Origin of the sequence: Bradyrhizobium ottawaense (assembly GCF_002278135.3) — a bacterium.
GTDB classification, from domain to species: Bacteria; Pseudomonadota; Alphaproteobacteria; order Rhizobiales; family Xanthobacteraceae; genus Bradyrhizobium; species Bradyrhizobium ottawaense.
The window spans coordinates 4,830,035-4,886,010 of record NZ_CP029425.2; the positions used below are offsets into that span (position 1 = coordinate 4,830,035).

At 65.1% G+C, this 55,976-nt stretch carries 61 protein-coding genes (2 of these 61 running past the window's edge); 30 read left to right on the top strand and 31 right to left on the bottom strand.

The window, feature by feature from the left end; translation table 11 throughout:
* Positions 1-47, bottom strand: the 5' portion of a protein-coding gene (locus CIT37_RS23220) for a cysteine rich repeat-containing protein (protein ID WP_028145037.1). 175 nt of this gene lie to the left of the window's left edge; the window shows 47 of its 222 coding nt (coding positions 1-47); it begins with the start codon at positions 45-47; the stop codon falls past the left edge of the window.
* Positions 48-87: 40 nt separating this feature from the next.
* Here CIT37_RS23220 and CIT37_RS23225 point away from each other — a divergent pair, with 40 nt between their 5' ends.
* Positions 88-858, top strand: coding sequence for an exodeoxyribonuclease III (locus tag CIT37_RS23225; RefSeq protein WP_095424739.1), 771 nt, complete (start codon positions 88-90; stop codon positions 856-858).
* Between the two features lie 110 nt (positions 859-968).
* Here CIT37_RS23225 and CIT37_RS23230 read toward each other — a convergent pair whose 3' ends face one another.
* From CIT37_RS23230 to CIT37_RS23240, 3 genes are all read right to left on the bottom strand, one after another.
* Positions 969-1,784: an SGNH/GDSL hydrolase family protein gene (locus CIT37_RS23230; RefSeq protein ID WP_028145039.1), complete on the bottom strand. Its 816-nt coding sequence runs from the start codon at positions 1,782-1,784 to the stop codon at positions 969-971.
* A 95-nt stretch (positions 1,785-1,879) separates the two neighbouring features.
* A complete protein-coding gene (locus tag CIT37_RS23235) occupies positions 1,880-2,248 on the bottom strand; it encodes a GFA family protein (protein ID WP_028145040.1) in 369 nt (122 codons plus the stop codon).
* Between the two features lie 223 nt (positions 2,249-2,471).
* Positions 2,472-3,248 (bottom strand): potassium channel family protein, encoded by a 777-nt coding sequence (locus CIT37_RS23240; protein ID WP_028145041.1) that lies wholly within the window; start codon positions 3,246-3,248, stop codon positions 2,472-2,474.
* Positions 3,249-3,902: 654 nt separating this feature from the next.
* Here CIT37_RS23240 and CIT37_RS23245 point away from each other — a divergent pair.
* The 15 genes from CIT37_RS23245 to CIT37_RS23315 all read left to right on the top strand — a co-directional run bounded on the left by CIT37_RS23245 (position 3,903) and on the right by CIT37_RS23315 (position 18,117).
* A complete protein-coding gene (locus CIT37_RS23245) occupies positions 3,903-4,643 on the top strand; it encodes a FadR/GntR family transcriptional regulator (protein ID WP_018317590.1) in 741 nt (246 codons plus the stop codon).
* A gap of 54 nt (positions 4,644-4,697) precedes the next feature.
* Positions 4,698-5,597, top strand: a complete 900-nt coding sequence (locus CIT37_RS23250) for an NAD(P)-dependent oxidoreductase (protein ID WP_095424738.1) — start codon at positions 4,698-4,700, stop codon at positions 5,595-5,597.
* A gap of 10 nt (positions 5,598-5,607) precedes the next feature.
* Complete coding sequence (locus CIT37_RS23255) at positions 5,608-6,291, top strand: amino acid ABC transporter permease (RefSeq protein ID WP_095424737.1); 684 nt, start codon at positions 5,608-5,610, stop codon at positions 6,289-6,291.
* Between the two features lie 7 nt (positions 6,292-6,298).
* The gene (locus tag CIT37_RS23260; protein ID WP_026201880.1) at positions 6,299-6,967 is read left to right on the top strand and encodes an amino acid ABC transporter permease; all 669 of its coding nucleotides are present in this window, start codon (positions 6,299-6,301) and stop codon (positions 6,965-6,967) included.
* A 1-nt stretch (position 6,968) separates the two neighbouring features.
* Positions 6,969-7,724, top strand: a complete 756-nt coding sequence (locus tag CIT37_RS23265; RefSeq protein WP_028145044.1) for an amino acid ABC transporter ATP-binding protein — start codon at positions 6,969-6,971, stop codon at positions 7,722-7,724.
* Positions 7,725-7,744: 20 nt separating this feature from the next.
* Positions 7,745-8,539 (top strand): transporter substrate-binding domain-containing protein, encoded by a 795-nt coding sequence (locus CIT37_RS23270; RefSeq protein WP_028145045.1) that lies wholly within the window; start codon positions 7,745-7,747, stop codon positions 8,537-8,539.
* 68 nt (positions 8,540-8,607) lie between these two features.
* Positions 8,608-9,054 carry a ribose 5-phosphate isomerase B gene (rpiB, locus tag CIT37_RS23275; protein ID WP_018317596.1) on the top strand — a complete coding sequence of 149 codons (447 nt, stop codon included), beginning with the start codon at positions 8,608-8,610 and terminating at the stop codon, positions 9,052-9,054.
* Positions 9,055-9,067: 13 nt separating this feature from the next.
* Entirely contained in the window at positions 9,068-9,985 is a 918-nt protein-coding gene (locus CIT37_RS23280; protein ID WP_095424736.1) for a ribokinase, read from the top strand.
* A gap of 57 nt (positions 9,986-10,042) precedes the next feature.
* Positions 10,043-10,771, top strand: a complete 729-nt coding sequence (locus CIT37_RS23285; RefSeq protein WP_095424746.1) for a sulfite exporter TauE/SafE family protein — start codon at positions 10,043-10,045, stop codon at positions 10,769-10,771.
* Between the two features lie 16 nt (positions 10,772-10,787).
* Positions 10,788-12,236: a DNA repair protein RadA gene (radA, locus tag CIT37_RS23290; protein ID WP_038946489.1), complete on the top strand. Its 1,449-nt coding sequence runs from the start codon at positions 10,788-10,790 to the stop codon at positions 12,234-12,236.
* A gap of 167 nt (positions 12,237-12,403) precedes the next feature.
* Entirely contained in the window at positions 12,404-13,033 is a 630-nt protein-coding gene (locus tag CIT37_RS23295; RefSeq protein ID WP_028145049.1) for a CvpA family protein, read from the top strand.
* A 27-nt stretch (positions 13,034-13,060) separates the two neighbouring features.
* On the top strand, positions 13,061-14,584 hold the full coding sequence (purF, locus tag CIT37_RS23300) for an amidophosphoribosyltransferase (protein ID WP_028145050.1): 1,524 nt from the start codon (positions 13,061-13,063) through the stop codon (positions 14,582-14,584).
* A gap of 163 nt (positions 14,585-14,747) precedes the next feature.
* Entirely contained in the window at positions 14,748-15,488 is a 741-nt protein-coding gene (locus CIT37_RS23305) for an SDR family NAD(P)-dependent oxidoreductase (protein WP_095424735.1), read from the top strand.
* 91 nt (positions 15,489-15,579) lie between these two features.
* Positions 15,580-16,722: an NHL repeat-containing protein gene (locus CIT37_RS23310; RefSeq protein ID WP_095424734.1), complete on the top strand. Its 1,143-nt coding sequence runs from the start codon at positions 15,580-15,582 to the stop codon at positions 16,720-16,722.
* 168 nt (positions 16,723-16,890) lie between these two features.
* Positions 16,891-18,117, top strand: coding sequence for an ABC transporter substrate-binding protein (locus CIT37_RS23315; RefSeq protein ID WP_028145053.1), 1,227 nt, complete (start codon positions 16,891-16,893; stop codon positions 18,115-18,117).
* A gap of 188 nt (positions 18,118-18,305) precedes the next feature.
* On the opposite strand, the gene CIT37_RS23320 is transcribed toward CIT37_RS23315, so the two are convergent.
* From CIT37_RS23320 to CIT37_RS23355, 8 genes are all read right to left on the bottom strand, one after another.
* Positions 18,306-19,562 carry a TCR/Tet family MFS transporter gene (locus CIT37_RS23320; protein ID WP_028145054.1) on the bottom strand — a complete coding sequence of 419 codons (1,257 nt, stop codon included), beginning with the start codon at positions 19,560-19,562 and terminating at the stop codon, positions 18,306-18,308.
* Positions 19,559-20,941, bottom strand: a complete 1,383-nt coding sequence (der, locus tag CIT37_RS23325; RefSeq protein WP_018317605.1) for a ribosome biogenesis GTPase Der — start codon at positions 20,939-20,941, stop codon at positions 19,559-19,561. The genes CIT37_RS23320 and der overlap by 4 nt, the downstream gene beginning before the upstream one ends.
* A 50-nt stretch (positions 20,942-20,991) precedes the next feature.
* Positions 20,992-21,540 (bottom strand): hypothetical protein, encoded by a 549-nt coding sequence (locus tag CIT37_RS23330; protein ID WP_028145056.1) that lies wholly within the window; start codon positions 21,538-21,540, stop codon positions 20,992-20,994.
* A 48-nt stretch (positions 21,541-21,588) separates the two neighbouring features.
* Complete coding sequence (locus CIT37_RS23335; RefSeq protein WP_095424733.1) at positions 21,589-22,242, bottom strand: tetratricopeptide repeat protein; 654 nt, start codon at positions 22,240-22,242, stop codon at positions 21,589-21,591.
* Between the two features lie 167 nt (positions 22,243-22,409).
* A complete protein-coding gene (locus CIT37_RS23340; protein ID WP_095424732.1) occupies positions 22,410-24,002 on the bottom strand; it encodes a class I adenylate-forming enzyme family protein in 1,593 nt (530 codons plus the stop codon).
* A gap of 72 nt (positions 24,003-24,074) precedes the next feature.
* The gene (locus CIT37_RS23345; RefSeq protein WP_028145059.1) at positions 24,075-24,659 is read right to left on the bottom strand and encodes an NnrU family protein; all 585 of its coding nucleotides are present in this window, start codon (positions 24,657-24,659) and stop codon (positions 24,075-24,077) included.
* Between the two features lie 71 nt (positions 24,660-24,730).
* Positions 24,731-25,309, bottom strand: coding sequence for a UCP034077 family protein (locus tag CIT37_RS23350; protein WP_095424731.1), 579 nt, complete (start codon positions 25,307-25,309; stop codon positions 24,731-24,733).
* 100 nt (positions 25,310-25,409) lie between these two features.
* Entirely contained in the window at positions 25,410-27,032 is a 1,623-nt protein-coding gene (locus tag CIT37_RS23355) for a peptide chain release factor 3 (protein ID WP_038946486.1), read from the bottom strand.
* A 175-nt stretch (positions 27,033-27,207) separates the two neighbouring features.
* Between CIT37_RS23355 and sugE the strand changes: the two genes are divergently transcribed.
* Entirely contained in the window at positions 27,208-27,522 is a 315-nt protein-coding gene (sugE, locus tag CIT37_RS23360; protein ID WP_028145062.1) for a quaternary ammonium compound efflux SMR transporter SugE, read from the top strand.
* Here the strand turns inward: sugE and CIT37_RS23365 are convergent.
* The 7 genes from CIT37_RS23365 to CIT37_RS23395 form a co-directional block, all read right to left on the bottom strand.
* On the bottom strand, positions 27,515-28,522 hold the full coding sequence (locus CIT37_RS23365) for an inorganic phosphate transporter (protein ID WP_095424730.1): 1,008 nt from the start codon (positions 28,520-28,522) through the stop codon (positions 27,515-27,517). The genes sugE and CIT37_RS23365 overlap by 8 nt on opposite strands.
* A gap of 11 nt (positions 28,523-28,533) precedes the next feature.
* Positions 28,534-29,178: a DUF47 domain-containing protein gene (locus CIT37_RS23370; RefSeq protein ID WP_018317614.1), complete on the bottom strand. Its 645-nt coding sequence runs from the start codon at positions 29,176-29,178 to the stop codon at positions 28,534-28,536.
* Positions 29,179-29,334: 156 nt separating this feature from the next.
* Positions 29,335-30,303, bottom strand: a complete 969-nt coding sequence (locus CIT37_RS23375; RefSeq protein ID WP_028145064.1) for a branched-chain amino acid ABC transporter permease — start codon at positions 30,301-30,303, stop codon at positions 29,335-29,337.
* Position 30,304: 1 nt separating this feature from the next.
* Positions 30,305-31,168, bottom strand: coding sequence for a branched-chain amino acid ABC transporter permease (locus tag CIT37_RS23380; protein ID WP_018317616.1), 864 nt, complete (start codon positions 31,166-31,168; stop codon positions 30,305-30,307).
* 72 nt (positions 31,169-31,240) lie between these two features.
* Positions 31,241-32,464, bottom strand: coding sequence for an ABC transporter substrate-binding protein (locus tag CIT37_RS23385; protein WP_028145065.1), 1,224 nt, complete (start codon positions 32,462-32,464; stop codon positions 31,241-31,243).
* A gap of 35 nt (positions 32,465-32,499) precedes the next feature.
* Positions 32,500-33,246, bottom strand: a complete 747-nt coding sequence (locus tag CIT37_RS23390; protein WP_028145066.1) for an ABC transporter ATP-binding protein — start codon at positions 33,244-33,246, stop codon at positions 32,500-32,502.
* Complete coding sequence (locus tag CIT37_RS23395; protein ID WP_018317619.1) at positions 33,239-33,994, bottom strand: ABC transporter ATP-binding protein; 756 nt, start codon at positions 33,992-33,994, stop codon at positions 33,239-33,241. The genes CIT37_RS23390 and CIT37_RS23395 overlap by 8 nt, the downstream gene beginning before the upstream one ends.
* A 355-nt stretch (positions 33,995-34,349) precedes the next feature.
* Between CIT37_RS23395 and CIT37_RS23400 the strand changes: the two genes are divergently transcribed.
* Entirely contained in the window at positions 34,350-34,997 is a 648-nt protein-coding gene (locus CIT37_RS23400) for a hypothetical protein (protein ID WP_049801661.1), read from the top strand.
* 3 nt (positions 34,998-35,000) lie between these two features.
* Here CIT37_RS23400 and CIT37_RS23405 read toward each other — a convergent pair whose 3' ends face one another.
* Positions 35,001-35,360: an ArsC family reductase gene (locus tag CIT37_RS23405; protein ID WP_028145068.1), complete on the bottom strand. Its 360-nt coding sequence runs from the start codon at positions 35,358-35,360 to the stop codon at positions 35,001-35,003.
* Positions 35,361-35,463: 103 nt separating this feature from the next.
* Between CIT37_RS23405 and CIT37_RS23410 the strand changes: the two genes are divergently transcribed.
* The 3 genes from CIT37_RS23410 (at position 35,464) to CIT37_RS23420 (ending at position 37,461) form a co-directional block, all read left to right on the top strand.
* A complete protein-coding gene (locus tag CIT37_RS23410) occupies positions 35,464-35,835 on the top strand; it encodes a tRNA-binding protein (RefSeq protein WP_028145069.1) in 372 nt (123 codons plus the stop codon).
* A 207-nt stretch (positions 35,836-36,042) separates the two neighbouring features.
* On the top strand, positions 36,043-36,675 hold the full coding sequence (locus CIT37_RS23415) for a TetR/AcrR family transcriptional regulator (protein WP_038972501.1): 633 nt from the start codon (positions 36,043-36,045) through the stop codon (positions 36,673-36,675).
* Between the two features lie 3 nt (positions 36,676-36,678).
* Entirely contained in the window at positions 36,679-37,461 is a 783-nt protein-coding gene (locus CIT37_RS23420; protein WP_095424729.1) for a sulfite exporter TauE/SafE family protein, read from the top strand.
* Between the two features lie 2 nt (positions 37,462-37,463).
* On the opposite strand, the gene CIT37_RS23425 is transcribed toward CIT37_RS23420, so the two are convergent.
* The 9 genes from CIT37_RS23425 to CIT37_RS23465 all read right to left on the bottom strand — a co-directional run bounded on the left by CIT37_RS23425 (position 37,464) and on the right by CIT37_RS23465 (position 44,276).
* Positions 37,464-38,168 carry a glutathione S-transferase family protein gene (locus CIT37_RS23425; protein WP_161966465.1) on the bottom strand — a complete coding sequence of 235 codons (705 nt, stop codon included), beginning with the start codon at positions 38,166-38,168 and terminating at the stop codon, positions 37,464-37,466.
* Between the two features lie 99 nt (positions 38,169-38,267).
* Complete coding sequence (locus tag CIT37_RS23430) at positions 38,268-38,495, bottom strand: hypothetical protein (protein WP_049801662.1); 228 nt, start codon at positions 38,493-38,495, stop codon at positions 38,268-38,270.
* A 34-nt stretch (positions 38,496-38,529) separates the two neighbouring features.
* On the bottom strand, positions 38,530-39,195 hold the full coding sequence (locus CIT37_RS23435; protein WP_028145073.1) for a DUF429 domain-containing protein: 666 nt from the start codon (positions 39,193-39,195) through the stop codon (positions 38,530-38,532).
* A gap of 76 nt (positions 39,196-39,271) precedes the next feature.
* On the bottom strand, positions 39,272-39,793 hold the full coding sequence (locus CIT37_RS23440; RefSeq protein ID WP_028145074.1) for an RNA polymerase sigma factor: 522 nt from the start codon (positions 39,791-39,793) through the stop codon (positions 39,272-39,274).
* Positions 39,790-39,999, bottom strand: coding sequence for a YgaP family membrane protein (locus tag CIT37_RS23445; protein ID WP_095424727.1), 210 nt, complete (start codon positions 39,997-39,999; stop codon positions 39,790-39,792). Before CIT37_RS23445 ends, CIT37_RS23440 begins: the two co-directional genes overlap by 4 nt.
* A 94-nt stretch (positions 40,000-40,093) precedes the next feature.
* On the bottom strand, positions 40,094-41,278 hold the full coding sequence (locus CIT37_RS23450) for a serine hydrolase domain-containing protein (RefSeq protein ID WP_095424726.1): 1,185 nt from the start codon (positions 41,276-41,278) through the stop codon (positions 40,094-40,096).
* A 74-nt stretch (positions 41,279-41,352) separates the two neighbouring features.
* Complete coding sequence (locus CIT37_RS23455; protein ID WP_028145077.1) at positions 41,353-42,045, bottom strand: GNAT family N-acetyltransferase; 693 nt, start codon at positions 42,043-42,045, stop codon at positions 41,353-41,355.
* Positions 42,046-42,049: 4 nt separating this feature from the next.
* Positions 42,050-42,397, bottom strand: coding sequence for a Lin0512 family protein (locus CIT37_RS23460; protein ID WP_026201886.1), 348 nt, complete (start codon positions 42,395-42,397; stop codon positions 42,050-42,052).
* Between the two features lie 214 nt (positions 42,398-42,611).
* The gene (locus tag CIT37_RS23465) at positions 42,612-44,276 is read right to left on the bottom strand and encodes an acetolactate synthase large subunit (protein WP_095424745.1); all 1,665 of its coding nucleotides are present in this window, start codon (positions 44,274-44,276) and stop codon (positions 42,612-42,614) included.
* A 204-nt stretch (positions 44,277-44,480) separates the two neighbouring features.
* Here CIT37_RS23465 and CIT37_RS23470 point away from each other — a divergent pair, with 204 nt between their 5' ends.
* On the top strand, positions 44,481-44,849 hold the full coding sequence (locus CIT37_RS23470; RefSeq protein WP_028145079.1) for an MmcQ/YjbR family DNA-binding protein: 369 nt from the start codon (positions 44,481-44,483) through the stop codon (positions 44,847-44,849).
* 98 nt (positions 44,850-44,947) lie between these two features.
* Here CIT37_RS23470 and CIT37_RS23475 read toward each other — a convergent pair.
* Positions 44,948-45,708, bottom strand: a protein-coding gene (locus CIT37_RS23475) for an IS5 family transposase (RefSeq protein WP_244611264.1) whose coding sequence is annotated in 2 segments (ribosomal slippage) — positions 44,948-45,369 and positions 45,369-45,708 — 762 coding nt in all. Because the reading frame shifts where the segments join, the coding sequence is not laid out codon by codon here.
* Positions 45,709-45,951: 243 nt separating this feature from the next.
* On the opposite strand from CIT37_RS23475, the gene CIT37_RS23480 reads away from it, so the two are divergent.
* From CIT37_RS23480 to CIT37_RS23505, 6 genes are all read left to right on the top strand, one after another.
* Entirely contained in the window at positions 45,952-47,385 is a 1,434-nt protein-coding gene (locus tag CIT37_RS23480; RefSeq protein WP_244611265.1) for an SWIM zinc finger family protein, read from the top strand.
* 25 nt (positions 47,386-47,410) lie between these two features.
* Positions 47,411-48,592, top strand: coding sequence for a DUF5691 domain-containing protein (locus tag CIT37_RS23485; protein WP_244611402.1), 1,182 nt, complete (start codon positions 47,411-47,413; stop codon positions 48,590-48,592).
* Positions 48,589-49,665, top strand: coding sequence for an ATP-binding protein (locus CIT37_RS23490; protein WP_095425936.1), 1,077 nt, complete (start codon positions 48,589-48,591; stop codon positions 49,663-49,665). Before CIT37_RS23485 ends, CIT37_RS23490 begins: the two co-directional genes overlap by 4 nt.
* Before the next feature lie 16 nt (positions 49,666-49,681).
* A complete protein-coding gene (locus tag CIT37_RS23495) occupies positions 49,682-51,907 on the top strand; it encodes a DUF5682 family protein (protein ID WP_038946469.1) in 2,226 nt (741 codons plus the stop codon).
* Positions 51,904-53,085 (top strand): VWA domain-containing protein, encoded by a 1,182-nt coding sequence (locus CIT37_RS23500; protein WP_095425935.1) that lies wholly within the window; start codon positions 51,904-51,906, stop codon positions 53,083-53,085. The genes CIT37_RS23495 and CIT37_RS23500 overlap by 4 nt, the downstream gene beginning before the upstream one ends.
* Positions 53,086-53,148: 63 nt before the next feature.
* Complete coding sequence (locus CIT37_RS23505) at positions 53,149-54,021, top strand: bifunctional helix-turn-helix transcriptional regulator/GNAT family N-acetyltransferase (protein ID WP_095425934.1); 873 nt, start codon at positions 53,149-53,151, stop codon at positions 54,019-54,021.
* A 15-nt stretch (positions 54,022-54,036) separates the two neighbouring features.
* On the opposite strand, the gene CIT37_RS23510 is transcribed toward CIT37_RS23505, so the two are convergent.
* Positions 54,037-54,762, bottom strand: coding sequence for an SDR family oxidoreductase (locus CIT37_RS23510; RefSeq protein WP_095425933.1), 726 nt, complete (start codon positions 54,760-54,762; stop codon positions 54,037-54,039).
* Positions 54,763-54,867: 105 nt separating this feature from the next.
* Here CIT37_RS23510 and CIT37_RS23515 point away from each other — a divergent pair, with 105 nt between their 5' ends.
* Both CIT37_RS23515 and CIT37_RS23520 read left to right on the top strand, forming a co-directional pair.
* A complete protein-coding gene (locus CIT37_RS23515; RefSeq protein ID WP_095425932.1) occupies positions 54,868-55,758 on the top strand; it encodes a LysR family transcriptional regulator in 891 nt (296 codons plus the stop codon).
* Positions 55,759-55,774: 16 nt separating this feature from the next.
* Positions 55,775-55,976 carry the 5' portion of an ester cyclase gene (locus CIT37_RS23520; RefSeq protein ID WP_028145087.1) on the top strand. The gene runs 185 nt beyond the window's last position, so the window shows 202 of its 387 coding nt (coding positions 1-202); the start codon lies at positions 55,775-55,777; its stop codon lies beyond the right edge, outside the window.

Sequence of the window (55,976 nt, forward strand, 5' to 3'; positions counted from 1 at the left end):
GAGAACGCGAGGGCGACGACGATGGCGGCAAAGTTCAACTTGGACATTGTATCTCCGGGTACGAAAGGCAGGAGCCGGTAGCTCTACATGAAGATCGCGACATTCAACATCAACAACGTCAACCGCCGCCTGCCCAATCTGTTGGCATGGCTGCGCACGGCAAAGCCCGATGTCGTCGCGCTTCAGGAATTGAAGGCAAGTGATGGCGAATTTCCGGCGGCCGCGATCGAAAAGACCGGCTATGGCGCGGTGTGGCGCGGACAGAAGACCTGGAATGGTGTCGCGATCCTCGCCCGCAATGCAGAGCCCATTCTGACCCGCGACCGCTTGCCTGGAAAACCCAGCGATCTCGAAGCCCGCTATCTCGAAGCCGCCGTGCGCGGGATCATCGTCACCAGCATCTATCTGCCGAACGGCAATCCGCAACCGGGGCCGAAATTCGACTTCAAGCTCGACTGGTTCGCGCGCCTCAAGCGCCACGCCAAGAGCCTCATCAAGCAGGATCTGCCCGTCGTGCTCGCCGGCGACTACAACGTCGCGCCTAAAGTGATCGACATCTATCCGACGCGCTCATGGGACAAGGATGCGCTGATCCAGCCGAAGAGCCGGGCAGCCTTTGCCTCGCTCGTCGAGCAAGGCTGGTGCGATGCGATCCGCGAGCTGCATCCGGACCAGCGCATCTACACGTTCTGGGACTACAAGCGGAACCGCTGGCCGCGCGATGCGGGGCTGCGGCTCGATCATCTCCTGCTCAGCCCAGCCCTCGCCCCGCGCCTGGCCAAGGCCGGCGTCGACAAGAAGGTCCGCGGCGAGGATGGCGCCAGCGATCACGCGCCGGCATGGGTGGTGTTGAAATAGCAGAAGTGCCGTAGGTGGGCAAAGCGAAGCGTGCCCACCAAACTCGTTTACGGAGACAGACGGTGGGCACGGCGCAAGTGCGCCTTTGCCCACCCTGCGATCACCCGAGTTCAGCGCCCATAATAGTCCTGCACCGTGTCCCATGCCGCCTTTTGCAGAAGCTGCGCCGTCCCCGCATCCAGCCCCAAAGTGTAGGCATTGTCGACAGGCGAGCGGCCTGTCAACGCGGCAAACGTCACGCATGCCGCAAGATAGGTGCCCGCCGGACTCGGATGCCGCTTGTCCAGCGCATACAGATTGAGCTCCGGCCGCAGCTTGCGCACCCGCGCGAAGGCAAGACCTGCAGGAATGACCAACGCATCGTTGGCATTGCCTGCGATCGTGTAGGCCTCGGCCAACGATTCCGTCATCTCCGGCTTGTCGGCATAGGCCCAGGACATGAACAGCACCGGCCGCATGCCGTGCACGCGAACGATCTCGCTGTCCTTCTTCGCGAAAGTCGCGAACGCGTCCTTCAATTGCGGATGGATCGGGCACTGGCTGCAATCCATCATCACGACGGCGTCGTACTGCCGGCCTGGCTTGTTGAAGATGACGTTGTTCTGCTCGTCGAAGGAATACGCGCCGAGGCCGCCCGGCCGCAGCAGATTGTCCATGTCGTGCCAATCGAGGCCGGAGCCGCCGATCGTCACCATGGTGTTGCGGTACACCGCCTTGTTCGCGGGATCCACCGCCCGCTCCATGAAGGTGAGATGCCCGGGCATGCCGTTGTTGTAGTAGAAGAAGCTGTTGCCGACGAACAGCGCTGCCTTGGGGAAGTCCGGTCCGAGCGAAGTCACCTTCGGCCTGGTCTGCGCCTGGACATTGAAGCCGGCTGCAACGGCGAGACACATTGCGAGCATGACTCGCGCAAAAAGACGCATCATGGCTTCCTCCCCTTTTCTCCAGGGCCGGAACCAAATCAGCTTTTCAAAATGGCCTCAAGAGCGCGAACGTGCCGCGGACATCTGCGCATGCATGCTCACCACAAGTTCTTGCCGTCAATCATGTTGACCGGCACCGCCTCCAGATCGAAATCGTCGAACAGGCGCACATTCACCGCGACCTTGGGATTGTCGAAATCGGGCTTGCCGGTCGACCAGTCCGGCGACTCCGAATAAGTGCCGCAGCCGCAGCTTGCACAAAAATGATGTTTGATGGTGCGGCTACCCCACAAATAGGTCGCAACGTTCTCCGCGGGTGACAGCAGACGAAACTGCGCCGGCGTGTAATAGGCCCACAACGCGCCGCGCTTGGCGCAGAGCGTGCAGGTGCAGCGCGTCACGCTCGAGGGCGCCTCCGTCACCTCGAACACCGTCTCACCGCCATGACAGCTTGCCTCGATCGGCATGACCCGCTCCCCGTTGTGTCAGAGGTGGGGCATAGCCGGCCCCTGCTGCCAACATGCTGTCAGCAGCACAACGCCTCAACCAAAATATGAAAAACATCCCCCTGCACAGTAGCTGACCGCAGTCGGATCAATGAGTTACTGACTCCGCAATTCGACCTGCCTCCCGTCGGGCAAAACACCGACACGATGCCACCGTCGGGGATTCCGCCGGCAGGAGGACTCTTCAGATCGCCCCTTCGTCAGGAATATTGAGAACGGTGCCACAGGCCTTGCAATGCACGGCGTCGGCATCGTGCCTCTGGAGTCCGCAAGCGGGGCACGGAAATCGCACCTTGTGGGGACTGAGGAGCGCGCGTGCGAGATTGAAGAACAGTGTAACCCCGAAGATCATGATCACGACGGTGATGAGACGACCGAGCGTGCCCGGCAGGGTAATGTCGCCAAAGCCGGTCGTCGTCAGTGCCGTGACCGTGAAATACAGCGCATCGGCATAGTTGTGGATCTCATTGTTGCGAAACTTCTGAGTCTCGTAGACGATCCCCGTCATGACGAATATGAAAACGGCGAGGTTCGTCACCGCGAAGATGACCTCTTCGTTGCGACGAAAGAACGGAGAATCGATGCGGAGCCTCGCCAGCATCTGGTAGTCGCGAAGCAGCCCCAGCGTTCGCAGGATCCGGAGAAAGCCGCCCGCCTCGCCGGCAAGCGGTGCCAGGAAAGATACGATCGCCACCATGTCAGCCCAGGTCGCAATCTGACGGAACTTCCGAAGAGGATGCCGACCGACGAGGAGCCGTGCCGAGAAATCGGCAAGCAGAAGCATGCCGAACAAAACGTCGAGCGTCTCGATGATCTCACTGGGAGGCAGGAACGAGGTTGCAATGATGAACAGCACCGTCACGATATCGAAGGCAAGCAGCGCGTAGCGGAAGCGCACGCCGCCCGGCGTTGCGCCCTCGTAAAGGCGACGGACATCGCTTCTGAGAGAATTGAGAGTCACGGCATCATGATCGCGGTTTGCACGGATGATGGCAACTCGGAGAGCGCGCCGCAAGATCGAACCCGATCGCTGCCATCTTTGGCCGAACAGGAGAAGGGTTGCCAACCCTGAGCGACTGGACGGTGTCCGACACGAAAGCCATGGTTGCGCCAGTTTCGCGATAATTTCTTAGCCCACCTGATCTATTCCGAGATTATTCGCGGTGCGAATTATTCTGATCGCTGCGATGTCGCTCGCCTGCATTGGTGCCGCACAGGCGCAGAACGTGACGTTCAAGCGTTTCCGAAACTCCGACCCGCAATGGGTGTCAGTATCGCTGCGAGGATCGTCCGCTGAGTTGAAGCCGACGCGATCGACATTGTTGCGGATGTCGGATCGGTAACTCGTCGTTGTCGAGAATGAACGTCTTCGTCGAATAGGTGCTGCCAAGGTCGATGTGGAGATAGTCGAGCTTCGCCGTCCAGTTTGCCGCGAGCGCCGCCTCGATGCCGCCCCGACGACCCGATCACGGACTGGGCGATGTCGACATCGACGGCCAAAAGCGGCTCCCGGTGGACTAAGGCCGGAACCGAGGCCGGCTTGAGAGCCGAGCCTCTTGACCTCAGCCATTGGTCAGCATACTGGTCTGACCAAGATCAGACCAGTGGGACGGGAATGGAGCTCAAGCGGGCCACCGAAGGCGAAAAAGGGTTCGAGAAGGTGTTCGCCTTCCTGCGCGAACGCCTGCTCGCCGGCTCGCTCAAGCCCGGCGACCGCCTCATCTCGGAACGCGAGCTGGCAACTCTCCTCGGCGTCAGCCGGCCGATCGTCCGCGAGGCACTGCGTGCCCTCACCGTGCTCGGCATCGTCGAGATCCGCGATCGCATCGGCACCGTGGTGACCCGGCCGGACGTGTCGGTGCTGAACGACTTCTTCACCTTCGCGCTCGCCCAGCAGGCGGACATGCTCGACGACGTCATGCAGGCGCGCGTCGCGATCGAATGCCAGGCGATCCGCCTCGCCTGCGAGCGTGCCAACATTGCAGATTTCGAGCGCCTGCAGCGCGCGCTCGCGAAGATCGGCGAGACGATCGACGAGGCCGATGCCGGCGGCATGGCCGATTTCGACTTCCACCGTGCCATCGTCGTCGCCTCGCATTCGGAGACACTGACGGTCCTGCATGGTTCGTTGGCCGGCCTCTTGACCCATTCGCATCGCAGCCGCCGTGAGCTGGTGCAGGCCTTCCCGTCGATGAAGACCTATCTGATCGACGATCACCGCCGCATCTTCGAGGCCGTGATTGCGCGCGACCCGGAGCGGGCGGACGCGACGCTGCGCAAGCATTTCGCCATCGGCGACGAGTACCGGCGGCGCGCCATCGTCGGCGACATCGACAAGACCAGCGCCTCGGGATGATCGCGGCAGCGCGGTCAACCAAGAAGCCAATCAACCAAGAAACGGACTTATTACATGGGACGGAACGACAAGGGCAGTGTCGGCTTCATCGGCATCGGCACGATGGGCCGAGAGATGGTGCGCAACTTGCTGATGGCCGGCCACGCAGTTCGCGTGTTCGATCTCGACGAGGCGGCACTGGCCGACAGCGCCAGGGAAGGCGCTGCTCGTGCCAAGAGTCCAGCCGATGCCGCGCAAGGCGCCGACATCGTCATCACCATGCTGCCCGACACGCCCCATGTCGAGGCGACCATTTACGGCGAGCACGGCCTGCTGAAGTCGCCGCCATCAGGCAAGCTCGTCGTCGACATGAGCACGATTTCGCCAGTCGCCGTCCGCCGCATCCATGCCGACCTGCAAAAGATCGGCGTCGGCTTCATCGACGCGCCGGTCTCCGGCGGGCCGGTTGGCGCCAAGAATGCCGCGCTCTCGATCATGGCCGGCGGCGATGCGGACGCCTTTGCGCAGGCCGAGCCGTTCTTCCGTGCGATGGGCACCACCATCACGCATGTCGGCGCGTCCGGCGCCGGCCAGACCGTCAAGCTCTGCAACCAGCTGATCTGCGGCATCAACATCCAGGCGATTTGCGAGGCGCTGGCGCTTGGCCGCGCTTCGGGCCTCGATCTCAATCTGCTGCGCCGGGTGCTGCTCGGTGGCTCCGCGGCCTCCTGGATGCTCGACAAGCTCGGCCCCCAGATGATCGCAGGCGACGTCTCCGCCGGCTTCCGGATCGATCTCCAGCTCAAGGACCTCCGCCTGGTCCAGGAGCACGCGCAGGCGCTCAGCGTGCCGCTCCCCGGCACCGCGCTCGTGACCAGCCAGTATGTCGATGCGCGCGCGCACGGCGAAGGAAGCAACGGCAACCAGGCGCTGTTCCGCGTCTACGACCGCATGACCAACCAGACAACCGGCTGAACGGGTGGCGATGAGCCTTCAACTCGACTTCCCCGCAGTGCTGGAGCGTTGGCCGAGCTTTCTCGCCGGCGCCGTCCTCACGCTGGAGCTTGCCGCCTTCGCGACGGTGCTCGGCGCCCTCCTCGGCACGCTCGCGGCGGTCGGGCGCGGAACGCACAACGCGCTGATATCAGGCGCCTGCAAGGCCTATGTCGAGACCATCCGCAACACGCCGCTCTTGGTTCAGATCTTCCTGGTCTATTTCGGCCTGGCCAGTCTGGGGCTGAAATTCTCCGCTTTCACGGTGGCCGTGGCCGCGCTGACGATCAACGTCGGCGCCTACACCGCCGAGATCATGCGCGCCGGCTTCGAGGCGATCCCGCGGGGACAGATCGAGGCGGCCGAGGGCCTGGCGCTGTCGCGCCTCCAGATCTACTGGCACATCATCCTGCTGCCGGCGATCGAGAAGGTCTATCCGGCGTGGACCAGCCAGTTCGTGCTGCTGATGCTGGCCTCTTCGGTCTGCTCGCAGATCTCGGCCGAGGAGCTCACCGCCGTCGCCAACTACATCCAGTCGGATACGTATCGCGCGTTCGAGACCTACATCATCGTCGCCGTGCTCTACGTCATCCTGTCGCTGGTGATGCGCGCCGGCTTCTGGGGCCTCGGCCTCGTGCTGTTTCCGCGCCGTCGCCGGCTCGGCACGCCGTTGTGAGATGATCATGGGCGGACATCTCAACATCAATCATCTGATGTTCCTCGGCCAGGGCGCGCTGTGGACCATTGGCTTGTCGGTGATCGCGCTGATCGGCGGCGGCATCGTCGGTTTCGTGATCGCGCTCGCGCGGATATCGCCGCTGAAATCGGTGCGGATTGCCAGCGCCGTCTATGTCCAGCTCATCCAGGGCACGCCGCTACTCGTCATCCTGTTCCTCGGCTATTTCGGTCTCGCCGCGATCGGCCTCAAGGTCTCGCCGCTCGCTGCTGCCGGCGCCTCGCTGACGCTGTACGTCGCCGCCTATCTCGGCGAGATCTGGCGCGGCTGCATCCAGTCCGTGCCGAAGCCGCAATGGGAGGCCGCCGAAGGCCTGGCGCTGAGCCGGACCCAGCGCATGATGAAAGTTATCCTGCCGCAGGCCATTCGCATCGCGACGCCGCCCACCGTCGGCTTCATGGTGCAGATCGTCAAGAACACCTCGCTCGCCTCCGTCGTCGGCTTCGTCGAGCTGATGCGCTCGGGGCAGATCGTCAACAACTCGCTGTTCGAGCCCTTCGCCATCTACGCCATCATCGCCGTCATCTATTTCGCCATGTGCTATCCGCTGTCGCTGTTCAGCCAGAGGCTGGAACGGCGGATGGGGCGTGGCAGATCCAACCTCGCGCCGGCCTGACATGCAACAGAACCCCTCCTCCGACTCAATCGTGTCGCTCCGCGACGTGCAAAAGAGCTTTGGCTCGCTCCGGGTCCTCGATGGCGTCAGCTTCGCAGTCGAGCGCGGCGAAGTGCTGGCGCTGATCGGCCGCTCAGGCTCCGGCAAGAGCACGGCGCTGCGCTGCATCGACCGTTTCGAGAAGGTCGACGGCGGCGAGATCGTCGTTTGCGGGCATCGGGTCGACCGTCCCGACGTCGATCTGCGCGCGCTGCGCCAGGACGTCGGTATCGTGTTCCAGAGCTATAATCTGTTTCCACACCTGACGATCGAGCAGAACATCACGCTGGCGCCCTGCGCCGTAAAGGGCCTGGCGAATTCGCAGGCCAAGGACCTCGCGCGAAAGGTGCTGGCGCAGGTCGGGCTCGAAGAGAAGCTGCACGCCTATCCCGAGCAATTGTCGGGCGGCCAGCAGCAGCGCGCCGCGATCGCGCGCTCGCTCGCCATGCAGCCGAAGGTGATGCTGTTCGACGAGGTCACCTCTGCGCTCGACCCCGAACTCACCGCCGAAGTACTGAAGGTGATCGAGCAGCTGGCGGCGGACGGCATGACCATGGTGATGGTCACGCACGAGATGGGCTTTGCCAAAGGCATCGCCGACCGGATCGTGTTCATGCATCGCGGCAAGGTTCACGAGACCGGCCCCGCCTCGATCCTGACATCGCCGACGACGCCGGAGCTCACGCAATTCGTGGGCACCGGAAATCTAAAATCATAACAGGGAGAGGAGAACTAGGGATGACCAACAAGACACTGCTGGGGACCGCCGCCGCGCTGCTCGGCCTCGTCATTTTATCCGCCACGCCGGCATCGGCCGACCTGCTCGACGACGTGATGAAGGCCAAGAAGATTCGCATTTCAACCGATCTTGCGATTCCGCCCTCGGGCATGATGGATTCCAGCATGAAGCCGACCGGCTCCGACGTCGAGGTGGCTCAGTTGCTCGCCAAGGACTGGGGCCTCGAGCTCGAATTCATCCAGACCACCGGCGCGACCCGCATCCCGAACGTCTTGACCGGCAAGGCCGACATCATCATCTCGACCCTGTCGGTGACGCCCGAGCGCGCCAAGGTCATCGACTTCACCAAGCGCTATGCGACGCTGCAGTCCGACGTCGGCTGCCTCAAGTCGATGAACGTCAAGGACTGGCCCGACCTGAAAGGCAAGACCATCGGCGTCTCGCGCGGGACCACGCAGGATACCACCCTGTCCAACATGAAGGACAAGGAGCTGACGATCGCCCGCTATGACGACGACGCCACGGAAGTCACCGCGGCCGTCTCCGGTCAGGTCGATTGCGTCGGCACGTCGGCCACGATCATCAACCAGATCGGCGTCAAGAATCCCGCCCGCATCTTCGAGTCGAAGATTCCGCTCGCAACCTTCGACCTCGCCATCGGCCTGAAGAAAGGCGAGCAGCGCCTGATGGACAAGCTCAACGGCTGGATCACCGAGAACGTCAAGAACGGCAAGCTCAACGCGATCTACAAGAAATTCCACGGGGTCGAGCTGCCGCCCGACATGCGTAGCTGAACGAAAGAGAAGCCGTGACAGCCGCTTTCCGGTTGTCACGGTCAATGAAAAATCAAGAAGGACACCACATGCGTCTCGTCATCGGATCCGACCACGCCGGCTGGCCGCTCAAGCAGACCGTTATCGACCACATCCGCAAGCTCGGCCACGACATCGTCGATGTCGGCTCCCATGACGACAAGCCGGTGGACTTCCCCGACATCGCGCGGGCCGTGGCGCAGAAGGTGACGTCGGGCGAAGCCGCACGCGGCATCATGGTGTGCGGCACCGGCGTCGGCGCCTCGATCGCGGCCAACAAGATGAAGGGCATCCGCGCCGCGGTCTGTCACGACGTTCATTCCGCCCATCAGAGCGTCGAGCACGACGACGTCAACGTCATGTGCATCGGCGCGCAGATCGTCGGCGCCTGGCTCGCCGTGGATCTCGTCTCGTCCTACCTCTCCGCGGAGTTCTCGACCGACGAGGATTTCCGCCGTCGGGTCGAGAAACTGCGCGTCATGGACGAGCAAGGCTGAGGGCCTCTCCACCATGATCCTGGTGTTCGGGTCGCTCAACATCGACCTCGTCGCGAAGGTCCCGATCATTCCAGGCCCCGGCCGGACGGTGCTCGCGCCGTCCTACCAGACGCATTTCGGCGGCAAGGGCGCCAACCAGGCCGTTGCCGCCGCGCGGATCGCGGGACCGGGACAAGTCCGGATGGCGGGCCGCGTCGGCCGGGACGGGTTTGGCAACAGCGCGATCGAGAACCTCCGGGCCAACGAAGTCGACACCGGCCTCGTCGTCGGGGCCGACGAGCCGACCGGCTGCGCCTTTATCACGGTCGACCAGGCCGGCGAGAATGCGATCACGGTCGCAAGCGGCGCCAACATGGCCGCGAATGCCGGGGATCTCCCGGCCAGGCTGTTTGGTCCCGACACGGTGCTGGTGCTTCAGATGGAAGTGCCCTTCGCGCAGGCGCTCGAGGCTGCGCGCAGGACGACATTGGCCGCCGGCACCGTCGTCTGGAATCTCGCGCCCGTCCCGGAGAGGATGACCCGCGAGATGGTGACAAAGCTTCTTGCCGTGACCGACCATCTCCTCGTCAACGAGCACGAGGCGCTGGACGCCGCCGGCGCCATCGACCTCGCTACGTCCAGTTACGAGGCGGCTGCCGCGGACCTCGCCAGGGCCGGCGACCTCACCTGCATCGTGACCGCCGGTGCGCAAGGCGCGCTGGCCGTGACGGCCGACGGCACCCGCCTGCGTGCGCCCGCCCCGTGCATCACGCCGGTGGACACGACCGGCGCTGGCGACACCTTTGTCGGCGCGTTTGCGGCCATGCTCGGTGAAGGCGCGTCGCTGCCGCGTGCGCTCGAGGTGAGCTGCGAAGCCGCCGCATTGAAATGTCTCAAGGCCGGCGCCCAGACCGGCATGCCGATGCGTAGCGCAATAGGTTCCCTCGCCTAGCACGAATCGCCCATATCGCTGCCCGCAGCTAAACTCTCCCGATTCGTGGAGAGCGTTTTGGCCTTCCTCTTCGTCCTCATCGTCGGCCTCGTCGCCGGCACCATTTCAGGCATCGTGGGCACCGGCTCGTCGATCATGCTGATGCCGGTGCTGGTCTATGCCTATGGGCCGAAGGAAGCGGTGCCGATCATGGCGGTCGCGTCCGTGATGGCGAACTTTTCGCGGATCCTGGCCTGGTGGCGAGAGGTCGACTGGCGGGCCTGCGCGGCCTATTCGGTCACGGGCATTCCGGCCGCCGTGCTCGGCGCACGGACGCTGCTGGCGCTGCCTTCGCATGCGGTGGACCTCGCCATCGGCATCTTCCTGATCGCGATGGTGCCGGTGCGGCACTGGCTGGCGCGGCACGACCTCAAGGCCAATCTCTGGCATCTGGCGATCGGCGGCGCCGTGATCGGCTATCTCACCGGCATCGTGGTCTCGACCGGCCCGCTCAGCGTGCCGCTGTTCCTGTTCTACGGACTCAGCAAGGGCGCTTTCCTCGCCACCGAGGCGGCCTCCTCGCTCGGCCTCTATTTCGCGAAATCCGTGACCTTCGAGCGTTTCGGCGCGCTGACCGGCGATGTCTTCATGAAGGGTCTGATCGCGGGCGCCTCGCTGATGTCGGGCGCCTTCATCGCAAAGCGCTTCGTGCTGCACCTGAAGCCGGACGTGTTCCGCCTGGTGATGGACGCGATCATGGTCGCGGCCGGGCTCTCCATGCTATGGAACGCGACGCAATCTCCCTGAGCACGATTGACGCCCCATGGCCAAGAACACGCTTTCCTTCGTCTGCCAGAACTGCGGCGCGGCCTATAACCGCTGGCAGGGCAAGTGCGAATCCTGCGGCGAGTGGAATACGCTTGCCGAGGAGGACACCAGCGGCAGCATCCCCGTCTCGATCCGCTCCAAGCGTAAGGGACGGACGTTTGCGCTGGAGAGCCTGTCGGGGAAAACCCAGGATGCGCCGCGCCTGTCCTCAGGGATGACCGAGCTCGACCGCGTCACCGGCGGCGGCTTCGTGCGCGGCTCGGTGCTGCTGGTCGGCGGCGATCCCGGCATCGGCAAGTCGACATTGCTGACGCAGGCCACCAGCATGATGGCACGCGCCGGCCACCGCATCGTCTACATCTCCGGCGAAGAGGCGGTCGCGCAGGTGCGCCTGCGCGCCGAACGGCTCGGGCTGTCGGATGCGCCGGTGCAGCTCGCCGCCGAGACCTCGGTCGAGGACATCGTCTCGACGCTGTCCGAGGGCGCGGTCCCGCGGTTGATCGTGATCGATTCGATCCAGACCATGTGGACCGACACGGTGGAATCCGCGCCGGGCACGGTGACCCAGGTGCGCGCCTCGGCGCAGGCGCTGATCCGCTTTGCGAAGAAAACCGGTGCGGCCATCATCCTGGTCGGCCATGTCACCAAGGACGGCCAGATCGCCGGCCCCCGCGTGGTCGAGCACATGGTCGACGCCGTGCTGTCGTTCGAGGGCGAAGGCTCGCAGCAGTTCCGCATCCTGCGCGCCGTGAAGAACCGTTTTGGCCCGACCGACGAGATCGGCGTGTTCGAAATGACGGGCCTTGGCCTGCGCGAGGTCACCAATCCCTCCGAGCTGTTCCTGTCCGAGCGTGATCTCGGCACGCCCGGCACCGCAGTGTTCGCGGGCATCGAGGGCACGCGGCCCGTCCTGGTCGAATTGCAGGCGCTGGTGGCGCCGACCTCGCTCGGCACCCCGCGACGGGCCGTGGTGGGCTGGGATCAGAGTCGGCTCTCGATGGTGCTGGCGGTGCTGGAGGCCCATTGCGGGGTCAAGCTGTCGGGCCACGACGTCTATCTGAACGTGGCGGGAGGCCTGCGCATCCACGAGCCCGCGGCCGACATGGCCGCCGCGGCCGCGCTGGTGTCCTCCCTGGTTAACGCGCAGTTACCCACGGATGCGGTCTATTTCGGCGAGATTTCACTTTCTGGCGTGATCCGGCCGGTGGCGCAGACCCCGGCCCGGCTCAAGGAGGCGGTCAAGCTGGGCTTCAAGCGCGCCGTGCTGCCCGAATCGGCCCGAGGCGGGGATGCCGGCGGTGACGCCGGACTGTCCCTGAACGCGGTCAACAGCCTGACGACATTGGTCGCAGAGATTGCCGCCAAGGGCTCGCGCCGGGGCGAATCGAACGCGCCGGCAGAGAAAAATGCCACACCGGCAAGATTCCGCCGTGGAGAGGGTTAGGTGGAGGTGACGCCGGAGGCCCCCGCCGCTATACAGCCGTCACAAAAGCAGCATGGGATTGCGTGGTTGCGGCCTTGCCGGGAACGCCGTCTGCCCCTCTTTTAGGGCAGCGGCCAAACACCGATTCGCTAGAGCACCTTCGACGTACGAGCGGACCAGACCAGCCGATGCCAGTAACACTCCTCGACCTGATCCTGCTCGGTGTGATGCTGATCTCGGGCCTGCTCGCGATGGTCCGCGGCTTCATGCGCGAAATCCTGTCGATCGCGGCCTGGGGCGCCGCGGCGATCGTGACGCTGTACTCCTTCTCAAAGCTGCTGCCGACCGCCAAGAGCTATTTCAACAACGATACCGTCGCGAGCGTGGTCGTCGTCGCCGGCGTTTTCGTCGGCACCCTGGTCGTGGTCTCCGTGATCACGGTCCGGATCTCCGACATGATCCTGGATTCCAGGATCGGCGCGCTGGACCGCACCCTCGGCTTCCTGTTTGGCCTGGCTCGCGGGCTTTTGATCGTCGTGGTCGCCTTCCTGTTCTTCACCTGGCTGGTTCCGGACAAGCAGCGCCCGGACTGGGTGACGGGGGCCAAATCCCGCGTTGTGCTCCAGGGAACCGGGGATTGGCTAATGGCCCTCTTGCCTGACGACCCCGAGAACACCATCTTGAAGAGATTCAAGAAAAACAAACCAGATGATGATCAAGCTGAATCCGAGCAGCAGCCTTCGGGCAGTGGCGACGGATACAGTAAACCTGCTCGTGACAGTTTGAAGAAACTGATCGAGAAACCTGCGGCGCGTTGATTGCCCTTAAAGAGAGGCGCGGACGAGATGCGACACCCTGACCAGGACGCCCAACTTGATCTCGATCCAAACGCCGGCCCAAGCCCGGCCGCTCTAGAGGTTCAGGACGACCTGGAAGGAGATACGCTGCGCGAGGAATGCGGCGTCTTCGGCATCTATGGTCACCCGGACGCCGCCGCCATCACCGCGCTTGGTCTGCACGCCCTTCAGCACCGTGGCCAGGAAGCCGCCGGCATCGTCTCCTACGACGGCAGCCGCTTCCACAGTGAACGCCGCCTCGGCCTCGTCGGCGACACCTTCTCCCGCCGCGAAGTGATCGACCGCCTCCCCGGCAATATGGCCGTCGGCCATGTCCGCTACTCCACCACCGGCGCCACCATCCTGCGCAACGTGCAGCCGCTGTTCGCCGAGCTCAATGCCGGCGGTCTGGCGGTCGCCCATAACGGCAACCTCACCAACGGCCTGACGCTGCGCCGCGAGCTGGTGCGCCACGGCGCCATGATGCAGTCGACCACCGACACCGAGGTGATCCTGCATCTGGTCGCGCGCTCCAGGCGCAGCCGCTTCATCGAGCGCTACATCGACGCGCTGCGCGAGATCGAGGGTGCCTATGCGCTGGTCTCGCTGACCAACAAGAAGCTGGTCGGCGCGCGCGATCCGCGTGGCATCCGCCCGCTGGTGCTCGGCGAGCTCGACGGCTGCCCGATCCTGACCTCGGAGACCTGCGCGCTCGACATCATCGGCGCGCGCTTCATCCGCGACATCGAGCCGGGCGAAGTCATCGTGTTCGACGAGAACGGCCAGGACATCCACAAGCCGTTCCCGCCGATGGCCCCGCGTCCCTGCATCTTCGAATACATCTATTTCGCCCGTCCGGACTCCATCGTCCACGGCCGCTCGGTCTACGAGGTCCGCAAGGCCTTCGGTGCGCAGCTCGCGCGCGAGAGCCACGTGCCGATCGACGTCGTCGTGCCGGTGCCGGATTCCGGCGTGCCCGCCGCGGTCGGCTACAGCCAGCATTCGGGCGTGCCGTTCGAGCTCGGCATCATCCGCAACCACTATGTCGGCCGCACCTTCATCCAGCCGACGCAGGCGATCCGCGAATCCGGCGTGCGCATGAAGCATTCGGCCAACCGCGCCGCGATCGAAGGCAAGCGCATCATCCTGATCGACGACTCGCTGGTGCGCGGCACCACCTCGAAGAAGATCGTGCGCATGATGCGCGATGCCGGCGCCAAGGAAGTGCACTTCCGGCTCGCTTCGCCCCCGATCCTCTATCCCGATTATTACGGCATCGACCTGCCCGATCGCGGCGGCCTCCTGGCCGCGACGCATTCCCTGGAGGAGATGCGCGAGATCATCGGCGCAGACTCGCTCGCCTTCCTGTCCATCGACGGCATGTACCGCGCCATGGGCGAGCCCGGCCGCGACCCCGCCAATCCGAAATTCTCGGATCACTGCTTTACCGGGGCCTATCCGACCCACCTCACCGACCAGACCCAGACCGAGCAGCAGCCGCGACAGCTGTCTCTGCTGGCGGAGGCGAGCTGACGGCGCAGCCGTCATCCCGGGGCGATGCGAAGCATCGAGCCCGGGATCTCGAGATTCCCCGATGCGCGATTGCGCATCTGAGGTCTGGTGCTTCGCACCATCCCGGAAATGACAGATGCGGATGGGGGCTTGTCCCGGCCAGCCACGCCTGTAAAACCCCGCCATGACAAAACCCTTCGCTGATCGCATCGCTCTCGTCACCGGCGCCTCGCGCGGCATCGGCTATGCCACCGCGATCGCGGTCGCCAAAGCCGGCGCGCATATCGTGGCGGTGGCGCGCACGCAGGGCGGGCTGGAAGAGCTCGACGACGAGATCCGGAAAGTCGGCGGCAGTGCCACGCTGGTACCGCTCAACCTCACCGATTCCGACGGTATCGCGCGTCTCGGCGCCGGCCTGCACGAACGCTACCGCAAGCTCGACATCCTGGTCGGAAATGCCGGCGTGCTCGGCCCCTCTTCGCCGATCGGTCATATCGAGCTGAAGACCTTCACCGACGTGATGGCCCTCAACGTCTCCGCGAACTTCCAGCTGATCCGCTGCATGGAGCCGCTGCTGAAGCAGTCCGATGCCGGCCGCGCCGTGTTCATCACCTCGGGCGCCGCCAACAAGGCGACCGCCTATATCAGCCCCTACGCGGCGTCCAAGGCCGCACTGGAAACACTCGCCCGCGCCTGGGCGCAGGAGACCGCCAACACGAAGCTGCGCATCAATCTGTTCAACCCCGGCCCGGTCCGCACCCGCATGCGCGCAACCCTGATGCCGGGCGAAGACCCCGCGACGCTGGATACGCCGGAGCAGGTCGCCGAATTCATCGTGCCGATGTGCGCGCCTGACTGGACCGAGACCGGCAAGTTCTACGACTACAAGACGCGCAGCCTGATGAGCTTCCGCTCGCCTGCGTAATTTCCTTGCCTGATTGACTTGACTGCCTCCCCGCGATTGACTGCCCGCGCGCAAGCGGCAGCAAGCCGCGCGCCAAAAAATGGAGGTTGCCATGGCGCCATGGCATGATCGCGCAGGCTTTGCGTCTGCGCTCGCACGTCACGCACTCTCCATTCTGATCGCAGCCGTCGCGCTCGCGTCTCCGGTTGCATCGAATGCCGGCGACGTCCCGACCTTCGCGGTCGATCCCTCCTGGCCGAAGCAGCTGCCCAACAACTGGATCCTCGGCCAGGTCGGCGGCATCACGGTCGACTGGCAGGGCCATATCTGGGTGATCCATCGCCCGCGCTCGCTCACCGACGACGAGAAAGGCGCAAGCCTCACTCCGCCGCGCTCGAAATGCTGCGTGTCGGCGCCGCCCGTGCTCGAGTTCGACGCCGACGGCAATCTGCTGCGGTCCTGGGGCGGTCCCGGCCAGGGCTATGAATGGGTCGGCCGCGAGCACGGCATCGAGGTCGACGAGCGCGGCTTCGTCTGGGTCGGCGGCAATGCCGACAACGACAACGCCATTTTGAAGTTCACGCTCGACGGCAAGTTCGTCGCCCAGATCGGCAAGTTCGCCCCGAGCCTCGGCAGCAACGACACGACGCAGCTCGGCAAGCCCGCCGAGACCGCACTCGACAAGGAGGCGAACGAAATCTACGTCGCCGACGGCTACGGCAACCGCCGCGTCATCGTGTTCGATGCGACGACGCTGGCCTACAAGCGGCACTGGGGCGCCTACGGCAACAAGCCCGACGACGCCAAGCAGGCGCCCTACGATCCCAAGGCGCAGGTCGCGCAGCAATTCGGCAACCCGGTCCACTGCGTGAAGCTTGCCAATGACGGCCTCGTCTATGTCTGCGACCGCATCAACAACCGCATCCAGGTCTTCAGGAAGGACGGCAGCTTCGTGAAGGAGTTCTTCTTCGAGAAGAACACGCTCGGCAACGGCGCGGTGTGGGACATCGCGATCTGGCCCGATCCGAAGCAGACCTATCTGCTCAGCGCCGACGGCGAGAACAACGAGATCAGGGTCATCAAGCGCGAAGATGGTAGCGTGGTCGGGAGCTTCGGGCACAACGGCCGCAACGCCGGTCAATTCCACTGGGTGCATGCCATGGCGATCGACGCGAGGGGTAACGTCTATACCGCCGAGGTCGATACCGGAAAGCGCATCCAGAAATTCAAGCTGACATCGGACGCGCTCAAATAGCGTCTCAACGCATTTTGCCCAAAAGTTAACCGAAGGATGACGCTACGACGCAGCGTCATCCGGCTTTAGGCGCATTGCCGCCGGCCCTGGGAAAGGCTAGAGCCAATCAGCCGGAACAAGGCTTCGCAAGAGAGCCGTCCGCATATTTGACAAGGGAGGAAACCTTTTATGACGACGACGTTCGCGCGCCGCTCCGCGGCCCTTCTGGCCTGTGCCGCCTTCGGTTTTGCAACATCCGCCTACGCGCAGGACAAGACCGTCAAGATCGGCGTGCTCAACGACATGTCGAGCCTCTATGCCGACATCGGCGGCCCCAACTCCGTGGTTGCGATCAAGATGGCGGTCGAGGATTCCGGCCTGCTCAAGAAGGGCTGGAAGATCGACGTCATCAGCGGCGATCACCAGAACAAGCCCGACGTCGGCGTCAACATCGCCCGGCAGTGGATCGACAACGAGAAGGTCGACGCGATCGCCGACACGCCGAACTCCGGTGTCGCCCTGGCGGTCAGCAACCTTGTCAAGGAAAAGAATGCGGTGCTGCTGAATTCCGGCGCCGCCTCCGCCGACCTCACCGGCAAGGCCTGCACGCCGAACACGATCTCCTACACCTATGACACCTACATGCTGGCCAACGGCACCGGCAAGGCGCTGACCAAGGCCGGCGGCGACAGCTGGTTCTTCCTGACTGCGGATTATGCCTTCGGCCACGCGCTCGAACGCGACACCACGGCGGTCGTGACCGCGAACGGCGGCAAGGTGCTCGGCAGCGTCAAGCATCCGATCAATACCGCGGACTTCTCATCCTTCCTGCTGCAGGCGCAATCCTCCAAGTCCAAGGTGGTAGGCCTTGCCAACGCCGGCGGCGACACCACGAACTCGATCAAGCAGGCGGCCGAATTCGGCATCGTCTCCGCCGGCCAGAAGCTCGCGGCCCTGCTGCTGTTCATCAACGACGTGCATTCGCTGGGCCTCAAGACCGCCCAGGGCCTGACCTTCACCGAATCGTTCTACTGGGACCTGAACGACAAGACCCGCGAATGGTCCAAGCGTTTCTCGGCGCTGGCCAGCAAGAACGCGATGCCCTCGATGACGCAGGCCGGCAACTACGCGATGGTGCTGCACTATCTGAAGGCGATGGACGCACTCGGCGGCAATCCGCATGACGGCGCCAAGGTCGTCGCCAAGATGAAGGAGCTGCCGACCGACGATCCGCTGTTCGGCAACGGTCCGCTGCGCCAGGACGGCCGCCGCCTCATCCCCGCTTACCTGTTCGAGGTGAAGAAGCCCGAGGAGTCGAAGGGGCCGTGGGACTATTACAAGCAGATCGCCACGATCTCGGCGGAAGACGCGGCCAAGCCGCTCAAGGACAGCGACTGCCCGCTGGTAAAGAAGTGACCGCATAGCGGTCATCCCGGGGCGATGCGAAGCATCGAACCCGGGATCTCGCGCGGCATTCTCCACTGCCGTAGGGTGGGCAAAGCGACTTGTCCGCCATAGCTCGAAGAGCGGCGGCGGAAGCGTGCCCACGACTTCTTGCTATCATGAACAGATGGTGGGCACGGCGCGGCGCGCCTTTGCCCACCCTACGATCCTGCCTTCGCCGCCCCCAGCGTCCGCACCGCGATCGCCACGCAGACCACCATCAGCGCTGCCGCGAGCAGGAACGGTGCGCCGGGCAGATGCAGCGGCGCGCCCGCGCTGATGAAATAGGAAAAGGTCAGCGTGAACAGGAACGGGCCGACGAGCTGCGAGACGCTCTGCACGCTCGCGGTCGCGCCCTGGAGCTGGCCCTGCTGCTCGGCCGCGACCAGCCGCGTCATCAATGCCTGCGACGCGGCACCCGAGATGCCCCACAGCGCCAGAATGGGAATCCCGATCCAGGACAGCGGCCCGGTCGGCGCAGCGCCCAGGACGACGAAGCCGAGCGCGCCACAACACAGGCCCAGCAACAGCGCGTTCCGCTCGCCGAGCACGCGCACGATCGGGCCGATCGCAAGCCCCTGCACCACCATGGCGCAGATGCCGACCATCGCCAGCGTCAATCCCACGGTCTTGGAATCCCAACCGTAGCGATAGGTCGCATAGAGCACGAAGGTCGAGGGCAGCACGACATGTGCGACCTGCGCGATGAAATTGACGACGGACAACGCAGCGAGCACTGCATTGGAGCGCAATAGGCGGAGCGCCCCGACCGGACTGGCGCTCCGCCAGCGGAACGGCGCGCGCTTGTCGGGCGCGAGCGATTCCGGCAGGACGAACAGCCCATAGAGCGCATTGGCGAAGCTGAGGGCTGCCGACGCCCAGAACGGCAAGCGCGGATCGATATCGCCGAGCAGGCCGCCGAGCGCTGGCCCAAGAATGAATCCGGCGCCGAACGCCGCGCCAATCCGGCCGAAGACCGCCGCGCGCCGCTCCGGCGGCGTGATGTCGGCGATATAGGCAAAGGCCGTCGAGATGCTGGCCGAGGTGATGCCGGAGATGACGCGGCCGACGAACAACCACACCAGGGACGGCGCCAGCGCCATCAGCACGTAGTCGGCGGCAAGGCCGAAATTCGACAGCAACACCACCGGCCGCCGCCCGAAACGGTCCGACAGCGCGCCGAGCAACGGCGAGAACACGAACTGCATCAGCGCCCAGGCGGTGCCGAACAGGCCGAAGATGCGGGCGGCGTGGGCGGTATCGTTGTCGACGAAGCTCTCGATCAGCTTCGGCAGGATCGGCATGATCACGCCGAGCGCGAGCATGTCCAAGAGGATGGTGACGAAGATGAAGGCGACCGCGCCGCGCCTCGCCGGCACGGCGCCTTGCGCCGTCGCCTCGCCGGCGCCGTCACTCACGACGGGCGCTTGCGCTTGTGCGCGAAGGGATTGGCCTTTTCACGGAGAGTAATGCGCACCGGCGTGCCCGGCAGTTCGAAAGTCTCGCGCATGGAATTGATGAGGTAGCGCAGATAGGACTGCGGCACCGCGTCCGCGCGCGAGCAGAACAGTACAAAGCTCGGCGGGCGCGCCTTGGTCTGCGTGATGTAATTGAGCTTGAGCCGTCGGCCGGACACGGCGGGCGGCGGATTGGCCTGGACAGCCTGCTCGAACCAGCGGTTCAACGCCGAAGTCGACACGCGCCGGTTCCAGAGCGCGTAGGCGTCCTGGATTGCCTGCATCAGCCGATCGATGCCCTCGCCCATCAGGCCCGAGACCGCGACGATCGGCACGCCCTTGATCTGCGGCAGCCAATGGTCGGCATCGCGGCGCAGGCCCGAGATCGCGCCGCCCCCCTTGCTCTCCATCAGGTCCCATTTGTTGACGGCGAGCACGACCGCGCGGCCCTCGCGTTCGATCAGATCGGCGATGCGCAAATCCTGCTCCTCGAAGCGGTTCTGCGAATCCATCATCATCACGACGACTTCGGCAAAACGGACCGCACGCAGGGCGTCGGCGACGGAGAGCTTTTCCAGCTTCTCCTCGATGCGGGAGCGCCGGCGGAGACCGGCGGTATCGAACACGCGAAACTCGCGGCCCTTCCAGTTGATCTCGACCGCGATGGAATCGCGCGTGGTGCCGGCCTCCGGGCTCGTCAGCAGGCGTTCCTCGCCGAGCAGATGGTTGATCAGCGTCGACTTGCCGGCATTGGGCCGGCCGACGATGGCGACCCGGATCGGGCGCGTCGCGGCCTCTTCCTCGGTGAGCGGCTCGTCGTCCTCGGTCTCGTCGTCGTCGACGGGCTCCGGCATCAGCTTGGCGAGTTCATCGTAGAGCTCGCCCATGCCTTCGCCATGCTCGGCCGAGATCTGGATGGGATCGCCGAGGCCGAGTGCAAAGGATTCCATCGCGCCGGCATCGCCGTGCTTGCCCTCGCTCTTGTTGGCAACCAGCAGCACGGGCTTGTTGGCCTTGCGGGCGAAATCGGCGAAGGCGCGGTCGGTGGGCGTGAGGCCGACGCGGGCATCGATGACGAAGAACAGCGCGTCGGCCTGCGCGATCGCGGTCTCGGTCTGCTCCTGCATGCGCGCGGTCAGCGAGCCCTTGGCGCCCTCGTCGAGGCCGGCGGTATCGATGATGGTGAATTCGAGATCGCCGAGCCTCGCCTCACCCTCGCGGCGGTCGCGGGTGACGCCCGGCAGGTCGTCGACGAGCGCGAGCTTCTGTCCGACCAGGCGGTTGAACAGCGTCGATTTGCCGACATTGGGCCGGCCGATAATGGCAATCGTGAAGGACATCGGTCATTCGTGCGCTGCCGGGGCTGCGCCTGTCAATGCAGGTGGAATTATTAGCGCGAGAAGCTGCCGCTCGGCAGCGGCGCCGGGAAGCCGCCCTGCGTCTGCTGCTGCGTGGTCTGGGTCGGTTGCGCCTGCTGGACCGGCTGATCTGGCGGCGGTGCGGTGGTGCGCTTGCGGACGATCTTGTGCTTGGGCGGCGGAGCGGCCGTGGCCGGCGCCGCCTCCGGCTGGGCCTCGCCGTCAACTTCGCCGGCGGGCGCCTCCGCGGGCGCGACGGCTGCGGCGGCCGGCTGCCTTGTCTTCTTTGCGTGGGCTCCCTTCGCCGGCTTGGCCTCGGGCGGCGGCTCGGCGGGCAAAGCCGCGACGGCAGGTGCGTTCGGATCGGGCTGCTGCTGAGCGCCCTTGTACATGTCCTTCGGGACGCCCTGCTCGAGGCCCGGCACGCCCTCCGGGAAGACCGGCTTGCGGTCGCCCGGCAGCTTCTTCTTGGTGTCGAGGAAGTCGAGCATGTCGCTTGGATCGAAGCTGGAGCAGCCGCCCAGGACACCCGTGAAGGCGATCAGGACGGCGGCTGCGATCAAGCGTGGCGTACGGCGCATCTTGTGTGTCTCGTTTACGTCAGAGGGCCCGTCGTCAGCTCTTTTTGCTCAGCTCTTGGCGACGGGCGGAAGCAGGGCCTGGAGCGCCTCGGCGCGCGAGCGCAGGCCGGGCGGCGTTTCGCCGTCCTCGCTAATCGCGTCGAGCCATTTGCGGGCCGCGGTCATGTCGTTGTTGCGCCAGGCCGACAGCGCCAGCATCTCGCGGGCACTGTGGCGGAAGGTCGATTTGGGCGCTGCGGAAGGCTCGAGCCGCTGCTGCATGTCGGCATAGGACGCGCTGTCGAGCAGCAGGCCGGCGGCGCGGACCTTGGCCAGATCCTGCCACTCACCGCCGACGCTGCGGTCGGCAGCGATGTCGTCATACATCTTGGCGGCAGCCTTGGCGTCGCGGGGCGCCGCCTCGGCCGCGGCACGCAGCCGCGCCAGGGTGCGATAGCCCGACGGCGCCTTGGCGGCGAGCTCGGTGAAGGCGGCCTCGGCCTCGGCATGCTTGTCCTGGTCGGACAGCTCGGCGGCCTTCTCGAAGGCGGCGCCGGCCTCGGCGGCCTTCCTGGCCTCCAGATACTGATACCCGCGCCAGCCGCCGACGCCGGCCACAACCAGCACCATCAGGGCGATGAAGTAGATCGAATATCTATCCCACAGCTTCTTGAGCTGTTCGCGACGTACTTCCTCGTCGACTTCGTTAAATAATTCAGACACTTATGCTAATCCCATGCCCATCCGGGTACGCGCGCGGAAGCGTTCGCGTCAGGAATCCCGTCCCCCACGTGGCGGCGAGGTACCCTAACGATATGGCGCTGGCAAGGCAAAGCGAGCCCGATCAAGGCGTTAACCACCCGGGAGAGCCCGGATGGCGCCTGCCCGGCTCAAGGGCCCAGGAGCTCCCGGAGCTGCCGCTTCAGCACCTTGCCGTTGGCATTGCGCGGCAGCGGGTCCGGCGTGATCGCCATGGTCTCGGGAACCTTGTAGTCGGACAGACGCTCGGCGCACCAAGCCCGTAAGTCGCTGTCGGCGACCGGGCTGCGTGTCACCACCACGGCGTGGACGCGCTCGCCCAGCACCGGGCACGCCTTGGCGATGATCGCGCTCTCGATCACCGCGGGATGGCCGGCCAGCACGGATTCGACCTCGGCCGAATAGATCTTCAGGCCGCCGCGATTGATCATGTCCTTCTGCCGGTCGAACACCCGGACGAACCCGTCCGCATCGACCGAGCCGAGATCGCCGGAGTGCCAGAATCCGCTGGTGAAGCTTTCGGCGGTCGCCTTCGGGTTGTTCCAGTAGCCTTTGATGACGGAGGCGCTCTGGATCCAGAGCTCGCCGATCTCGCCATGGGCCAGCTCACGCCCGTCCGGATCCATCGCGACGATGCGCGCGCCGGGACACGGCAGGCCGACGCTGTCGATGTGGCTCTCGGTCAGCTCGCCCGGCATGATCGTCGAGGGGGACGTCGTCTCGGTCGAACCGTAGCAGTTCATCAGCTTCAGGCCGGGAATCGTCGCCTTGAGCTTCTCGATGGTCGCGACCGGCATCGGCGCGCCGCCGAAGCCGCCGATGCGCCAGCTCGACAGATCGTAGCTGTCGAAATCCGGCTGCAGCAGGCAGAGATTGTACATCGCCGGCACCATCACCGTGTAGGTGACCCGCTCGCGCGCGGCGAGCTTGAGGTAATCGGCGGCCTTGAACTCCGGCATGATGATCAGCGCTCCGCCACAGCGGATCATGGTCGTGATGTTGGCGACGACGCCGGTGACATGGCCGAGAGGTACTGCCGCGATCGAGCGATCCGCCTGCGTCAATTGCAGGCAGGACGCGAACACCATCGAGGAATGGACGATGTTGCAATGGGCCAGCATCGCGCCCTTCGGCTTGCCTGTGGTGCCCGAGGTGTAGAGGATCATCGCCGTGTCCTCTTCGCTCACCTCGACCGGCGCTGGCGCCGGCGGATTGTCGGCGAGCGCGGCGAAGCGCGAGCGAGCCGGATCGTCGTCGACGGCGATGCGATGGATCACATCGGGCACCTCCTGCGCATCGGGCAGCCGCTCTGCGAGCCCTGCTTCGTGGATCAGGATCCTGGCGCCGCAATCGGCGAGGACATAGGCGATCTCCGGCTTCTGCTGGCGCGTGCTGAGCAGCACCGTGACCAGCCCCTCATGCGCGGCGGCAAACAGCAGCAGCGGAAATGCGATGCGGTTGCCGAGCAGGATCGCGACGCGGTCGCCGCGCTGCAGGCCAAGCTTGCGGAAGCCCGCGGCGATCTGCGCTGCCTGCTCCACGGCCTGCCGCCAGCTCAGCCGGACATTGCCTGCGATCAGCGCCTCGCCATCGGCATTGCGGGCGCGGGCTTGCGCGATCATCTCCCACACGCTCGCCGGCCGGTCGCAAAAGGCCGGCACCACCCGATCGCCAAAGCGCGCCTCGAACCGCATCGGCGGGATCTGAGATTGCGACCAGTCCATCGAAGGGCCCTCGGCTTGTTGCTCTTATTGCCTTCCGCGCATGGACATCGGGTTTCGTCTTGTGCTGACCGGCTAGACCCCGATCACGGGAACACCGATCACGACCGGATGGAACGCGAAGGCCAGCGCGAGATAGGCGACGACGCCGACGACGATCGCAATCAGATCATTGCTGACGCCGCCCACAGGGATCGGCGGGCCACCGCTATCGGTGCGATGCTTGAGCGAAATGCGGTCGTATACCGCCCAGCCCAGGAACGAGCCGAACAGGATGATGGAGCCGAGATCGCCGTTGGCGAGCAGATGCGCCGCCGCCCACAGCTTGATGCCGGCCAGCATCGGATGCTTCAGCGTCGCGTAGATGCGGCCGCGCAGATAAGAGGCAACCACCAGGATGACCGCGGGCAGCATCAGCGCGAGCGTGATGTGCTTCATCGCCTTCGGCGGATACCAGACGTCGATCCAGCCGGAGCTGCGGTAATGGGCAAAGCCCCAGATGATCAACGCGAGCCCCGCGAGCGAGACCACGGCATAGAGGATCTTGTAGGTCCCCTCGCCCAGCCTTGCGATTGCCTGCGCGCGCGCCTCACGTTTGGTGGTGAACACATGGGTCGCAAAAAACAGCGCAAGCCCCAGGATCATGACCAGCAGACCCACGACATCCTCCCCCGTAAAGCAGCCCCCGCCAATGGCGTATCATCGATTGGCCGCGGGTCGCAACTCGCGCGCTACTGAGCGACCTGCCGATTGTCGACATACCGGATCGCGATCGGCCGCCCGGCCAGGGCGCCGGCGAGCCCGCCAGTGAATTTCAGCGGCAGGCAGGCATTCAGCGATGCGTTGATCGCCTTCAGATACGTCGTGCGGGTGTCGGCGGGGACGCCGGCGGTCGCGAATGTGAGGCGCGGCGGGCCGATCAGGCCTCCGGCCCTGTTGAAGCTGAAACGCACCGACATCTGCATGCCCGCGCGCGCATTGTCCGATGGCGGCGACCAGCAGCTACGCAACTCGGCGAAGAGGTCGCCGATCGTGTCGAGATCGTGATCGGGCTTTTGGTATTTGGCGCGATCGGCCTCTGGTGGGACGCTTTGGATGGTGAGCTGGAGATTCTGGCCGTAGGGATAGTCAATCTCGGGAATGCAGGGACCGGGCTCGAGCGGGCTGCAATAGGACGGCGTGCAGGGGCGGCCGTCGAGCACGCTGCAGGGCTCGTGCGCGAACGGGATCGGATTGATCTGCCGCGGCCTCGCGTCGGCAGCGATCGTAGAGATCGCCAATAGGATGAAAACGAGGATGCCGCGCCACATGATGCGAGTTCGCGATGTCACTTCGACAAAAGTGGCATCGTCCATGCACGCGTCAAGCCCGCGCGCGTTCACATGCTCGCGCGCAAGATGAGGCGCCGCCCTACCCCTTCTTCTTGACGTCCTTGACGTTGGTGAACTCGATGCCCTCGGCGCGCTCCTTGGTGTAGCCGAGATAGAATTCGTTCCTCGCCAGGTACACGGGATCGCCGTCGACGTCGTCAGCGATGCTGGAGGTATTGGCGGCGATGAAGGTGTCGAGCTTCTTGCGGTCCTCCGAGGAGACCCAGCGCGCGAGCTGGAATTCGCTGACCTCGAACTCGACCGGCAATGAATACTCGGCCTCCAGCCGCGCCTTCAGCACGTCGAGCTGGAGCGCGCCGACGACACCGACCAGCGCCGGCGCTCCGTCGCGCGGGCGGAACACCTGCACCACGCCCTCTTCCGACATCTGCTGCAGCGCTTCCTTCAGCTTCTTAGCCTTCATCGCGTCGGTGAGACGGACGCGGCGAACGATTTCCGGCGCAAAGCTCGGCACCCCGACGAAGTTGAAATCCTCGCCTTCGGTCAGCGTGTCGCCGATGCGCAGCGTGCCGTGATTGGGAATGCCGACGACGTCGCCAGCGAAGGCTTCATCCGCGACCGAGCGGTCCTGCGCGAAGAAGAATTGCGGGCTCGACAGCGGCATGCTCTTGCCGGTACGAACCAGCTTGGCCTTCATGCCGCGGCTGAGCTTGCCCGAGCAGAGGCGCGCGAAGGCGATGCGGTCGCGGTGGTTCGGATCCATATTGGCCTGGATCTTGAACACGAAGGCGCTCATGCGCGGATCGGTGGCCTCGACCTTGCGCTGGTCGCTGTCCTGCGCGCGCGGCTCCGGCGCGAACTTGCCAAGGCCTTCCAGGAGGTCGCCGACGCCGAAATTGCGCAGCGCGCTGCCGAAATAGACCGGCGTCAGGTGGCCCTCGCGGAACGCGTCGAGCTCGAACGGTTTTGACGCTTCGGTGACGAGCTCGAGCTCGTCCTTGACCGCGGAGACGTCGAGATTGGCGTTGAGCTTGGCGAGCTCGGCGATCTCGATCTGCTGCGCCGCGCCGGTCTTGGCGCCGCCGCCTTCGAGCAGGCGCACGCCGCCATTCACGACGTCGTAGGTGCCGAGGAAGTCGCGGCCGCGTCCGACTGGCCAAGTCATCGGCGTGGTGTCGAGCGCCAGCGTCTTCTCGATCTCGTCGAGCAGCTCGAACACGTCGCGGCTCTCGCGATCCATCTTGTTGATGAAGGTGATGATCGGGATATCCCGAAGACGACACACCTCGAACAGCTTTCGGGTGCGCGCCTCGATGCCCTTGGCGGCGTCGATCACCATCACGGCGGAATCGACCGCCGTGAGGGTGCGATAGGTATCTTCCGAAAAGTCCTCGTGGCCCGGCGTGTCCAGGAGGTTGAACACGAGGCCCTCGAACTCGAAGGTCATCACCGAGGTCACGACCGAGATGCCGCGCTCGCGCTCGATCTTCATCCAGTCCGATCGCGTGTTGCGCCGCTCGCCCTTGGCTTTGACCTGACCGGCGAGATTGATGGCGCCGCCGAACAGCAGCAGCTTTTCGGTCAGCGTGGTCTTGCCGGCGTCGGGATGGGAGATGATCGCAAACGTGCGCCGCCGCGCCACTTCAGCGGCAAGCGGGGAACGGGCCGGCGATTCGGCTGTGGTGATGGCGATGTCGGACATGGCGGGAGCGTGTGGCAGGGAAAACGGGCCTGATCAAGCCTCATTTGGTGATTGCGGAGCCTCCCGGCCAGCCCCATATCGGCCTTGGCCATACTGGCCTTGGGAGGAGGACGGCCTCCCCAGCCCATCAGCACGTCAGCCGCGGGGACGACCCTGCCTTGAATGGAGGGTCGTCATGGCCTGGAGCATCCTGTTCGTCGCGGGCCTTCTCGAGATCACCTGGGCGATCGGCCTGAAATACACCGAGGGCTTTACCAGGCTTGTTCCGTCCGTCGTCACGCTCGTGGCCATGGCCGGCAGCGTCATCCTGCTCGGGCTCGCGCTCAAATCCCTGCCCGTTGGAACCGCCTATGCGGTCTGGACCGGCATCGGCGCGGTCGGCACCGCAACACTGGGCATCATCCTGTTCGGCGAGCCGGCCACGGCCCTCCGCCTTGCCAGCATCGGACTGATCGTCGCCGGGATCGTCGGGCTGAAGCTCGTTACTTGACCAAGATCTTGACCGCCCACCAGGTCAGCGCCGCCACGATGGCCGAGGCCGGGATCGTGATCACCCAGGCGTAGACGATCGAGCTGGCAACGTTCCAGCGCACCGCCGAGACGCGGCGGGCGGCACCGACGCCGACGATGGCGCCGGTGATGGTGTGCGTGGTGGAGACGGGAACCCCGAGATAGGTTGCCATGAACAAAGTCGCGGCCCCGCCGGTCTCGGCGCAAAAGCCCTGCATCGGGGTCAATTTGGTGATGCGCAGGCCCATGGTGCGGACGATGCGCCAGCCGCCCATCAGGGTGCCCAGCGCCATCGCCGCCTGGCAGGACAGCACCACCCAGAACGGCACCGAGAAGTCGCTGCCCAGATGGCCCTGCGAATAGAGCAGCACCGCGATGATGCCCATGGTCTTCTGCGCGTCGTTACCGCCATGGCCGAGCGAATAGAGCGAGGCGGAGGCGAATTGCAGGATACGGAAGGCGCGATCGACCGCGAAAGGCGTCGAGCGCACCGAGGCCCAGGACACGATCGCCACCAGCATCATCGCGAGCAGGAAGCCGATCAGCGGCGACAGCACGATCGCCAGCACCGTCTTGGTCAATCCGCTCCACACCGCAGCCGAGATCCCGGCCTTGGCCATGCCGCCGCCGACGAGCCCGCCGATCAGCGCATGCGAGGACGAGGACGGGATGCCGAGCGCCCAGGTCACGAGGTTCCAGACGATGGCGCCGACCAGGGCCGCGAAGATCACCTGGGCATCGACGATCGAGGGATCGATGATGCCGGTGCCGATGGTCTGGGCGACGTGCAGGCCGAACACCATGAAGGCGACGAAATTGAAGAACGCGGCCCAGAACACAGCGAATTGCGGCCGCAGCACGCGGGTCGAGACAATGGTCGCGATCGAATTGGCGGCATCGTGCAGGCCGTTCAGGAAATCGAACAGCAGCGCGACGGCGATCAAGCCGACCAGGACGGGAAGACCCAACGCGGCATCCACAGCGGCCTGTCCTAAACTTGCTCGATGACGATGCTGTTGATCTCGTTCGCAACGTCGTCGAAGCGATCCGCCACCTTCTCGAGGTGGTCGTAGATCTCGACGCCGACGATGAAGTCCATCGCATTGCCGTCGCGATGCTTGAGGAACAGCTCCTTCAAGCCGATGTCGTGGAGATCGTCGACGCGGCCCTCGAGCTTGCCGAGCTCCTCCGTGATCGCGGTCAGCATGGCGACGTTCGGGCCGATCGACTGCATCAGCGGCAGCGCGCGGCCGACCAGATTGGCGCATTCGATCAGAAGCCCGCCGATCTCGCGCATGGGCGGCTCGAAGGTGCGGACCTCGAACAGCATCACCGCCTTGGCCGTCTGCTGCATCTGGTCGATGGCGTCGTCCATCGACGTGATCAGGTTCTTGATGTCGCCGCGGTCGAACGGGGTGATGAAGGTGCGGCGCACCGCCGTCAGCACCTCTCGGGTGATGTTGTCGGCATCATTCTCGAACTGGTTGACGCGCTGGCAATAGACTGGCGTCTCCTCGCCCCCGTTCAGCATACCCTGGAGCGCGATGGAGCCCTGGATCACCGTCTGGGCATGCCGGTCGAACAGGTCAAAGAACCGTTCTTCCTTGGGAAGGAAAGCACGAAACCATCGCATCATGGGGGTAGGCTACCGGTTGGAAATGGCCCGGCCCTGTCGGGCCGTCATGAAACTGTCATAGACCATTTTCGATCCGCGCGCGTGTCATCTCACGCCCGCGGAGCCGGATCATCCACCGCTTTCAGGCGGCCGGTAAACCACTTTTGAATCAGCTACTTAGAGAGATCGCCGGAAGTAATGCGCGATTTCGCCGATGACGCCGCGGCGGAAGGTGAGCACGCAGATTACGAAGATCGAGCCCTGGATTACCGTCACCCACTGGCCGAAGCCCGCGAGATATTGCTGCATGGCGATGATCGCGAACGCACCGACCACGGGGCCGAAGATGGTTCCAAGGCCGCCAACCAGCGTCATCAGCACGACCTCGCCCGACATCGACCAATGGACATCGGTGAGCGAGGCGTTCTGCGCCACGAACACCTTCAGCGCACCGGCAAAACCGGCCAGGGTTCCCGACAGCACGAAGGCCAGGAACTTGTACTGGTCGGTCCGGTAGCCGAGCGAAATCGCCCGCGGCTCATTCTCCCGGATCGCCTTCAGCACCTCGCCGAACGGCGAGTTGATGACACGGAAGATCAGCAGGAAGCCGGCGAGGAACCCCACCAGCACGACGTAATAAAGCACCGTCGGCTTGGACAGATCGAACACGCCGAACATGTGTCCCTGTGGGATGCCCTGGATGCCGTCCTCGCCGTGGGTGAACGGGGCCTGGAGGTAGATGAAGTACAGCAGCTGCGACAGCGCCAGCGTGATCATCGAGAAATAGATGCCTTGGCGGCGGATCGAGATGTAGCCGGTGATGAGCGAGAGCACGAAAGCCGCGGCGATGCCGACGAGGATGCCGAGCTCGGGCGGCAGCGCCCACACTTTCAGCGCATGCGCGCAGCAATAGCCGGCGGTACCCAGGAACATGGCGTGGCCGAACGACAACAGGCCGCCATAGCCGATCAGCAGATTGAAGGCGCAGGCGAGCAGCGCAAAGCACAGCGCCTGCATCACGAAGAACGGGTAGACGCCCGTGAATGGCACCGACGCCAGCAGCAGCGCCATCACTACGAAAGCGATCATCTCGTCGCGCATCGCGCGAGGGGTCACCGGCAGCGTGTCGTCCGTCAGGGTTGTCATATCAGGCCGCCCTTCCCGTCAATCCCGTTGGCTTCACCAAGAGCACCAGCACCATCAGCACGAACACGACGGTGTTGGAGGCCTCGGGATAGAAATACTTGGTCAGACCCTCGATCACGCCCAGCGCGAAGCCGGTGATGATGGAGCCCATGATCGAACCCATGCCGCCGATCACGACCACCGCGAACACGACGATGATGAGGTCGGCGCCCATCAGCGGTCGCACCTGGTTGATCGGCGCCGAGAGCACGCCCGCGAGCGCGGCAAGGCCGACGCCGAGACCATAGGTCAGCGTGATCATGCGCGGCACGTTGATGCCGAAGGCGCGCACCAACGTCGGATTTTCGGTGGCGGCGCGCAGGTAAGCGCCGAGCTGGGTCTTCTCGATCAGGAACCAGGTCGCCAGACACACGACCAGCGAGAACACGACCACCCAGCCGCGATAGATCGGCAAGAACATGAAGCCCAGATTCATGCCGCCCTTGAGCTGGTCCGGAATGGCGTAAGGCAGACCGGAGGAGCCGAAATAGTTCTGGAACACGCCCTGCACGATCAGCGCGATGCCGAAGGTCAGGAGCAGGCCGTAGAGATGGTCGAGCCCGGTCAGCCATTGCAGCATGGTCCTTTCCAGGATCATGCCGAAGATGCCGACGATCACGGGTGCGATCAGCAGCGCCCACCAGTAGTTGATGCCGCCGAGGCTCAACAGGAAATAAGCAACGAAGGCGCCCATCATGTAGAGCGCGCCATGGGCGAAATTGATGATGTTGAGCATGCCGAAAATCACGGCAAGCCCGAGACTGAGCAGCGCGTAGAACGAGCCGTTGATCAGTCCCACCAGTAGCTGAGCGTATAGAGCCTGCATCGATCCCGCACCCGGTCCCTTCGGCGTTCCCTGAAAGTCGCCCGCGGGCCTGATGGCCTGCGGGCGGTTATCTTACTTCTTCAAGAGCGCGCACTTGCTCTCGGACAGCGGCGTGAAAGCCTGATCGCCCGGCACCGTGCCGACCAGCTTGTAGAAGTCCCACGGCCCCTTGGATTCGGAGGGCTTCTTCACCTCGAACAGATAGGCGTTGTGGATGGTGCGGCCGTTGGGCTGGATCTCGCCCTTGCCGAACAGATCGTCCTCCGTCGGCATCGACTTCATCTTCTCGACGACCTTGACGCCGTCATGGGGATTGCCGCCGAGCGCTTCCAGCGCCTTGAGATAGTGACGCACGCCCGAATAGACGCCGGCCTGCACCATGGTGGGCGGTGCGTTGTTCTTCATCCTGTCAGCGAAGCGCTTCGAGAACGCCCGGGTCTGGTCGTTCATGTCCCAGTAGAAGGTCTCGGTGAAGTTGAGGCCTTGCGCCGTCTCCAGCCCGATCGCCTTGACGTCGGTGAGGAAGAGCAGTAGCGCCGCGAGCTTCTGGCCGCCCTTGCCGATGCCGAACTCGGCAGCCTGCTTGATCGTGTTGGTGGTGTCGCCGCCGGCATTGGCAAGACCGATGATCTTTGCCTTGGATGACTGCGCCTGGAGCAGGAATGACGAGAAGTCGGGCGTGTTCAGCGGATGCTTGACGCCGCCGACCACCTTGCCGCCGTTGGCGGTGACGACCGCCGTGGTGTCGCGCTCGAGCGCCGCACCAAAGGCATAGTCGGCGGTCAGGAAGAACCAGGTGTCGCCGCCGGCCTTCACCAGCGCCTGGCCGGTGGTGTGGGCCAGCATGTAGGTATCGTAGGTCCAGTGCACGGTGTTGGGGGAGCACTGCGCGTTGCTGAGATCCGAGGTCGCCGCGCCCGAATTGATGTAGACGCCGTTCTTTTCCTTGATGACGTTGTTGACGGCGAGCGCCACGCCGGAATTCGGCACGTCGACGATGATGTCGACCTTGTCGACGTCGAACCACTGCCGCGCGATCGCGGTGCCGATGTCGGGTTTGTTCTGGTGATCGCCGGAGATGATGTCGATCTTCCAGCCCTTCGCCGCCAGGCCGGAATCCTCAACCGCCATCTGTGCGGCAAGCGTCGAGCCGGGACCGCCGAGATCGGCGTAGAGGCCGGACTGATCGGACAGCGCGCCGATCTTGACGGTCTTGTCCTGCGCGGAGGCGACGCCTGTTACGGCGAAGGTGAGCGCGGTGGTCAGCAGCAACGATGCAATCGACTTCGTCTTCATGCAACTTTCCTTTTTGAATTTTCTCGTTGGCAGTTCTAGACACCCAAATAGGTGTGGAGCTTGTCCATGTTGGCGGCAAGCTCCGCATTGGAAAATCCGTCAATGATCTTGCCGTGCTCGACCACGTAGTAGCGGTCGGCGACGGTGGATGCGAAGCGGAAATTCTGCTCGACCAGGAGGATCGTGAACCCCTCCTTCTTGAGCCGCGCGATGGTGTGGCCGATCTGCTGGATGATGACCGGAGCCAGGCCCTCGGTCGGCTCGTCCAGCATCAGGAAGCTCGCGCCGGTGCGCAGGATGCGCGCGATCGCGAGCATCTGCTGCTCGCCACCGGATAGCTTGGTGCCCTGGCTGTTGAGCCGCTCCTTCAGGTTCGGGAACAGATCGAAGATCTGATCGAGCGGCAGCCCGCCTTCGCGGACCACCGGCGGCAGCATCAAATTCTCCCGCACATCGAGACTGGAGAATATGCCCCGCTCTTCCGGGCAGAATGCGATGCCCATGCGCGCGATCTTGTCGGAGGTCGCGCGGATGATCTCCTGGTTGTTGAACTTCACCGAGCCGGTACGCTTGCCGATGATGCCCATGATCGACTTCAGCGTGGTCGTCTTACCGGCGCCGTTACGCCCGAGCAGGGTGACGACCTCGCCCGCGTTCACGTCGAAGTTGATCCCGTGCAGGATGTGAGACTCGCCGTACCAGGCTTCCAGGTTGCGGATTTGAAGGATGTTTCCGCCGGTCGCAGCCTTGGCCGGAGCCTCGGCGATCGCAGTGTCAGGCATGACCGGCTCCCAGATAGGCTTCCTTGACGCGCTCGTCCTTGGTGAGCTCCGAGTAATGGCCCTGCGCGAGCACCTGGCCGCGCGTCAGCACGGTAATGATGTCGGACAGGTTGGCCACGACGCTTAAGTTATGCTCCACCATCAGGATGGTGTATTTCGCCGAGATCCGCTTGATCAGCGCCGCGATCTTGTCGATGTCCTCGTGGCCCATGCCCGCCATCGGCTCGTCCAACAGCATCATCTCCGGGTCGAGCGCGAGCGTGGTTGCGATCTCCAGTGCACGCTTGCGTCCATAGGGCATCTCGACCGCGGGCGTGTTGGCAAACTCGTTCAGGCCGACATCGTTCAACAATTCGCGCGCGCGATCGTTGAAGCGGTTGAGCACCGACTTGGAGCGCCAGAAATCGAACGAAGAGCCGTGCTGGCGCTGAAGCGCGACACGGACGTTCTCCAGCGCCGTGAGATGCGGAAACACCGCCGAAATCTGGAACGAACGGACCAGCCCCATGCGGGCCACGTCGGCCGGCGCCATCGCGGTGATGTCCTGCCCCTTGTAGAGGATTTTTCCTGCGGACGGTTTCAGGAACTTGGTCAGAAGATTGAAGCAGGTCGTCTTGCCGGCCCCGTTCGGGCCGATCAACGCATGAATGCTCCCACGGCGAACCTTGAGCGCAACGTCACGGACGGCGAAGAAGCCCGCGAACTCCTTGGTCAAGCCTTCCGTTTCGAGAATAAACTCATCGGCCAAACAGATTTCCCCCTGCCCGCGCGAGCCGCGTGGCTATCCTTGTTGCTTCGGCTTTCCGGGGGCCTTGGAGCCTATCCTTGGAGCCCATCCGGAACGCCGTCTCCGGGCGCGGAATATGCCGGAGGTGACGGGGGTTAGGCAAGGCGGAAAGCTGAGCAGATCAGGTCTCCGGCTGGGATACAAATGCTCCCTTAGTCGGAGATGTTTTGATGTCGTGCCTGCCCGGCCTCCCGGTTCGCAAGACACCGGTCATCAAGCCGTCGTTAACGGTCTTTCGTCCGGCGCGCCAGCCTTCATAGAAAATTTTCCCGCAGGAGACATCATGTGCTGGTTTTGACGTTCCGGGATTATTGTTTTGGATTTCGCAAGCGCCGCTCCGTCCGTCGTCAAATCGATCAGGCAGCGTGATCTCCTGAACACGTGGCTGCGACTTTATGCGCGCCAGCAGATCGCGCCGGCGGTCTGGGAATATCAGCCTGCGCGGCTCGAGGAAGAGCTGTTCGATCTCATCTATTATACGGTGGACGTTTCGACGCCGGCGCCGCGCCTCACCATCCAGAGCGAAAACACGCGCATCTCCCGCGCCTATGGACATACCGGCAAGGGCGTTCTGCTCGACGATTATCTCGGGCCGCGGCTCGCCCCCTTCGTGATGCCGGTTTACTATGAATGCGTGGCACGCGGGCTGCCCGTCTACAGCGTTGCCGATGTCGACGACATCTACGGACGCATCGTCGCGTATGAACGGCTGCTGCTACCTTTCCAGACGGGCGGCCAAGTCTGCCACGTCATCGCCTCGGTCAAGACCTTCTGCGAGGACGGCGGCTTCGAGATCAAGAATCTGATGCGCGGAAATGACGCGCTGCCGCGCCCGAAACTGCGCGCCGTGATCGATCGCGATCTCTTCCATCGCGCGCCTGGCCGCATCGCGACGGCCGACGTCGTCGAGTTCGCGGACCAGCCGGCTCCCGGCGTCACCAACGAGATCATCGAGCTGAACTAGACTCTAACGCGTCCTGGCTCCGACTTCCTTGGCATAGATGTCCGGCTTGAAGCCGACCAGCAGCTTGCCGCCGATCTCCAACACCGGCCGCTTGATCATCGATGGTTGCGCTAGCATCAGCGCCAGCGCCTTCTTCTCGGTGACGCCTTCCTTGTCGGAATCGGGCAGCTTCTTGAACGTCGTGCCGGCGCGATTGAGCAGACTCTCCCAGCCGACCTTGTCGCTCCAGTGCTTGAGCTTGTCCTTGTCTACGCCCGCTGTCTTGTAGTCGTGAAATTCATATGCGACGCCATGGGAGTCGAGCCAGGCGCGCGCCTTCTTCATGGTGTCGCAGTTCTTGATGCCGTAGATGGTGTTGGGCAAGATGTTCCTCGCGCATGGCGTACGTGATGTTCGCAGCGTTGTACGAAACTCCGCCTCGCGCGACAATATTGCGAACGACGCCAACTCGCCGAACGGACATCCCATGCACGTCACCCACGATCCCGCAGCCGCCGCCACGCCGACCATCGACTTCAACAGCTTCCTCGCGGTCGATATCCGCGTCGGCACCATCGTCGATGCGAAACCGTTTCCAGAGGCGCGCAAGCCGGCCTTTCGGCTGTGGATCGACTTCGGCCCGGTGATCGGCGTGCGCAAGAGCTCGGCGCAGATCACCGAGAACCATCCGCTCGAGACGCTGGTGGGACAACAGGTCGCGGCCGTCGTCAATTTCCCGCCGCGCCAGATCGGACCCGTCATCTCCGAGGTGCTGACGCTCGGCTTCCCCGATGCCGACGGCAAGGTCGTGCTGGTGCAGCCGAGCAAGCCGGTGCCGAACGGAGGACGGCTGTTCTAGCCGCGTGCGATCGAGCGCAGCGTCGCCCCTGTCGAGGCATTCGCAACCACATCCTCCTCCTTCTTCCCGGCCCCGCGGACTTGACCAAAATCCCCCTCTGCAATAAAAATGACTGACTGATCGTTTTTTATATCAATCCGCTTGGTGCAGGATCGACCGGAACCGACGGTAAAGTGATCGACCTGTCAGTTATTTAAGGACGGCGAGATGCCCAAGATCAGCGACAAGCAGCGCGAAAGCCGGCGGCAGCAAATTCTCGAAGCTGCCCTCGCCTGCTTCTCCGAAGACGGTTTTCACCAGACCGGCATGGCCGACATCGTGAAACGCTCCGGACTGAGCCACGGCGCGGTTTATCTCTACTTCCAGAGCAAGGACGATCTGATCGAGGCACTTGCCGACGACCGGCATCGGCGCGAAGCCGTGCTCAATTCGGTCGCGCAAGGATCCGGCGATCCGATCGAAGGGCTTCACGCGCTGATCCGCGTCTACGCGCAATGGCTGACCGACCCCGCCGGCGAACCGCGCCGCCGTGTCGGCATCCACGGCTGGGCCGAAGCCCTGCGCAACCGCCGCGTCCGCACCAGCGTCGTCGAAGGCATCGACATGCCGCGCGCGCTGATCGTGGCGCTGGTCGAGCGCGGCCAGCATGACGGCCTGATCAGGCGCGACCTCGGTGCCGAAGCGATCGCACGCGTGCTGATCGCGATCTTCCAGGGTTTTGTGCTGCAAAAATGCTGGGGCGAGGATTTCGACGTCGAGGCCTGCATGGCGGCGGTGGCCGGGGTGATCGACGGCTTTCGCACGACCAGGCCTGACATCAAGCGGCGAACCAGGACGTAAGCGATGTCAGGAATCCACGACCTGCTCGCTGGCGCCGGCGTCGGCCTGGTCAGCGGATTGACGTCGGGCTTGATGGGAACGAGCCCGGGTGGCGGGCTCGTGATCTTCAGCGTGCTGCTGCTCGGCGCGGAACAGCACGTCGCGCAAGGGACGTCGCTGATCACACAGGTCCCGCCGACGGGCCTCGCCGGCGCGCGCCGCTACTGGCAGAGCGGCAATCGCAGCCCCTGGCCGTGGATCGTCTGGATCGGCATCGGATTTCTCGTCGGCGGTGCCGGCGGCGGTTACGCCGCGGCGGCGGTTTCCGACCGGGTCTTGCAATGGACTTATGTCATCTATCTCGCCGCGCTGATCGCCCTGCTGATCCTGCGTCGCGATCGCAAGGACGGCGGCCGTGAGGCCGACGACCAGGACCAGCAGCCCCGGCTACCCCTGCTGCTCATCGGCCTGCTCGCCGGATTTTCCTCCGGCTTCATGGGCATCGGCGGGGGCCTGGCCATCACGGTCGGCCTTGCTGCGGGCCTGCGCGTGCCGCAGCATCAGGCGCAGCTCGTCAGCCTCGTTTTCTCGGTCATCCCGACCAACCTGCCGGCGGCCTGGATCTACTGGAGCAAGGGCCTGCTGGTCGGCTGGCCGGCCATCACAGGTATTCTGGCAGGCCTCTGGATCGGCACCGATCTCGGCGCACGCCTGGCCAATGGCGTCAGCAAATCGGTGCTGCGCCGGGTCATGATCGCCTTCGTCTCGCTGATGGCGCTCTACATGACGTACAAGGCGCTGACCTGATCTTACGGCCGCTGCGGAATGTTCAGCCCCCGCTGCACCGCCGGACGCGCGAGGCCCCGTTCGAGCCAGGCACCGACCGATTTGAATTGGGTGAATTCGACGAGATCGCCGGCACCGTAGAAGCCGATGAGATTGCGCACCCAGCCGAGCATGGAGATGTCGGCAATGGTGTAGTCGTCATCCATGAACCATTGCCGTCCCGAAAGATGCGTCTCCATCACGCCGAGCAGGCGCATGGCTTCGGCGACGTAGCGGTCACGGGGCCGCTTGTCCTCAAAATCCTTGCCGGCGAATTTGTGGAAGAAGCCGACCTGGCCGAACATCGGCCCGATGCCGCCCATCTGGAAGTGCACCCACTGGATGGTCCGGTAGCGGCGCGCGGCATCCTCCGGCAGAAGCTTGCCGGTCTTCTCGGCGAGGTATTGCAGGATCGCCCCGGACTCGAACAGCGGCAGCGGCCTGCCTCCGGGACCGTTGGGGTCGAGGATCGCCGGGATCTTGCCATTCGGATTGAGCGAGAGAAATTCAGTCGTCTTCTGGTCGTCCTTGCCGAAATCGACGAGATGGACCTCGTAGGGAAGTCCGATCTCCTCCAGCATGATCGAGACCTTGACGCCGTTCGGCGTCGGCAGCGAATAGAGCTGGAGCAACTCGGGATGTTTGGCCGGCCAGCGTCTGCTGATGGGAAAGGCGGATAGATCAGACATCGGGACTCCAGCTTCGTTCATGCGATGCCGCCTAATCTAGGCGAGCAGACGAACGACGCAAGGTCGAGCGGTCACATCATTTCCCGCACGGGGATGAGATCACAAGGGCCGCAGCAAATGACTGGTGGCGTAAATCACATCGCGCTGTGCGCGCTGCTTGATGAAGAGCTGTCCGGTGACGAGCAACGCGCTGGTGAAGACGAGCGCAAGCATTGCGGTCGCGAATTGACTGACATCCCTCATCGCACGAGCTTCTCTGTCATCGGTCCACACGGGGAACGCGGACCCGCCATCGACAGTTCCTGCATAGGTCAAATAAATTGCCATTTTTTCCCGATTTCCATCTCGTGGGCTGGCAGCCTCAATAATTGATCTCCATACGCAGTCCGCGCGGATCGGTCTCCTCCCCGCCGACACGTTGCGTGCTGTCGCGCGCCGCGATGGCGCAGGCACAGGCGTCGATGAGATCGTCGCGGCCGATGCCGGTGCCATGTCGTTGCGCCAGCCATTTCGGCAAGCGCGTAAAGCCGCGTTGCGCGAGCAGCGCGACGCGCTGCTCGCGGCCGAGCGCGGATGCCTTCTTCGCAAGCCGGACTCGCCCTGCGAGATTCCAGAACACCAATTCCGGATGCGCTTCGCCGGTCGTTGCCTGCCGCGCCGGAGTCATGATCTCGTCGACCTCCCTGATCTTGTCCCTGATATTCCAGAGCTGCGCTGACACGCCCCTGCCCTTGCCTTCTTGCGCCCAGTAGTAACGGTTGGCCTCGGCCATGTCGGTGAACGTCCAGAGATCGCGTCGCGCACCGAGAAACACGGCGGGGCCAATCAGCTCGCGCGCTCGCAGGTCGCACAGGCGATAGCCGGCCGGATTCAATCCGATCGGCATGTCGATCATCGCACGCACATGCGGCAACGCGAGCAAACGCGTCAGGCCCGGCGAGTAGTCGAAGCCATGATCGCCGCGCTCGCCGATCCAGGCCGCGACCCAGCCGAAACGAAATCCGTCGATGCCGAGATAGTTATTCACGCGCGCGACGCCGCCGCTGCCGAAGTTCGTTCACCCCAAGCTGCCACCTCGATGTTGCAGGAACAGCGCTCACGTTTCATCTCGTCAGATATTCGCGCATCAGGGCGCGAGCGCGGTGCAGCCGGGCCTTTACGGTCTGCCGGGACGCGCCGAGCGCGACGGCGATTTCCTCGATGGTCATTTCCTTGACGTCGCGCATCAGCGCGACGTCGCGATAATGCGGCGGCAGTGCCTCGAAGGCCGCAGCCACGTCGAGTCGCAGATCGGCTTCAGGGCGCGTCAGCAGCAGCGCTTCCGCCTCGCTCTCATCGATAGGCCGCGCGAGGCCTGCTTTGCGCGCCAACCGCAGGCATTCGCGGCGGACCACGCTGAACAGCCAGGCCGAAAACGCCAGCAGCGAGCGGATCGTGCCGACGTGGCGGAACAGGATCCACAGCGCCTCCTGCGCCGCATCCTCGGCATCCGCCGAGCTGCGGCAGGTCGCGCGGGCGTAGCGGCGGATATCCGGCTGCGCCGTCTCGAGCAGCGAGGCGATCGCGTGGGGATCGCCGAGCCGCGCCGCTTCGAACAGGTTCGGCGAGATCGCCGCCGCACTCACGACACCCCTCCTCGCCCGATCCCCGCCATCGCGCACATCGGGCAATAGCCGACAAGGCCGGTCAGCGCGAAGCCGGCGCCACCCAGCGTGACCAGCCACGCCGTCGGGCCGGCCAGATAAACGGATGCCGCAACCACCACCGCGACGCCCGAGGCGATCCGCACCGCCTGGTGCAAGCCGCCGATGTTCTTCCTGTAAAATGCCATCGCATCCTCCGAGTTGAGCCGAGGCAAATTGCCTCGACCATCAAGAGGGCGCGCCGGCCGGAAAGGATTCGCGGGGCGCGTATTTTTTCGCGGGTCAGCCTCCGACGGCCTGATAGGCCAGGCGCTTGAACTCGAAGAAGAACGGATTCCAGAAGCCCATGTAACGTTGGGCCATCAGGACCCCCGCGGTATTGGCCCGCGGACAGATCCACCAATGCGTGCCGGCAAGCCCGCCCCACTGGAATTCACCAGTGGAGTTCGGCGGATCAAACGGCGTCGGCGCGAAGGTGACGGCGCCGCCGAGGCCAAAGCCCTTGCCGGGGATCGGGCCGAGATTGGCGAAGCGGATGGTCTGCCCTGCCGGGAGCTGGTTCGTCATCATCTGCCGCAGCGTCTCCGGCTTCAGCAGCGCATCCAAACCGGGCAGCAGCGCGCGGACCAGCGCGAGCATGTCGGGCAGGGTCGAGACCAGACCGCCGCCGCCCGAGAGCCGCGGGAACGGCCGCCGATAGGCTTGCGGAAACGGCAGATTGTCGGCCCGCGTGAGGCCGGGCTTCATGGGGTCGAGCACGTCGGCGCCATTGTAGAGCGCAACCAGCCTGCCCTGCTGCGCATCCGGAACATGGAAGCTGGTATCGGTCATGCCGAGCGGGTCGAAGATGCGCGCCTTCAGAAAAGCGTCGAGCGGCTTGCCGGAGACGACCTCCACGACACGGCCGAGCACGTCGGTGGCGACCGAATATTCCCAGCTCGTGCCGGGATGATAAGACAGCGGCAGATCGGCGAGTTGGTCGATCATGTCGGCGAGTGGTGTCAGCGGATTGAGTACGCGCGCCTCGTTGTAGGCCTTGAACAGCACCGTGCCGGGATCGAAGATGCCGTAGCTGAGGCCGGAGGTGTGGGTCAGGAGCTGGCGGATCGTGATCGAATTCTTCGCCGGCTCGACATCGGCAAGGCTCGAGGCGCCCGGCTTCAGCACCTTGCGACCGGCGAGCTGCGGCAGGAATGTCTCGATCGGGTCATCGAGGCCGATGCGGCCTTCCTCAACCAGCAGCATGATCGCGCAAGTGACGAAGATCTTGGTGTTGGAGAACGCGCGGAAGATATGGTCGGGACGAAGCGCGGTCTTTGCTTCGCGGTCGGCAAAACCGACGCATTGCTGGTCGACCACCTCGCCCCCGCGCAGCACGGCCCAGGATGCGCCCGGAATGATCTCCTGATCGACGTAGCGCTGCATCGCCGTCCGTGCGGCGGAAAAATCGGTCGTTCTGGCGTCCATGTACTTCCCCCAAATTGTGGTTGGGACGGATATAGCGAAAATCGGGAGGAAATGAAGGGCGCCCCCGAGGGCGCCTATTCTTCCCTCATGAACGCTGTGACGTGCAGGCAACGGCGGATGCGCATGCCCTGTCGCTGGTACAGCGCGATCGCCGACGCGTTGCTCGAAAACACGTGGAGGAACGGAATTTCCCCGCGCGCCTCGATCCCGCGCGCGACGGCCGCAAGCAGCGCTTGCGCATAGCCGCGCCCGCGATAGTCGGGATGCACGCACACGGCCGTCACCTCGGTGAACTTGCCCGGCTTCATGCGCTCGCCGGTCATCGCGACCAATTGTCCCCCGGCGCGAATGCCGAGGAACGTACCAAGCTCATGGGTGCGCCGCGCGAACGGACCGGGCTTCGTCAGCTCCGTCAATGCCATCATGGCAGGGACGTCGTCGGCCCCCAGAGTGACGATCTCGGCATCGCGGAGCGGACTGACCGCGGGCGAGCCGATCATCTGCTCGCAAGGCCCGGCGATCACGACCTTGAAACCGGCGGGGACGTCAACCGGATCCGGCGTGAACAATGCTGCGACCTGCGAACCCGACAGCAGATCGCGCAGCGCGGCAAAGCTTGCCGCGGACATGTCGACCATGTCGGCAAACGGCGTCATGTCGACGGGATAGCGCAACGCCCGCGGCCCGCCCTCGGCCAGATGCTTGTGGCTGGTCGTCAGCGCGCTCCAGATCGGACGATCGAGCAGCGCCTCATCGCTGTCGGACACCGGTCTAGTCCTTGTCGAAGCTGACGATGACAGCTGCATTGGCGATGAGGATGGGATCGTTGGCCACTTCGGTCGCCGAGGGAATCTCCAGCCCGCCCTTGACCGCGGTGACGGTCACGGTGCCGTAAGGAAGCTCCTTGGCCACAGCCTCCTTGTCGACGGCTTCCGGATTGGGTACCGCGATCGTGACGTCGACGAACATGTCGTTCGCGGTCTTGCCGATCATCCGGAAGAAGCCGAGGCTCGAGTGCCTGATGGCATCCGACACCGCGCGCTTGGCCGCCTTGGTGGCGTCCCTGCCGTGGACATCGACGCCCATACCCATCTCGGTGACGCAGCGAACACGAGTCATTTTGTTGTCCTGTGCTTGTTCGGTATTTGGGAGTGTGGGTGATCGAGCCTCTCCAGACAAGCCCCTCTCGTGTCCCGGACGCGCTGCAACGCTTTTGCGTTGCTGCGCAGAGCCGGGACCCAGGAGGCGGCGAAGGTGGCTGACGCATGGGCCCCGGCTCTGCAACGCAACGCTGAAGAAGCGCTGCGCTGCGTCCGGGGCACGAGACCAAACATCACCCCTTTGCCTTCTCATGGGCGCGCAGCTCGTCCGCGAGCACCCGCACGTTCTCCGAATAGTCGATCGGGATCACGACCAGATGCACGCCGCCCTCTTTGAAAGCGGCGTCCAGCGTCGGGCCAAAGCTGTCGATGCTCTCGACCCGATGCCCCTTCGCTCCATAGGCCTTCGCGTAGAGAACAAAATCAGGATTGCCAAAGGTCATGCCGTAATCGGCGAAATGGTCGACGGCCTGCTTCCAGCGGATCATGCCGTAGGCGTTATCCTCCAGCACCAGCACGACGAGGTTGAGCTTGAGACGGACGGCGGTCTCCATCTCCTGGCTGTTCATCATGAAGCCGCCGTCGCCGGCGACCGCGAGCACGCGGCGATCGGGATAGAGCATCGCGGCCATCATCGCCGACGGCAGGCCGGCGCCCATCGTCGCCAGCGCATTGTCGAGCAGCAGCGTGTTGGCGAGGCGGGTGCGGTAGTTGCGCGCGAACCAGATCTTGTACATGCCGTTGTCGAGCGCGACGATGCCGTTCTCCGGGATCACCTGCCGGATGTCGTGCACGATCCGCTGCGGCGTCGGCGGCCAGCGCGCCTCGGTGGCGCGGTCGGCGATGTGGCCGAGAATCTTCTCGCGCAGCGGCAGCAGCGACGCGGCTTGCGGCAGCTTGCCTTCGAGCCGGTCGGCGAGCAGTTCCAGGCTGGGGCCGACGTCGCCAATGACCTCCGCGTCGGGAAAATAGACCAGCTCCACACTGGCCGACGTGTAGCTGACGTGAATGACCTTCGGGCCTGACGGCCCCATGATGAAGGGCGGCTTCTCGATCGGGTCGTGACCGATCGCAATGATCAGGTCGGCGGCATCGATCGCGTCATGAACGTAGTCGCGTTCGGACAGCGCGGCGGTCCCCATGTAGAGATTGGTACCGCCGGGCACGGTGCCCTTGCCCATCTGCGTGGTGAAGAACGGAATGCCGGTCCGCCGCACGAAGCTGGCGATACCGTGGGTCGCGCGCGGCCGGCTGGTCGCGGCGCCCATCATGACCAGCGGATGTCTCGCCGACAGAATCATCTCGGCGGCGCGGTCGAGCGTGGTGCGATGAGCGACCGGGATTTCGATCGGATGGACCGGGATCACGGGAACATCAGGCACTTCGTCACCCGCGATGTCCTCGGGCAATTCGAGATGCACCGGCCCCGGCCGCTCCTCCATGGCGACGCGAAAGGCATCGCGCACCACGGTCGGAATGCTGGAGGCGCTGACGATCTGCCGCGACAGCTTCGTCAATGGCTTCATGGTCGCGACCACGTCCACGATCTGGAAGCGCGCTTGTCGGCTGCTCATGATCGGCTTCTGGCCGGTGATCAGGATCATCGGCATCGCGCCGAGATGCGCATAGGCGGCGCCCGTTGACAGATTGAGCGCGCCGGGCCCGAGCGTCGAGAGGCAAACGCCGGGCTTGCCGGTCAACCGCCCATGCGTGGCGGCCATGAAGGCGGCGGCCTGCTCGTGACGGGTCAGGACCAGCTCGATCTTGGAGGTGCGGAGCGATTCCACGAGATCGAGATTCTCTTCGCCGGGAACGCCGAAGATGCGATCGACACCTTCGTTCTCGAGCGCCGCGACAAACAGGTCCGATCCCTTCACCTTGCGCTCCTGTCCGCTCATGTCGCCTCCGCTTGTGCTCGCTGCCGTGTTCCACGGCAGTTGGCACATGGTAGCGGCCTGCGGCGCCGGCACAACTCACAAAGGGCGGCACACGGCATCAACTTCGCCCTTGCCGTGCGAACCAAGCGAAACAATCGAGCGTCTCTCCGCGAGGCCGTCAGCATGCACGTTGCAAGCCGCGCGCAACCTGCTATCGCTCCGGCAATGACACCCAAATCCTTCGAAACCCGCTGCCTGGGCCTGCCCGCCGTCACCAAGGTGGTGCAATGGGAGGGCACCTCCGTCTTCAAGGTCGGCGGCAAGATGTTCGCGCTCGGCGGCGGCTTTGCCGCGCGCTCCGGCGGCTACATGTTCAAGACCGCGAACATGGCCTACGCCATGCTGATCGAGCACGGCCTGGCCCGGCCTGCGCCGTATTTGGCGCGCGCCAAATGGGTGCAACTCGTCAGCAACAACGCCTTACCCGATGCCGAGCTCATCCTGTATCTGGCGCAGGCGCACGCGCTGATCGCGGCAAAGCTGACGCGGAAGACACGCAAGGAACTCGGGCTCGCCTCACCGGAGCGATCATGACCATTCCCGCGTGCAGCACAGGGATCGCTCGCGGCGACATTGAGCTTTCATTGTTCCCCGTTATACTGCCGCTTCTGGATTCGATTTAGGGTCCAGACTCAATTGAGCCAATATGCGACGAGAGCGGCGAGATGAACAGCGGCCAAAAAATTACGGGCGAGCTTGTCATATCGCGTGGCGATGCGCCGGAAGTCCTTGAGCCTGCAAAAGCAGCGTTCGATGACATTTCGTCCTTTGTAGGCGCGTTTTTTGAAGCGATGGATGACGACACGGTTAGATTTATTGGGGATTACGGGCTTGGCGCCACGACGAATGATTTCGCCGCGAAGCTTGTCGCCATCATACCCTTTGTCGGCGAGGAGCACGCTCATGGGTGGCGCGAGCGCCAGGACATCGGGAGCCGCAGCGATATCGGCATCCTGGCCTGGAGTCAGATGCAGGACGACCGGCCGGCAGAGCGGATCGCTCAGCGCATGGATTTTTGTCGTGCGGCCTCCGCGCGAGCGGCCGATTGCTTGATTGTGCTCCCCCCTTTTCCGCCGGAGGCACACCGGTGAGCTTTAATCGAGGTCGAGTCGAGCGACAGTACGACGCCGTCTTCGCCAGGCTTGGCCAGCGCTTCGAAGATTGCGCACCATCGTCCTCGCTTGGCCCAGCGATTGAAGCGATTGTAGATCGTCGTGTAAGGGCCGTATTCACGTGGACAATCACGCCATCGTGCACCCGATTGCAGCATGTGAATGATGCCGCTGACGATGCGTCGGTCGTCGTCCCGATCCGGCCCCGTCAGTCCCCTCGGCAGATGCGGTTCGATACGCGCCCATTGCCTGTCGTTCAGCCAAAACAAACCAGCGCGCATTCTCTCGCCCCCGAATCAACACGTAGGCAAGAGAATCACGTGGCGCTATTTAGGTACAGACCCTAGGGCATCGGCGTGGCGATTGATCTGAAGGCGGTCGAGCAACTCGCTACCGATCAATCCTCACTCAAGGCCGCCGCCGGCCTCGCCAAGCCCGCCAAATGGTCCGGTGTCGGCATGAGCCGTGATGCCGCGCTGATCTGGGGCGAATGCGCGGGCTCCGGCGCTAATCCGTACCGCGTGATGGCCGATCTGCGCGACCTCGGCAACAAGTGCACCTGCCCCTCGCGCAAATTCCCCTGCAAGCATGTGCTCGGCCTGTTGTGGCTGAATGCAGAAGCGGTGGTGCCGTTCACGCCCGCCGACACGCCGGCCTGGGTCAGCGATTGGCTCGGCCGCAGGCGCGGCCCGTCCGCGGCAAAGCCTGCAACCAATGCGCCGCCCGGCGGCGACAAGGATCTGGGTGCCGCGCGCGCCGCCGAGCCTGAGGTCGCAGACGACCCGAAGGACGTGGCGCGGCGCGAGGCCCAGTTAGCCAAACGTAACGAAGAGACCGAGCGCGCCATTTTCGATGCGCTGGATGCGCTCGATCAATGGATCGGCGACCAGCTTCGCATGGGATTGTCAGGCTTCATCGATGATGCCACGGCGCGATGCCGGCGGATCGCGGCGCGGCTTGTCGATGGCAAGGCCGCGGTGCTCGCCGGCCGGATCGACGAGCTGCCGTCCCGCCTCCTCGCGCTCTCCGCAGGCGACCGTCCGCGCGGCGCCGTGGTCGAGCTCGGCAAGCTCGTTCTGCTCGCGCGCGCCTTCCGCGCCACCCCGCGCAATACCGCGATCCGGCGCGCGGTCGCCGCATCGGAGACGCGCGAGACGGTGCTGGCCGATCCAGATGCACTACGGGTCGATGCGGATTGGGAGGTGCTTGCCGAGCAGGTGCAGACGCGCCGTGACGGGTTGGTGTCACAGACGACATGGCTGCTCAACCTCGCCGCGGCCGGCCCACGCTTCGCAATGCTGCTCGATTTTTTCCCGGCAAGCGCGGGAAGGCGCGGTTCGGTCTTCACGCCCGGCGAGCGCTTTCATGGCGAGCTCGTCTTCTATCCGTCGGCGCGGCCGCTTCGCGCCCTGCTCGTCCGGCGCGACGCCACGCACGAGATGCCGCCGCCGGCATGGCCCGCGCCGGATGACACACTCTCCGACGCGTTGACGCGACCGTTGCTGGCAGAGCCCTGGGTGATCGATATTCCGCTGCTGCTGCCGCAGGGGCGCATCGCGCGCGACGCTGCCGGACACACATGGTGGCGATCGGCCGATGGCCTCGCGACGCTGCCGGTGGCCTCCGAGGTCAATGGCATTCTGTGCGGCACCGATCTCGCGCGCACCGCCGCGATCTGGTCGGGCAATCGGCTCGCGATCCTCGCCGCGCAGACCCCTTGGGGGCGGATCGGCGGCCATGACTGCGGCGACCAGGGCCGAGACGATCCTTGCTGCGATGGGTGCAGTCCTCACGCGCTGGACCATGGGATCCGCGGCCGCGCCCGCAGCCACGTTCTGGCGTACCGAGCTCGGCGACGATCCCGCCGAAGCGGAATTGCGGCTGCTTGCGCTTTCGGGCCAGTTCCTCGGCACATCGGTGACGATGGAGCCGGCTTCAGTGCTCCGCATCCCGCCTGATATTCCGACGCTTGCATTGCCGACGGTGCCCGAAGAGCTGCGTCCGCTCGTGCGCCGGATCCTCGCGGCGAAGAAACAGGCGCAGGCGGCAACCGAACTCGTCCACTTCCTCGCGGCGCGCGGCTGGACAACGCATCCGGCCGACTGGATGCCGGCAGCCGACGATGACGACGCGCCGGACGTCTATGCCAGCTGGCGCGACTGGGCGACGATTGCGGACTCCGACGGCGCCGCCCGGCAAACCAACGACAGCCTCACGGCCGAGAACTGGGACGATTTCTGGCCCGCTGCGCGCAAGGCGGCACTGACCGAACTCAGGCGGCGCGACCCGTCCGCCGCACGCGCGATGCTCGAGGCCAAGCTCGCGAGCGAGACTGCCGACGCACGCTTGCGCCTGCTGTTGCTGCTGTCGGAGCGGCTTTCCGACGACGACATCCCTTTTCTCGAACGCATCGCGGCCGACGATCCCGCCCCCAAGGTCAAGGCGCTTGCGGCCTCGCTGCTCGCGCGTCTTGGCCGAGGCCCTGCGGCCGGCGAGGACGTCGCCGAACTTGCCGGCTTCTTTTCGATCAAGACCAAGGGGTTGCTGCGCCGCTCGCGCGTGGTCCAGGCCGAACCACTCAAGACGCCGGCGCAAGTGCAACGCCGCAAGGCCCTGTTCGACGGCGCCGGCCTCGTTTCGTTTTCCGGCGCGCTGGGGCTTGCGCCGCAGGAGCTGATTGCCGCCTGGGACTGGAATGTGGACCATGCCGCCGACATGTCGCTGATCAACCTGATCGTCGCGACCGGGACGGATGCGCTGGTCGCGCAAGCGGCGGACGCGATCGGCGAACGCGATGCCACCGGCCTCGTTGCCGCGCTCGCGCCACGCCTTGCGCCCGCCGAACGCACGAGGCATGCCGAGGCGGCGCTGCGCACCCACGGCATCAGCTTCGAACTGGCCCGACAACTCGCAGGCGCAGCGGCACGGCTGGACGATCCGCTCTCCGCGCCCGCCGGCAAGACCCTGCTCGCCGCACTTCATCGCGATGACGCGAGGCCCGGCGATCAGGTCCCGGAGCTTCACGCGCTCGGCCTTCTCGCCTCGCGAGACGGCGCGCGACAATCACTGCAACGACTGACGGCTGCGGGCCTCCTGCAAGGAGACCCGCGCCTCGACATGCTGCGGCTCAACGCCGCGTTGGACGACAATGGAGCGAAACCATGAGCGAGAAACTGCGCTTGCCCGCCGAGGACAGCTATGCCGCCGAGTTGAAGGCGCTTGCCGCGGGCGACGGGCATCGTCCGCCGGGCTGGGCGCTCTCGCCGCGGCAAGTGGTGACCTACCTCATGGGCGGAAAGGCTGCCGACGGGAGCGTGATCACGCCGAAATATGTCGGAGACAAGCGGCTGATCGAGACCGCCGTCGCGACACTTGCGACCGATCGCGCCTTGTTGCTGCTGGGTGTGCCCGGCACCGCCAAATCGTGGGTCTCCGAGCACCTCGCCGCGGGCATCACCGGCGACTCCACACTCGTGATCCAGTGCACGGCCGGGACCGACGAGAACCAGATCCGCTACGGCTGGAACTATGCCCAATTGCTTGCGCACGGGCCGAGCCGCGAAGCGCTGGTCCCTACGCCGCTGATGCGTGCGATGGAGGGCGGCAAGCTCTGCCGTTTCGAGGAACTGACGCGGATGGGCAGCGACGTGCAGGACACGCTGATCACGGTACTGTCGGAGAAGATGATGCCGGTCCCGGAGCTCAATACTGCCGTCTACGCCCAGCGCGGCTTCAACATCATCGCCACCGCCAACAACCGCGACAAGGGCGTCAACGAATTGTCGTCCGCGCTCAAGCGCCGCTTCAACGTCGTCGTGCTGCCCCTACCCGACAGCGCCGAGGAGGAAGTGGCGATCATCGTCAAGCGTGTCGGCGAGATGGCTGAGAATCTCGATTTGCCGGCACCGAAGAACGTCGCCGACGAGGTCGCGCGCGTCGTTTCGATCTTCCGTGAGCTGCGCTCGGGCTCGACCGAGGACGGCAAGATCGCGCTGAAGTCGCCCTCGGGCGGGCTGTCGACAGCCGAAGCGATCGCGGTGGTGATCGGCGGCATCAGCCAGGCGACCTTCTTCAACGACGGCAAGCTGACGCCGGAAACACTCGCCAGCAACATGATCGGCGCCGTCGTGAAGGATCCGGTGCAGGATACGGCCGTGCTCGGCGAGTATCTCGAGACCGTGCTGAAGAAGCGGCGTGGCTTCGAAGGCTACTATGCTTCGCTGACCGACCGGATCTGACAGCGCGGCGCGAGCGATGGCAGACCAGGTCTCCCTCTTCGGCATCCGGCATCACGGCCCCGGCTCCGCGCGGCGGCTGGTGGAAGCGCTCGACGCGCTGAAGCCGGTCGCGGTGCTGATCGAGGGCCCGGCGGATGCATCGGAGCTACTACCGATGCTCGCCGATCCCGACATGGTGACGCCGGTGGCGCTGCTCACCTACGCCGAGGACAATCCGGCCAACGCCAGCTTCTTCCCCTTCGCCGACTATTCGCCGGAATACCAGGCCGCACGCTGGGCGGTGCGCCACGGCGCGACCCTGCGCTTCATCGACCTGCCGGCATCGGACCGGCTGGGTGCCACCGACGGCGACATTGCGGAGGAGATTGCTGCAAGGGCGGAGGCCGATCCAGTCAGCCACGACCCGATCGGGGCGCTCGCCACCGCCGCAGGCTATGACGACGGCGAGTCCTGGTGGTCCGACGTCATCGAGGAAAACCCTGCAACGGGCCCGATCTTCGCCGCCGTTGCCGATGCGATGACGGCGCTGCGCGCAGACGAGAAATCGCTATCGGCCCGCGAGGCCGCGCGCGAGGCGCATATGCGGATCGAGATCGCGAAGGCGGCAAAGGACCACGATGGCGCCATCGCGGTCGTCTGCGGCGCCTGGCACGTGCCGGCACTCGCCGAGCGTCGCAGCCTTGCTGCGGATCGCGAATTGCTCAAGGGCCGGCCGAAGACGAAGATCAAGGCGACCTGGGCGCCCTGGACCGCGCCGCGTCTGGCGCGCGCGAGCGGCTATGGCGCGGGCGTGGTGGCGCCGGGATGGTGCGCTCATGTCTGGGACACGCGCGAGCGCGATCGTGCCGCGGAGTGGCTTGCCAAGGCGACCCGCGTGCTGCGCGATCGCGGCCATTTCGTCTCGACCGCCTCGGTCATCGAGGCGCAGCGGCTGGGCACGGCGCTTGCGGCGCTGCGCGGCCGCCCCGCGCCGGGTTTCGCGGAGCTGCGCGAGGCGGCGATCGCCTGCCTCTGCAACGGCGAACGCGCCATGTGGGACGACATTTCGGCCGAGCTGCTGATCGGCGCAGGTGTCGGCGCGATTCCAGCGACAACACCGCTCGCGCCGCTGCTCGAAGATCTCCAGCGGCAGCAGAAGGCGACGCGGCTCAAGCCGGAGGCGCTCGATCGGCCGCTGACGCTCGATCTGCGCAGCGAAAGCGGGCTGATGCGCTCCACGCTGCTGCACCGGCTGAACGCGCTCGACGTGCCCTGGGGACGGCTGACCGATGCGGGCCGCAGCCGCGGTACGTTTCGCGAGAACTGGCAGTTGCGCTGGGAGCCGGAATTCGCAGTCAGGCTCGTGGAGAATCTGCTCCACGGTTCGACCATCGCCGAGGCTGCCGGCGGACGCCTGATCGAAGCGATGAGCAAGGAAGCCGAGCTGGCTCCGCTCGCGACGCTGGTGCGCAACGCCATGATCGCCGACCTGTCCCGTGCCACCGCGTTCGGCATCGCGGCGCTGGAGACCAAGGCGGCGCTGACCAGCGACGGACAGTCTCTGCTTGGTGCGTTGCCGCCGATGGCCGACATCCTGCGCTATGGCGAGGCGCGCGCCGGCACGGTCGAGCATCTGGCGGCGCTGATGCCGCGCATCGTGGTGCAGGCCGCACTCGCTTTGCCCTATGCCGCGCGCAATCTGGACGGACCCGCGGCGGCCAAGCTGCGCGGCGCGCTGCTCGCAGCCGACGCCGCGATCCAGCTTGCCCAGATCGAGCCCGAAATCGTCGCCAGCTGGCGCGATGCGCTGAGCGCGCTGCTGAACGATGATCAGGCGACCCGGTTGATCGCCGGCACCGCGGCCCGGCTGCTCTACGAGGCCGAGCTCTTGACCGCCGATCACGCGGCAGACCTGCTGACGCGGATGCTCTCGCCTGGCACACCCGTGGCGGAAGCCGCCGGCTTCTTTGAAGGCTTCTTCGAGGGCGCCGGCCAGCGGCTGATCCACGATGCAACGCTGCGCGGCGCCGTCGACGCCTGGTTGATGACGCTGGACGAGGATGCCTTCACCGCGAGCCTGCCGCTGTTCCGCCGCGTCTTCTCGGCGCTGGACCGAACCGAGCGCAGGCGATTGATGGACGCGCTGTTCGCGCGCAGCACCGATGCCGCCAAAGGGTATCGGCTGCTCGCCGGCGCAGGCGAGATCTGGCCCGCGCATCAGGCCCGCGTGCTCGAACTTCTCACCTCGGGAGCTGCGCGATGAGCGAAGCCGATGAACGCAGCCGCCGCTGGACGCTCGCCCTCGGCGTCGACGCGGAAGGCGCCGAGAACGGCCCCGCCCTGTCCGCCAGCGATCGCCGCATGTCCGAGGCGCTGACGGCGCTCTATGGCGACGGCGACGAGGCGCCGAGGAAGGGCCGCGGCGGGCTCGGCGGCTCGGCGCCGCACGTCGCAAAATGGCTCGGCGACATCAGGGAGTTCTTCCCCGCGCCCGTGGTGCAGGTGATCCAGAAAGATGCCTTCGAGCGCAAGGGCCTGCGCCAGATGCTGCTCGAGCCTGAATTCCTTGCGACCGTCGAGGCGGATGTGAGCCTGATCGCCGATCTCGTCGCACTGCGCGGCGTGATGCCGGAGAAGACCAAGGACACCGCCCGCATCGTCATCGCCAAGGTGGTGGCCGAGCTGATGGAACGGCTCGAGCGGCGCACCGCGGACGCGGTCCGCGGCGCCTTGAACCGCTCGCTGCGCACCCATCGCCCGCGCTTTGCCGACATCGACTGGCCGCGCACCATCAAGGCCAATCTGCGCCACTACCAGGCCGAGCACCGCACCGTGGTGCCCGAACGGCTGATCGGCTTCCTGCGCCAGCAGCGTCGCATCGTCGATCTCGAAGAGGTTACTCTGTGCGTCGACCAGTCGGGGTCGATGGCAACCTCCGTCGTCTATGCCTCGATCTTTGCGGCGGTGATGGCCTCGCTGCCGGTGGTCACAACCAAGCTCATCTGTTTCGACACCGCGATCGTCGACCTGACCGAAGAGCTCGCCGATCCCGTCGAGGTGCTGTTCGGCGTCCAGCTCGGCGGCGGCACCGACATCAACCGCGCCGTCGCCTATTGCGAGGAACGCATCGAACGGCCGGCGAAAGCGCATCTGATCCTGATCACCGACCTCTATGAGGGCGGCGATGCGGACGCGCTGGTCGACCGGCTGGCGCGGCTCGCGACGCGCGGCATCAACGTGATCGTCCTGCTGGCGCTGACCGACACCGGCCACCCCTCTTATAATCCCGCGCTGTCTGCGAAGGTCGCAAGTCTCGGCATTCCCGTGTTCGCCTGCACGCCGGATCAGTTCCCGGATCTGATGGCAACCGCCCTGAAGCGCGAGGATGTTGCCGGATGGGCCGCCGACCAGGACATCAAGCTGATCCGCCCGGAAACCTAGCATCCAGCCCGATCAGCTCCCGCCCGATTGACAGACCACGATATCTGACTAAAGTCAGACATCATGCTCGACCCCGTTTCCCGCGTTCGTCGTTTCAACCGTGCCGTCACCTCCGCCGTCGGCGCGCTCGATACCTCTTTTCTTGGGCGCGGCCGCCCGCTCGGCGCGGCGCGCGTGCTCAATGCGATCGGGCACGGGCGCTCGGACGTGGCCGATATCCGCGACTATCTCGGCCTCGATTCCGGTTTGATGAGCCGGCTGCTGCGCAGCCTGGAAGAGGACGGCCTGGTCGAGACCGCCGCGCATGAGGACGATGCCCGCCGCCGGGTCGCGACATTGACGCGTGCGGGCCGGCGCGAGTTCGCAGCCTATGAGGCGCTGTCGAACACGCAGGCCGAGGGCTTGCTCGCGCAGCATTCGCAGGCCGAGACGCTGCTGGCGGCGATGGACCTGATCGCGTCCGCATTGACGCGCGAGCGTGTTGCGCTGGAGGAGATGGATCCGCAAAGCGAGCAAGCGCGTTACTGCCTCGGCGAGTATTATGCCGAGCTCGGCCGCCGCTTCAAGCAGGGCTTCGACGTTTCGCTGTCGCGCGACCCCGACGCCAAGGACATGCGCCGCCCGCGCGGCAGCTTCATCGTCGCGATGTCGGACACGCTGCCGATCGGCTGCGTCGGCCTGAAGGGAACCGATCACGGCTATGCCGAGATCAAGCGGCTGTGGGTCGCGCCCGCCGCGCGCGGATTGCGGGTCGGCCGGCGCCTGATGGACGGGGCCGAGAGCGCCGCGCGCGAACTCGGCATCACGCTGCTGCGGCTCGACACCAACAGCGCGCTGCCCGAGGCCGGCCAGCTCTACCGCACGACGGGCTGGCGCGGGATCCCGCGCTACAATGACGACCCCTACCCGGACCTGTTTTTCGAGAAGCGCATCTGATGCGGATGGGTATCGTCACCTCGTCCGCGTCGGCCGCACGACGATCTCGTTGACGTCGACGTCATCGGGCTGCTCGATGGCGAAGCGCACCGCGCGGGCGATGGCGTCTGGCTGAAGCGCAATCGCCCGATACGCCTTCATCGCCTCGGCGGCCACGGGATCGGTGATAGTGCCGGCAAGCTCGCTTTCGACCACGCCGGGATGGATGCAGGTGACGCGGATATTGTCGTGCTCCTGGCGCAGGCCATCCGAGATCGCCCGCACCGCATATTTCGTGGCGCAGTAGACGGCTGCCGTCGGCGACACGCTCAGCGCGCAGATCGAGGCGATGTTGACGATCTGGCCGGACCCGCGCGCCACCATCTCCGGCAGCACGGCGGCGATGCCGTAGAGCACGCCCTTGATGTTGACGTCGACCATCCGGTCCCACTCCTCGACCTTGAGCGAGGCCATCAGCGACAGCGGCATCACGCCGGCATTGTTGACGATGACGTCGACGCGGCCCCAGACCCCGCGCGCTGCGTCGGCAAAGGCGGCAACGCTGGCGCGGTCGGTGACGTCGAGTGGATGCGCGAGCACCGTTCCGCCCCGCCCGTTCAACTCGGCCGCAAGCGCATTCAGACGGTCGGTGCGCCGCGCGCCGAGCAGAATCTTCGCGCCGGCCGCGGCCAGCTCGCGGGCAATGCCGGCGCCGATACCGCTGGAGGCGCCGGTGATGAGAATGACTTTGTCGATTGGCATGAGGGTTCTTCCCGTTGCTTTCGGAGTGATTGCGGGAAGATGGACCGGCGCCATCGCTGTGATAAGACGACGATCCCTAACCACACTGACAAGCTACGCTAACCGATGGAACCAGACCTCAACGCCCTCGCCGTCTTTGCGCTGGTCGCCGAAGAGCGGAATTTCCGCGCCGCCGCCGACCGTCTCGGCGTAACCCGCTCGGCGGTGAGCCAGACAATCCGGCGGCTGGAGGAAACGCTCGGCATCGCGCTGGTCCAGCGCACCACCCGCAGCGTCAGCCTGACCGAAGCCGGCGAGCGGCTGCATGCGGAGGTCGCGCCTGCGATCGCGGACATGCGCGCCGCGCTCGACGGCACCGAGGCACTACGCGGGCGGCCGCGCGGTTTGCTACGCCTCGCCGTCTCCTCGATCGCCGAGCATTTTCTCTCGGGGCGCTTTCTTGCGGACTTCGCCGACGCGAACCCGGAGGTGCAGCTCGACATCACCGTGACGGATGCGGAATTCGACATCGTCGCCGCCGGCTATGACGCCGGCGTCCGCCTTGGCGAGGTCATCGAGCAGGACATGATTGCGGTGCCGATCGCCGGAGAGGAACGCCAGCTCGCCGTCTGCGCGCCGGATTTCCGCGACCGCTTCGGCGTGCCCTCGCATCCGTCCGAGCTTGCGTCCTTTCGCTGTATCGGCTGGCGTCCGGCGCCGAACGTTGTCCCCTATCGCTGGGAGTTTGCCGACGGCGGCAAGGAGTTCAGCGTCGCGGTCACGCCCGAGATCACGACCAACGACATGGCGCTGATGATCAAGCTGGCGGTGGCCGGCGCCGGCATCACGTTCGGCATGGAGGCGAGCTTTCGCCCCGCGATCGCGCGCGGCGAGCTGGTGCCGATCCTGGAGGACTATTGCCCCTGCTTCGCCGGATTCTATCTCTACTACCCGAGCCGCCGCAACGTCGCACCGAAGCTGCGCGCGCTGATCGAGCATCTGCGGCGGCGCGCGTGAACCGGAAGGAGCCGGTATGGAGAAAGAAGAGCTCGCCGGCATCTACCGTGCCTACATCGCCTGCCTGAACCGGCAGGATTGGCCGGCGCTCGGCCAGTTCGTGCATGATGAGGTCGCCCGCAATGCCCGTCCGCTCGGCCTGTCCGGCTACCGCGCGATGCTGGAGCAGGATTTTCGGGAGATACCCGATCTGCAATTCCACATCGAGATGCTCATCA

Coding starts and splice junctions, on each gene's coding strand:
- CIT37_RS23430 (WP_049801662.1), bottom strand. CDS start 38,495: ATGGCAATTTATTTGACCTATGCAGGAACTGTCGATGGCGGGTCCGCG.
- CIT37_RS23350 (WP_095424731.1), bottom strand. CDS start 25,309: ATGTGGCGCGGCATCCTCGTTTTCATCCTATTGGCGATCTCTACGATC.
- CIT37_RS23515 (WP_095425932.1), top strand. CDS start 54,868: ATGGAACCAGACCTCAACGCCCTCGCCGTCTTTGCGCTGGTCGCCGAA.
- CIT37_RS23465 (WP_095424745.1), bottom strand. CDS start 44,276: ATGAGCGGACAGGAGCGCAAGGTGAAGGGATCGGACCTGTTTGTCGCG.
- CIT37_RS23255 (WP_095424737.1), top strand. CDS start 5,608: ATGAGCCTTCAACTCGACTTCCCCGCAGTGCTGGAGCGTTGGCCGAGC.
- der (WP_018317605.1), bottom strand. CDS start 20,941: ATGTCCTTCACGATTGCCATTATCGGCCGGCCCAATGTCGGCAAATCG.
- CIT37_RS23340 (WP_095424732.1), bottom strand. CDS start 24,002: ATGGACTGGTCGCAATCTCAGATCCCGCCGATGCGGTTCGAGGCGCGC.
- CIT37_RS23410 (WP_028145069.1), top strand. CDS start 35,464: ATGCACGTCACCCACGATCCCGCAGCCGCCGCCACGCCGACCATCGAC.
- CIT37_RS23370 (WP_018317614.1), bottom strand. CDS start 29,178: ATGATGCGATGGTTTCGTGCTTTCCTTCCCAAGGAAGAACGGTTCTTT.
- CIT37_RS23295 (WP_028145049.1), top strand. CDS start 12,404: ATGCCAGTAACACTCCTCGACCTGATCCTGCTCGGTGTGATGCTGATC.
- CIT37_RS23250 (WP_095424738.1), top strand. CDS start 4,698: ATGGGACGGAACGACAAGGGCAGTGTCGGCTTCATCGGCATCGGCACG.
- CIT37_RS23470 (WP_028145079.1), top strand. CDS start 44,481: ATGACACCCAAATCCTTCGAAACCCGCTGCCTGGGCCTGCCCGCCGTC.
- CIT37_RS23280 (WP_095424736.1), top strand. CDS start 9,068: ATGATCCTGGTGTTCGGGTCGCTCAACATCGACCTCGTCGCGAAGGTC.
- CIT37_RS23310 (WP_095424734.1), top strand. CDS start 15,580: ATGGCGCCATGGCATGATCGCGCAGGCTTTGCGTCTGCGCTCGCACGT.
- CIT37_RS23380 (WP_018317616.1), bottom strand. CDS start 31,168: ATGCAGGCTCTATACGCTCAGCTACTGGTGGGACTGATCAACGGCTCG.
- sugE (WP_028145062.1), top strand. CDS start 27,208: ATGGCCTGGAGCATCCTGTTCGTCGCGGGCCTTCTCGAGATCACCTGG.
- CIT37_RS23495 (WP_038946469.1), top strand. CDS start 49,682: ATGGCAGACCAGGTCTCCCTCTTCGGCATCCGGCATCACGGCCCCGGC.
- CIT37_RS23230 (WP_028145039.1), bottom strand. CDS start 1,784: ATGATGCGTCTTTTTGCGCGAGTCATGCTCGCAATGTGTCTCGCCGTT.
- rpiB (WP_018317596.1), top strand. CDS start 8,608: ATGCGTCTCGTCATCGGATCCGACCACGCCGGCTGGCCGCTCAAGCAG.
- CIT37_RS23420 (WP_095424729.1), top strand. CDS start 36,679: ATGTCAGGAATCCACGACCTGCTCGCTGGCGCCGGCGTCGGCCTGGTC.
- CIT37_RS23315 (WP_028145053.1), top strand. CDS start 16,891: ATGACGACGACGTTCGCGCGCCGCTCCGCGGCCCTTCTGGCCTGTGCC.
- CIT37_RS23375 (WP_028145064.1), bottom strand. CDS start 30,303: ATGACAACCCTGACGGACGACACGCTGCCGGTGACCCCTCGCGCGATG.
- CIT37_RS23425 (WP_161966465.1), bottom strand. CDS start 38,168: ATGTCTGATCTATCCGCCTTTCCCATCAGCAGACGCTGGCCGGCCAAA.
- CIT37_RS23490 (WP_095425936.1), top strand. CDS start 48,589: ATGAGCGAGAAACTGCGCTTGCCCGCCGAGGACAGCTATGCCGCCGAG.
- CIT37_RS23415 (WP_038972501.1), top strand. CDS start 36,043: ATGCCCAAGATCAGCGACAAGCAGCGCGAAAGCCGGCGGCAGCAAATT.
- CIT37_RS23330 (WP_028145056.1), bottom strand. CDS start 21,540: ATGCGCCGTACGCCACGCTTGATCGCAGCCGCCGTCCTGATCGCCTTC.
- CIT37_RS23480 (WP_244611265.1), top strand. CDS start 45,952: ATGGCCGATCTGCGCGACCTCGGCAACAAGTGCACCTGCCCCTCGCGC.
- CIT37_RS23245 (WP_018317590.1), top strand. CDS start 3,903: ATGGAGCTCAAGCGGGCCACCGAAGGCGAAAAAGGGTTCGAGAAGGTG.
- radA (WP_038946489.1), top strand. CDS start 10,788: ATGGCCAAGAACACGCTTTCCTTCGTCTGCCAGAACTGCGGCGCGGCC.
- CIT37_RS23235 (WP_028145040.1), bottom strand. CDS start 2,248: ATGCCGATCGAGGCAAGCTGTCATGGCGGTGAGACGGTGTTCGAGGTG.
- CIT37_RS23385 (WP_028145065.1), bottom strand. CDS start 32,464: ATGAAGACGAAGTCGATTGCATCGTTGCTGCTGACCACCGCGCTCACC.
- CIT37_RS23270 (WP_028145045.1), top strand. CDS start 7,745: ATGACCAACAAGACACTGCTGGGGACCGCCGCCGCGCTGCTCGGCCTC.
- CIT37_RS23500 (WP_095425935.1), top strand. CDS start 51,904: ATGAGCGAAGCCGATGAACGCAGCCGCCGCTGGACGCTCGCCCTCGGC.
- CIT37_RS23460 (WP_026201886.1), bottom strand. CDS start 42,397: ATGACTCGTGTTCGCTGCGTCACCGAGATGGGTATGGGCGTCGATGTC.
- CIT37_RS23450 (WP_095424726.1), bottom strand. CDS start 41,278: ATGGACGCCAGAACGACCGATTTTTCCGCCGCACGGACGGCGATGCAG.
- CIT37_RS23305 (WP_095424735.1), top strand. CDS start 14,748: ATGACAAAACCCTTCGCTGATCGCATCGCTCTCGTCACCGGCGCCTCG.
- CIT37_RS23510 (WP_095425933.1), bottom strand. CDS start 54,762: ATGCCAATCGACAAAGTCATTCTCATCACCGGCGCCTCCAGCGGTATC.
- CIT37_RS23260 (WP_026201880.1), top strand. CDS start 6,299: ATGGGCGGACATCTCAACATCAATCATCTGATGTTCCTCGGCCAGGGC.
- CIT37_RS23390 (WP_028145066.1), bottom strand. CDS start 33,246: ATGCCTGACACTGCGATCGCCGAGGCTCCGGCCAAGGCTGCGACCGGC.
- CIT37_RS23355 (WP_038946486.1), bottom strand. CDS start 27,032: ATGTCCGACATCGCCATCACCACAGCCGAATCGCCGGCCCGTTCCCCG.
- CIT37_RS23445 (WP_095424727.1), bottom strand. CDS start 39,999: ATGGCATTTTACAGGAAGAACATCGGCGGCTTGCACCAGGCGGTGCGG.
- purF (WP_028145050.1), top strand. CDS start 13,061: ATGCGACACCCTGACCAGGACGCCCAACTTGATCTCGATCCAAACGCC.
- CIT37_RS23505 (WP_095425934.1), top strand. CDS start 53,149: ATGCTCGACCCCGTTTCCCGCGTTCGTCGTTTCAACCGTGCCGTCACC.
- CIT37_RS23265 (WP_028145044.1), top strand. CDS start 6,969: ATGCAACAGAACCCCTCCTCCGACTCAATCGTGTCGCTCCGCGACGTG.
- CIT37_RS23225 (WP_095424739.1), top strand. CDS start 88: ATGAAGATCGCGACATTCAACATCAACAACGTCAACCGCCGCCTGCCC.